The organism is Salinibacterium sp. NYA9b, assembly GCF_976973725.1.
This window is the reverse complement of sequence record NZ_OZ333476.1, coordinates 741,132-797,341: the sequence shown is the minus strand read 5'-3', so window position 1 is coordinate 797,341 and position 56,210 is coordinate 741,132. Positions and strand designations below refer to the sequence as shown.

Annotated in this window: 55 protein-coding genes and 1 riboswitch (2 of these 56 cut by a window edge); of the genes, 20 read left to right on the top strand and 35 right to left on the bottom strand. The window is 61.2% G+C overall.

Annotated elements, in window-relative coordinates:
• The 4 genes from ACWFSR_RS03815 to ACWFSR_RS03800 all read right to left on the bottom strand — a co-directional run.
• Positions 1 to 1,196, bottom strand: partial view of a citrate synthase gene (locus ACWFSR_RS03815; protein WP_197107378.1) — the 5' portion only. It extends 100 nt beyond the left edge of the window; 1,196 of the gene's 1,296 nt are visible here — the first part of the coding sequence; its start codon is at positions 1,194 to 1,196; the stop codon falls past the left edge of the window.
• 99 nt (positions 1,197 to 1,295) lie between these two features.
• Complete coding sequence (dapC, locus tag ACWFSR_RS03810) at positions 1,296 to 2,402, bottom strand: succinyldiaminopimelate transaminase (protein WP_447523101.1); 1,107 nt, start codon at positions 2,400 to 2,402, stop codon at positions 1,296 to 1,298.
• On the bottom strand, positions 2,402 to 2,737 hold the full coding sequence (gene fdxA, locus ACWFSR_RS03805; RefSeq protein ID WP_197107380.1) for a ferredoxin: 336 nt from the start codon (positions 2,735 to 2,737) through the stop codon (positions 2,402 to 2,404). Before fdxA ends, dapC begins: the two co-directional genes overlap by 1 nt.
• The gene (locus tag ACWFSR_RS03800; protein WP_447523100.1) at positions 2,734 to 3,942 is read right to left on the bottom strand and encodes a PIG-L family deacetylase; all 1,209 of its coding nucleotides are present in this window, start codon (positions 3,940 to 3,942) and stop codon (positions 2,734 to 2,736) included. Before ACWFSR_RS03800 ends, fdxA begins: the two co-directional genes overlap by 4 nt.
• A 115-nt stretch (positions 3,943 to 4,057) precedes the next feature.
• Here ACWFSR_RS03800 and efeU point away from each other — a divergent pair, with 115 nt between their 5' ends.
• The 3 genes from efeU (at position 4,058) to efeB (ending at position 7,430) form a co-directional block, all read left to right on the top strand.
• On the top strand, positions 4,058 to 4,915 hold the full coding sequence (gene efeU, locus ACWFSR_RS03795; protein ID WP_197107382.1) for an iron uptake transporter permease EfeU: 858 nt from the start codon (positions 4,058 to 4,060) through the stop codon (positions 4,913 to 4,915).
• Positions 4,915 to 6,087, top strand: a complete 1,173-nt coding sequence (efeO, locus tag ACWFSR_RS03790) for an iron uptake system protein EfeO (protein ID WP_197107383.1) — start codon at positions 4,915 to 4,917, stop codon at positions 6,085 to 6,087. Before efeU ends, efeO begins: the two co-directional genes overlap by 1 nt.
• 71 nt (positions 6,088 to 6,158) lie before the next feature.
• Positions 6,159 to 7,430, top strand: a complete 1,272-nt coding sequence (efeB, locus tag ACWFSR_RS03785; protein WP_197107384.1) for an iron uptake transporter deferrochelatase/peroxidase subunit — start codon at positions 6,159 to 6,161, stop codon at positions 7,428 to 7,430.
• 88 nt (positions 7,431 to 7,518) lie between these two features.
• Here efeB and ACWFSR_RS03780 read toward each other — a convergent pair whose 3' ends face one another.
• The 7 genes from ACWFSR_RS03780 to ACWFSR_RS03750 form a co-directional block, all read right to left on the bottom strand.
• Positions 7,519 to 8,043 (bottom strand): hypothetical protein, encoded by a 525-nt coding sequence (locus ACWFSR_RS03780; RefSeq protein ID WP_447523099.1) that lies wholly within the window; start codon positions 8,041 to 8,043, stop codon positions 7,519 to 7,521.
• A gap of 74 nt (positions 8,044 to 8,117) precedes the next feature.
• A complete protein-coding gene (typA, locus tag ACWFSR_RS03775; protein ID WP_197107385.1) occupies positions 8,118 to 10,025 on the bottom strand; it encodes a translational GTPase TypA in 1,908 nt (635 codons plus the stop codon).
• Positions 10,026 to 10,228: 203 nt separating this feature from the next.
• Entirely contained in the window at positions 10,229 to 12,031 is a 1,803-nt protein-coding gene (locus ACWFSR_RS03770) for an ABC transporter family substrate-binding protein (RefSeq protein WP_447523098.1), read from the bottom strand.
• Between the two features lie 108 nt (positions 12,032 to 12,139).
• A complete protein-coding gene (locus tag ACWFSR_RS03765) occupies positions 12,140 to 13,891 on the bottom strand; it encodes a dipeptide ABC transporter ATP-binding protein (RefSeq protein WP_197107386.1) in 1,752 nt (583 codons plus the stop codon).
• A complete protein-coding gene (locus tag ACWFSR_RS03760; protein WP_197107387.1) occupies positions 13,888 to 14,847 on the bottom strand; it encodes an ABC transporter permease in 960 nt (319 codons plus the stop codon). Before ACWFSR_RS03760 ends, ACWFSR_RS03765 begins: the two co-directional genes overlap by 4 nt.
• The gene (locus ACWFSR_RS03755) at positions 14,837 to 15,766 is read right to left on the bottom strand and encodes an ABC transporter permease (protein WP_197107388.1); all 930 of its coding nucleotides are present in this window, start codon (positions 15,764 to 15,766) and stop codon (positions 14,837 to 14,839) included. The genes ACWFSR_RS03760 and ACWFSR_RS03755 overlap by 11 nt, the downstream gene beginning before the upstream one ends.
• 137 nt (positions 15,767 to 15,903) lie before the next feature.
• Positions 15,904 to 17,514: a peptide ABC transporter substrate-binding protein gene (locus ACWFSR_RS03750; protein ID WP_197107389.1), complete on the bottom strand. Its 1,611-nt coding sequence runs from the start codon at positions 17,512 to 17,514 to the stop codon at positions 15,904 to 15,906.
• 249 nt (positions 17,515 to 17,763) lie between these two features.
• Here ACWFSR_RS03750 and ACWFSR_RS03745 point away from each other — a divergent pair, with 249 nt between their 5' ends.
• From ACWFSR_RS03745 to ACWFSR_RS03730, 4 genes are read left to right on the top strand one after another with little or no spacing between them, the layout of a single operon-like run.
• Entirely contained in the window at positions 17,764 to 18,165 is a 402-nt protein-coding gene (locus ACWFSR_RS03745; RefSeq protein ID WP_197107390.1) for a thiol-disulfide oxidoreductase DCC family protein, read from the top strand.
• Positions 18,162 to 18,944 (top strand): CPBP family intramembrane glutamic endopeptidase, encoded by a 783-nt coding sequence (locus ACWFSR_RS03740; protein WP_447523097.1) that lies wholly within the window; start codon positions 18,162 to 18,164, stop codon positions 18,942 to 18,944. Before ACWFSR_RS03745 ends, ACWFSR_RS03740 begins: the two co-directional genes overlap by 4 nt.
• Positions 18,945 to 18,995: 51 nt before the next feature.
• Entirely contained in the window at positions 18,996 to 19,472 is a 477-nt protein-coding gene (locus tag ACWFSR_RS03735; RefSeq protein ID WP_447523096.1) for a GyrI-like domain-containing protein, read from the top strand.
• A gap of 20 nt (positions 19,473 to 19,492) precedes the next feature.
• Entirely contained in the window at positions 19,493 to 19,915 is a 423-nt protein-coding gene (locus tag ACWFSR_RS03730; RefSeq protein ID WP_197107393.1) for a VOC family protein, read from the top strand.
• 32 nt (positions 19,916 to 19,947) lie between these two features.
• On the opposite strand, the gene ACWFSR_RS03725 is transcribed toward ACWFSR_RS03730, so the two are convergent.
• The 5 genes from ACWFSR_RS03725 to ACWFSR_RS03705 all read right to left on the bottom strand — a co-directional run bounded on the left by ACWFSR_RS03725 (position 19,948) and on the right by ACWFSR_RS03705 (position 27,265).
• Positions 19,948 to 21,705, bottom strand: a complete 1,758-nt coding sequence (locus ACWFSR_RS03725) for a VWA domain-containing protein (protein ID WP_197110283.1) — start codon at positions 21,703 to 21,705, stop codon at positions 19,948 to 19,950.
• A 257-nt stretch (positions 21,706 to 21,962) separates the two neighbouring features.
• Positions 21,963 to 24,890 (bottom strand): aminomethyl-transferring glycine dehydrogenase, encoded by a 2,928-nt coding sequence (gene gcvP / locus ACWFSR_RS03720; RefSeq protein ID WP_447523095.1) that lies wholly within the window; start codon positions 24,888 to 24,890, stop codon positions 21,963 to 21,965.
• Entirely contained in the window at positions 24,890 to 25,261 is a 372-nt protein-coding gene (gene gcvH, locus ACWFSR_RS03715) for a glycine cleavage system protein GcvH (protein ID WP_447523094.1), read from the bottom strand. The genes gcvP and gcvH overlap by 1 nt, the downstream gene beginning before the upstream one ends.
• 2 nt (positions 25,262 to 25,263) lie before the next feature.
• Positions 25,264 to 26,421 carry a glycine cleavage system aminomethyltransferase GcvT gene (gcvT, locus tag ACWFSR_RS03710; protein WP_447523093.1) on the bottom strand — a complete coding sequence of 386 codons (1,158 nt, stop codon included), beginning with the start codon at positions 26,419 to 26,421 and terminating at the stop codon, positions 25,264 to 25,266.
• 139 nt (positions 26,422 to 26,560) lie between these two features.
• Positions 26,561 to 26,682: riboswitch (glycine riboswitch) on the bottom strand.
• 151 nt (positions 26,683 to 26,833) lie between these two features.
• Positions 26,834 to 27,265, bottom strand: coding sequence for an Lrp/AsnC family transcriptional regulator (locus tag ACWFSR_RS03705; protein ID WP_197107398.1), 432 nt, complete (start codon positions 27,263 to 27,265; stop codon positions 26,834 to 26,836).
• 131 nt (positions 27,266 to 27,396) lie between these two features.
• On the opposite strand from ACWFSR_RS03705, the gene ACWFSR_RS03700 reads away from it, so the two are divergent.
• Both ACWFSR_RS03700 and ctlX read left to right on the top strand, forming a co-directional pair.
• Positions 27,397 to 28,428 (top strand): ornithine cyclodeaminase, encoded by a 1,032-nt coding sequence (locus ACWFSR_RS03700; protein ID WP_197107399.1) that lies wholly within the window; start codon positions 27,397 to 27,399, stop codon positions 28,426 to 28,428.
• Between the two features lie 7 nt (positions 28,429 to 28,435).
• Positions 28,436 to 29,428 carry a citrulline utilization hydrolase CtlX gene (gene ctlX / locus ACWFSR_RS03695; RefSeq protein ID WP_197107400.1) on the top strand — a complete coding sequence of 331 codons (993 nt, stop codon included), beginning with the start codon at positions 28,436 to 28,438 and terminating at the stop codon, positions 29,426 to 29,428.
• Positions 29,429 to 29,517: 89 nt separating this feature from the next.
• On the opposite strand, the gene ACWFSR_RS03690 is transcribed toward ctlX, so the two are convergent.
• Positions 29,518 to 31,179, bottom strand: a complete 1,662-nt coding sequence (locus ACWFSR_RS03690; RefSeq protein ID WP_197107401.1) for a VWA domain-containing protein — start codon at positions 31,177 to 31,179, stop codon at positions 29,518 to 29,520.
• Positions 31,180 to 31,393: 214 nt separating this feature from the next.
• Between ACWFSR_RS03690 and ACWFSR_RS03685 the strand changes: the two genes are divergently transcribed.
• A complete protein-coding gene (locus ACWFSR_RS03685) occupies positions 31,394 to 31,558 on the top strand; it encodes a hypothetical protein (RefSeq protein WP_447523092.1) in 165 nt (54 codons plus the stop codon).
• 94 nt (positions 31,559 to 31,652) lie between these two features.
• Here ACWFSR_RS03685 and ACWFSR_RS03680 read toward each other — a convergent pair whose 3' ends face one another.
• From ACWFSR_RS03680 to ACWFSR_RS03670, 3 genes are read right to left on the bottom strand one after another with little or no spacing between them, the layout of a single operon-like run.
• Entirely contained in the window at positions 31,653 to 32,042 is a 390-nt protein-coding gene (locus tag ACWFSR_RS03680) for a PPOX class F420-dependent oxidoreductase (RefSeq protein WP_447523091.1), read from the bottom strand.
• A gap of 21 nt (positions 32,043 to 32,063) precedes the next feature.
• Positions 32,064 to 32,270, bottom strand: coding sequence for a CDGSH iron-sulfur domain-containing protein (locus ACWFSR_RS03675; protein WP_197107404.1), 207 nt, complete (start codon positions 32,268 to 32,270; stop codon positions 32,064 to 32,066).
• A complete protein-coding gene (locus ACWFSR_RS03670; RefSeq protein WP_447523090.1) occupies positions 32,267 to 33,556 on the bottom strand; it encodes an iron-containing redox enzyme family protein in 1,290 nt (429 codons plus the stop codon). Before ACWFSR_RS03670 ends, ACWFSR_RS03675 begins: the two co-directional genes overlap by 4 nt.
• 295 nt (positions 33,557 to 33,851) lie before the next feature.
• On the opposite strand from ACWFSR_RS03670, the gene ACWFSR_RS03665 reads away from it, so the two are divergent.
• The gene (locus tag ACWFSR_RS03665; protein WP_447523089.1) at positions 33,852 to 35,204 is read left to right on the top strand and encodes an MFS transporter; all 1,353 of its coding nucleotides are present in this window, start codon (positions 33,852 to 33,854) and stop codon (positions 35,202 to 35,204) included.
• Here ACWFSR_RS03665 and ACWFSR_RS03660 read toward each other — a convergent pair.
• The 5 genes from ACWFSR_RS03660 to ACWFSR_RS03640 all read right to left on the bottom strand — a co-directional run bounded on the left by ACWFSR_RS03660 (position 35,189) and on the right by ACWFSR_RS03640 (position 39,585).
• Positions 35,189 to 36,457 carry a Fic family protein gene (locus ACWFSR_RS03660; RefSeq protein WP_447523088.1) on the bottom strand — a complete coding sequence of 423 codons (1,269 nt, stop codon included), beginning with the start codon at positions 36,455 to 36,457 and terminating at the stop codon, positions 35,189 to 35,191. The two genes, ACWFSR_RS03665 and ACWFSR_RS03660, sit on opposite strands and share 16 nt — an antisense overlap.
• Before the next feature lie 111 nt (positions 36,458 to 36,568).
• Entirely contained in the window at positions 36,569 to 37,606 is a 1,038-nt protein-coding gene (locus tag ACWFSR_RS03655) for an LLM class flavin-dependent oxidoreductase (protein ID WP_447523087.1), read from the bottom strand.
• On the bottom strand, positions 37,603 to 38,607 hold the full coding sequence (locus tag ACWFSR_RS03650) for a Ppx/GppA phosphatase family protein (RefSeq protein WP_447523086.1): 1,005 nt from the start codon (positions 38,605 to 38,607) through the stop codon (positions 37,603 to 37,605). Before ACWFSR_RS03650 ends, ACWFSR_RS03655 begins: the two co-directional genes overlap by 4 nt.
• 55 nt (positions 38,608 to 38,662) lie before the next feature.
• The gene (locus ACWFSR_RS03645) at positions 38,663 to 39,151 is read right to left on the bottom strand and encodes an SOUL family heme-binding protein (protein ID WP_197107409.1); all 489 of its coding nucleotides are present in this window, start codon (positions 39,149 to 39,151) and stop codon (positions 38,663 to 38,665) included.
• Positions 39,152 to 39,225: 74 nt separating this feature from the next.
• Positions 39,226 to 39,585, bottom strand: coding sequence for a zinc ribbon domain-containing protein YjdM (locus ACWFSR_RS03640; protein WP_197107410.1), 360 nt, complete (start codon positions 39,583 to 39,585; stop codon positions 39,226 to 39,228).
• A gap of 181 nt (positions 39,586 to 39,766) precedes the next feature.
• Here ACWFSR_RS03640 and ACWFSR_RS03635 point away from each other — a divergent pair, with 181 nt between their 5' ends.
• Positions 39,767 to 40,351, top strand: a complete 585-nt coding sequence (locus ACWFSR_RS03635; protein ID WP_197107411.1) for a nitroreductase family protein — start codon at positions 39,767 to 39,769, stop codon at positions 40,349 to 40,351.
• Here ACWFSR_RS03635 and ACWFSR_RS03630 read toward each other — a convergent pair.
• The 4 genes from ACWFSR_RS03630 to ACWFSR_RS03615 all read right to left on the bottom strand — a co-directional run bounded on the left by ACWFSR_RS03630 (position 40,348) and on the right by ACWFSR_RS03615 (position 42,874).
• The gene (locus tag ACWFSR_RS03630) at positions 40,348 to 41,367 is read right to left on the bottom strand and encodes a hypothetical protein (RefSeq protein WP_447523085.1); all 1,020 of its coding nucleotides are present in this window, start codon (positions 41,365 to 41,367) and stop codon (positions 40,348 to 40,350) included. The two genes, ACWFSR_RS03635 and ACWFSR_RS03630, sit on opposite strands and share 4 nt — an antisense overlap.
• A gap of 55 nt (positions 41,368 to 41,422) precedes the next feature.
• A complete protein-coding gene (locus ACWFSR_RS03625; protein ID WP_447523084.1) occupies positions 41,423 to 42,097 on the bottom strand; it encodes an SDR family NAD(P)-dependent oxidoreductase in 675 nt (224 codons plus the stop codon).
• A gap of 123 nt (positions 42,098 to 42,220) precedes the next feature.
• Positions 42,221 to 42,607, bottom strand: coding sequence for a hypothetical protein (locus ACWFSR_RS03620; protein ID WP_197157743.1), 387 nt, complete (start codon positions 42,605 to 42,607; stop codon positions 42,221 to 42,223).
• 9 nt (positions 42,608 to 42,616) lie between these two features.
• Positions 42,617 to 42,874, bottom strand: a complete 258-nt coding sequence (locus tag ACWFSR_RS03615) for a DUF4190 domain-containing protein (RefSeq protein ID WP_197107416.1) — start codon at positions 42,872 to 42,874, stop codon at positions 42,617 to 42,619.
• A 176-nt stretch (positions 42,875 to 43,050) separates the two neighbouring features.
• On the opposite strand from ACWFSR_RS03615, the gene ACWFSR_RS03610 reads away from it, so the two are divergent.
• Entirely contained in the window at positions 43,051 to 44,007 is a 957-nt protein-coding gene (locus ACWFSR_RS03610) for a class II glutamine amidotransferase (RefSeq protein WP_447523083.1), read from the top strand.
• Between the two features lie 54 nt (positions 44,008 to 44,061).
• On the opposite strand, the gene ychF is transcribed toward ACWFSR_RS03610, so the two are convergent.
• The 3 genes from ychF to ACWFSR_RS03595 form a co-directional block, all read right to left on the bottom strand.
• A complete protein-coding gene (ychF, locus tag ACWFSR_RS03605) occupies positions 44,062 to 45,138 on the bottom strand; it encodes a redox-regulated ATPase YchF (RefSeq protein WP_197107419.1) in 1,077 nt (358 codons plus the stop codon).
• 73 nt (positions 45,139 to 45,211) lie between these two features.
• The gene (locus ACWFSR_RS03600) at positions 45,212 to 46,708 is read right to left on the bottom strand and encodes a CoA-acylating methylmalonate-semialdehyde dehydrogenase (protein WP_197107420.1); all 1,497 of its coding nucleotides are present in this window, start codon (positions 46,706 to 46,708) and stop codon (positions 45,212 to 45,214) included.
• Between the two features lie 109 nt (positions 46,709 to 46,817).
• The gene (locus ACWFSR_RS03595) at positions 46,818 to 47,738 is read right to left on the bottom strand and encodes a LysR family transcriptional regulator (RefSeq protein WP_197107421.1); all 921 of its coding nucleotides are present in this window, start codon (positions 47,736 to 47,738) and stop codon (positions 46,818 to 46,820) included.
• Between the two features lie 78 nt (positions 47,739 to 47,816).
• Here ACWFSR_RS03595 and rmuC point away from each other — a divergent pair, with 78 nt between their 5' ends.
• Positions 47,817 to 49,130, top strand: a complete 1,314-nt coding sequence (rmuC, locus tag ACWFSR_RS03590; protein ID WP_447523082.1) for a DNA recombination protein RmuC — start codon at positions 47,817 to 47,819, stop codon at positions 49,128 to 49,130.
• A 52-nt stretch (positions 49,131 to 49,182) separates the two neighbouring features.
• On the opposite strand, the gene glpX is transcribed toward rmuC, so the two are convergent.
• Positions 49,183 to 50,172 (bottom strand): class II fructose-bisphosphatase, encoded by a 990-nt coding sequence (glpX, locus tag ACWFSR_RS03585; protein WP_197107423.1) that lies wholly within the window; start codon positions 50,170 to 50,172, stop codon positions 49,183 to 49,185.
• Between the two features lie 212 nt (positions 50,173 to 50,384).
• Between glpX and fbaA the strand changes: the two genes are divergently transcribed.
• Entirely contained in the window at positions 50,385 to 51,410 is a 1,026-nt protein-coding gene (gene fbaA / locus ACWFSR_RS03580) for a class II fructose-bisphosphate aldolase (RefSeq protein ID WP_447523081.1), read from the top strand.
• A gap of 111 nt (positions 51,411 to 51,521) precedes the next feature.
• Here fbaA and ACWFSR_RS03575 read toward each other — a convergent pair whose 3' ends face one another.
• Both ACWFSR_RS03575 and ACWFSR_RS03570 read right to left on the bottom strand, forming a co-directional pair.
• Positions 51,522 to 52,118 carry a DUF6264 family protein gene (locus tag ACWFSR_RS03575; protein ID WP_197107425.1) on the bottom strand — a complete coding sequence of 199 codons (597 nt, stop codon included), beginning with the start codon at positions 52,116 to 52,118 and terminating at the stop codon, positions 51,522 to 51,524.
• Positions 52,119 to 52,123: 5 nt separating this feature from the next.
• Positions 52,124 to 53,170: a 4-hydroxy-3-methylbut-2-enyl diphosphate reductase gene (locus ACWFSR_RS03570; RefSeq protein ID WP_197108525.1), complete on the bottom strand. Its 1,047-nt coding sequence runs from the start codon at positions 53,168 to 53,170 to the stop codon at positions 52,124 to 52,126.
• 135 nt (positions 53,171 to 53,305) lie between these two features.
• On the opposite strand from ACWFSR_RS03570, the gene xseA reads away from it, so the two are divergent.
• The 5 genes in view from xseA to ACWFSR_RS03545 are tightly spaced (at most 53 nt apart) and all read left to right on the top strand, a layout consistent with a single transcriptional unit that may run on beyond the window.
• The gene (gene xseA, locus ACWFSR_RS03565) at positions 53,306 to 54,526 is read left to right on the top strand and encodes an exodeoxyribonuclease VII large subunit (protein WP_197107426.1); all 1,221 of its coding nucleotides are present in this window, start codon (positions 53,306 to 53,308) and stop codon (positions 54,524 to 54,526) included.
• A gap of 19 nt (positions 54,527 to 54,545) precedes the next feature.
• The gene (locus ACWFSR_RS03560) at positions 54,546 to 54,794 is read left to right on the top strand and encodes an exodeoxyribonuclease VII small subunit (protein WP_197107427.1); all 249 of its coding nucleotides are present in this window, start codon (positions 54,546 to 54,548) and stop codon (positions 54,792 to 54,794) included.
• Positions 54,794 to 55,441, top strand: coding sequence for a DUF4245 domain-containing protein (locus ACWFSR_RS03555; protein WP_447523080.1), 648 nt, complete (start codon positions 54,794 to 54,796; stop codon positions 55,439 to 55,441). The genes ACWFSR_RS03560 and ACWFSR_RS03555 overlap by 1 nt, the downstream gene beginning before the upstream one ends.
• Complete coding sequence (locus ACWFSR_RS03550) at positions 55,438 to 56,079, top strand: carbonic anhydrase (protein WP_197107431.1); 642 nt, start codon at positions 55,438 to 55,440, stop codon at positions 56,077 to 56,079. Before ACWFSR_RS03555 ends, ACWFSR_RS03550 begins: the two co-directional genes overlap by 4 nt.
• 53 nt (positions 56,080 to 56,132) lie before the next feature.
• Positions 56,133 to 56,210, top strand: partial view of a class II fumarate hydratase gene (locus ACWFSR_RS03545; RefSeq protein ID WP_197107433.1) — the 5' portion only. 1,320 nt of this gene lie beyond the right edge of the window; the window shows 78 of its 1,398 coding nt (coding positions 1-78); it begins with the start codon at positions 56,133 to 56,135; its stop codon lies beyond the right edge, outside the window.

The window sequence follows — 56,210 nt, the reverse complement described above, 5'->3', positions numbered from 1 at the left end:
ATCCAGCCCGGCAGACGACCGATGGCGAAGAGCACCGTGAACATGCGTGGCGGGAAACCCATTGCCTTGTAGATAACACCGGTGTAGAAGTCGACGTTGGGGTACAGCTTGCGCTCGATGAAGTAATCATCGGCCAAAGCGACCTCTTCGAGTTCACGAGCAATATCGAGCAGCGGGTCGCTGACGCCCAAATTGGCGAGCACCTCATCCGCACTCTCTTTGACGAGACGTGCACGCGGGTCGAAGCTCTTGTACACGCGGTGGCCGAAGCCCATCAGGCGCACGCCGTCTTCTTTGCGCTTCACACGATCAACAAACTTCTGAACGCCTTCGCCCGATTCTTGGATCTCGCCAAGCATCTTGAGAACGGCTTCGTTGGCACCACCGTGAAGCGGACCGTAGAGAGCATTGATACCGGCGGAGATCGAAGCGAAAATGTTGGCTTCGGTCGAGCCGACCAGGCGCACCGTGGAGGTGGACGCGTTCTGCTCGTGGTCTTCGTGCAAAATTAGCAGGCGATCGAGCGCCTTGCTCAGCACGGGGTTGACCTCGTACTCCTCGGCCATGTTGCCGAAGTTGAGCTTCAAGAAGTTGTCGACAAAACTCATCGAGTTGTCGGGATACAGCAGTGCCTGACCGAGTGACTTCTTGTGAGCGTAGGCCGCTATGACGGGCAACTTTGCCAGCAAACGGATGGTCGAGATCTCGACCTGCTCGGGGTCACGCACGTCGTGCGAGTCTTCGTAATAGGTCGATAGAGCCGACACCGCACTGGAGAGCACTGACATGGGGTGCGCGCTCGGCGGAAGGGCGTCGAAGAAGCGACGGAGGTCTTCGTGCAGCAGAGTATGCCGACGGATCTTCTCATCGAACTCTTCGAGCTGCGACTTCGACGGCAGTTCACCGTAAATCAGCAGCCAGGCTACTTCGAGATAGGTGGAGTTGGCCGCGACATCTTCGATCGCATACCCGCGGTAGCGCAGGATTCCACGGTCGCCATCGATGTACGTGATCTCACTGCGGGTTGACGCAGTGTTCACGAAACCTTGATCAAGCGCCGTGTATCCGGTCTGCTTCATGAAGGTGGAGATATCGATGCTGTTGTGACCATCGACCCCACGGATAATGGGAAATTCTGCAGCACCGCCCGGAAAGTGGAGGGTGGCCTTCTCTGGGTCTTGAGGGGCTTCATTCACCGCTACAGCCTACAAGGGTTGAATGGCCACTGTCACACCAACCAACCAAACCAGACCGGTTTTAGAGGTCAACGACAAGGCCTTCGCCGGTTAGTGCACTTAAGCGAGCAAATCGAGGCGAGCGACCGCGTCAGCAATAGTGTCGTCACTCGCGGTGAGCGCGATTCGCACGTGTCGCGCAGGGCTCTCGCCGTAGAACGAACCCGGGACCACGAGGATGCCGGACTGCGCCAAATCTCCGACCGTCTGCCACGAGTCTTCGTACTTTGTGGCCCACAAGTAGAGGCCTGCAACGCTATCGTCCACGAAGAATCCCGCCCGGTTCAAAGCGGGCAGCAGCTTGGCACGACGTGCACGATAGAGCTCCCGTTGGGCGGCAACGTGGGCGTCATCCTGAAGGGCGGTGACCATCGCGGCTTGCACGGGGCCGGGCACGAGGAGTCCGACGTGTTTGCGCACGGCGAGTAGCTCTGAGATGAGCCCCGAGCATCCGGCCACAAAAGCGGCACGGTAGCCGGCCAAATTCGACTGCTTACTGAGCGAATACACCGCAAGCACTGACGACCGATCGCTGCCAATTACCTCGGGATCGAGAATGGATGGCGTGGGGTCGGGGCCATTCCAGTTGAGTTCGGCGTAGCACTCGTCTGAGGCGATCACCGCACCCAATTCGCGAGCGCGGGCAACAGCAGCGCGCAGCTGTTCAACGTCAGCCACACGGCCATCAGGGTTGCCTGGGCTGTTCAGCCAGACGAGAGCAGTGTTTTCGGGCCACGATGCCGGGTCGTCGGATGCCACAGCAGTAGCGCCAACCATGGCCGCCCCAATGGCATACGTCGGGTACGCAACCGAAGGATGCACGACGACGTCGTCTTTGCCGAGCCCCAGCAGCAGCGGCAGCAGTGCCACCAACTCTTTGGAACCGACGGTCGGCAGAATATTGTTGACGGTGAGCCCTGGCACACCACGGCGGCGCTCGAACCACTCCACGATGGCCTCGCGCAGCTGAACTGTGCCCATAGCGGTGGGGTAGGCGTGAGCATCCGTGGCCGTCGCCAAACTGTCGCGGATAACCGTGGGGGTGGGGTCTACCGGTGAACCGACAGACAGATCAACGAAGCCGTCGGGGTGAGTGCGCGCAATCGTGCCGTACGGCACAAGCGAATCCCAAGGAAAATCGGGGAGAGCCAACGGCGTGCGCGCCATTAGTCTGAGGACCCGCCACCCTCAGGCAGGGCCGCAATGAGGGCATGATCCTTGGGGATCACACCGACCTTTGCTGCGCCGCCGGGCGAGCTCACCTCGAGGAGATCAAAAAACTCAACGTTGGCCTTGTAGTAGTCGGCCCACTTATCGGGCAGGTCATCTTCGTAATAGATGGCCTCAACCGGACACACCGGCTCGCACGCACCACAGTCAACACACTCATCCGGGTGGATGTAGAGCATGCGGTCGCCTTCATAAATACAGTCGACTGGGCATTCATCTACACACGCGCGATCCTTAAGATCGACACAGGGCTGAGCGATGACGTAGGTCAAGAGATATCCGCACCTTTCACGGGAGAGTTCAACTCAATGTTAGCGCGGCTCGCCGACGAAACCTGACGGTTCACCCGAGGCCACCCCACCACAATGAGCACCACAAGCACCGGCGCAAAGGTCCACACGTAACCCGCAACATTTGCCGGGATCAAAATTGTTCCGCCTGGCATTGCCGTAGCCAAGATTGCCGACATCACCAGAACACCGAGCGAGGCAAAACCTGCCGCGACTCGGGTGTCATAGATCAAGCGCAGGCCCAGAATGAGCGCCGTCACGAGCGTGACAGACACCACAATTCCCCACGGCACACGAACATTGCCGATCGTGAACGCCGACTGATGCACCGCGGTCAAGACGAGACCGACCAATGCGCCCAAGGCGAGCGACACCAGCGCCAAGATGACGCGCTCCACACGGCTGCGTTCGCCAATCACCAATTCGCGGCGACGCAAGCGGCGCAAATATTCCGGAGGCGTCGAGACGCTCTCCCCCACCGGCACCTCATTGCGATAAATCTCGGTAGCCCGGCGCTTGAACGCGAGCGCCGTTGCCGACGACACCGCCACGCCACGATCAACAGGAACAGCGGATGCCGTATAGAAAGGCACCCCCGCAAGCTCTGTCGCCAACACCGTGGCCTCGTGCACGAGCAGCGCCTCAGCGCCGCGCGCCGTACCGCTGGACTCCTTGGCGTAGCTCACGACGACATCCGGCTTCAACGAGGTGATCGCTGCAGCGAGGTCAGACGCGAGAGCGCGGGCGTCGAGCTTGCTGAACTGGCGACCGTTGTCTTCACGCAAGATGTGGTGAGAGGTAATGCCAAGAATTTCGCGGACAACCTCATCGACGGAAACCGCCGTGCGTTCCCCGGTGTCGGTGCGGGTGTCAGCGTCGGTGTCGGTGTCCGCATCCGCATCCGCATCAGTAGCGGAGTCAGCAACGGCGGTGTTCGCTTCAGCGCTGCCGCCCGTCGCGGCGCTTAAGGCCACAGAACCAGGCACTGCGGCGCCGTGCGAGACCGTCTCTGGCACGCTTCCGGTCGAGGGCGATGCCTCAATAGCGGCGGTCGCGTTGTTGCTGCAGCTGAGCACAATGAGTTCAGTGCCACGCTGAACAAGCGTTGCAATGGTGGCGCCGAAGACGTACGCCTCATCTTCTGGGCGTGCGGCAACAACCAATACCCGTTGTGCGCGATCTTTCACGGCCATTCCTCCACCATTTATTCTGCAGTAGACAGAATAAGCACAGGTAGCCGAATTAGGGTTGCTTAGGTTAGGCTTACCAACCTGTCCAGAACTCAATCGACAAGAGAGTCTCGTGCTCGCAAACTTCCTGATCGGCCTACGAGAAGGCCTTGAAGCCGCGCTTGTGGTTGGCATTCTCATCGCCTACGTTCGCAAGATCGATCGCACCGATGTACTCCCCCGCATCTGGCTCGGAGTGGCTATTGCCGTCGTGTTGTCCCTCGGCCTCGGTGCGAGTCTCACGTTTGGCGCCTATGGCTTGTCATTCCAGGCTCAAGAGCTCATCGGCGGCATCCTCTCTATCGTTGCGACCGCCTTTGTCACGTGGATGATCTTCTGGATGCTGCGCGCAGCACGCGGCCTCGGTCGCGAACTGCGCAGCGAGGTTGATTCTCATCTCACGGGCGCCGGCTGGGGTCTCGTTCTCGTCGCGTTCCTCGCGGTCGGTCGCGAAGGTATCGAAACCGCCCTCTTTATTTGGGCAGCAGTGCAGGCGAGCGGCTCGACCGCACTCCCCCTCACTGGCGCAGCACTCGGCATCGCTGCCGCAATCGTGCTCGGCTACCTCATCTACCGCGGCGTCGTCAGCATCAACCTCACTCGCTTCTTCACCTGGACAGGCGCGATCCTCATCATCGTCGCCGCCGGCGTGCTCTCCTACGGTGTGCATGATCTGCAGGAGGCTGGCGTGCTGCCGGGCCTGCACGCGCTCGCTTTCGACGTCAGCGCGGCTATCCCGCCCGACAGCTGGTACGGCACTTTGCTCAAGGGCACGCTCAACTTCTCCCCCGCAACCACGTGGCTCGAAGCCGGTGTGTGGCTCGCCTATGTCGGGGCTGTCATGACGATTTTCATCCGCACTGTTCGCGGCAACAAGCGTGCTGACAAGCCGCTGCTGCCCGAAGCACACCTCAGCACTCAAGGAGCCTGATGACCACCCGCCCCACCCGCTACGGATTCGCCGCGGCGGCAACTGTCGCCGCGCTCGCTCTCACCGGCTGCGTTGCTAACAGCACCGAAGCCACCGCCGACAACACAATCACTGTCGACAGCAGCGCCACGGACTGCGCCGTGAGCGCCAGCGAAGCGCCAAGCGGCACCCTTGTCTTCTCCGTCACGAACTCCGGTGACCAGGTCACCGAGTTCTACCTGCTGGCGGATGACGGGCTGCGCATCGTCGGCGAGGTCGAGAACATCGGCCCCGGCATCAGTCGCGATCTCGTCGTACTGGCTCAACCGGGTGACTACTTCACGGTCTGCAAGCCAGGCATGATCGGCGAGGGAGTTGGCACGGCCGCGTTTACGGTCACCGATTCGGGTACAGATTTGTCGTTCAGCGGTGACACTGCCGAGCAAATCGCCGCGGCTAACGCCAATTACAAGAGCTACGTCAAGGATCAGATTGAGAATCTCGTCGTAGGCACAGAAGACTTTGCTGCCGCGTACATCGCGGGCGACGATGACGCTGCTCGCGCTCTCTACGCCCCCACGCGCGTGTTCTGGGAGCGTGTCGAAACAGTCGCTGAGTCGTTCGGTGACCTCGACCCCCGCATGGATCTGCGCGAAGCCGACCTTGAAGACGGTCAAGAGTGGACCGGCTGGCACGCCATGGAGAAAGACCTCTGGCCTGCGGATGCCGAAGCCGGCTTCGAACCCTACGACCAGTCCAAGCGTGAAGCGCTTGCGTCGCAACTCGTCGAAGACACCAACACGCTGTACAACAACGTGCAAGATCTTGAGTTCACACTCGACCAGCAGACCAACGGCGCCATCGGCCTCCTCGACGAGGTGGCCAGTGGCAAGGTGACCGGAGAAGAAGAGTTCTGGTCGCACACCGACCTCTGGGATTTCCAAGCCAATATTGATGGCGCTCGTGTGCTCTACGACGGCGTTCGCGACATCCTCGTCGCCAAGGATGCCGATCTTGCGGCCACCCTCGACGCGGAGTTCGACGAGCTGCAGGTATTGCTGGATGCCCAGCGTGAAGGCGATGGCTTCCGCCTCTACACTGAGCTGTCCACGAGCGAAATTCGCGCGTTCTCCGATCAGGTGAACGCACTCGCCGAGCCCCTGTCCCGTCTCACCGCGGTGCTGGTGCTCTAACTCCACTCCGCCCCTCCCTGGCCGCTGCAGACAGCAAGCGCCGCCCACCACCCCACACCGAAAGAACTGCAATGCCGACAGATGACACCAAGGGTCTCTCCCGCCGCGGCCTCCTCGGGCTCGCCGGGGCTGGTGTCGTGGGTGCCGGACTCGGCGTTGGTGGGGCTTTCGCCTTCGGCGGCGGTGACGGCTCGTCGACGACGGGCAACGATGTCGCCGCGACCTACCCGTTCTTCGGCGATCACCAATCGGGCATCATTACGCCGGCTCAGGATCGACTGCACTTCGCCGCCTTTGACGTCAATGACATCTCTCGCGACGAACTCATCGAATTGCTTCAAGACTGGAGCTACGCCGCCGCGCGCATGACTACCGGCGAAGCCGCAGGCGACTACGGCCCCGCGAGTGGACCCTACGATGCGCCACCGGATGACACGGGCGAAGCCCTCGACCTGCCACCGGGTGGTCTCACGATCACTTTCGGGTTCGGCCCCGCCCTGTTCGATGACCGCTTCGGGCTCGCCGGCAAACGACCAGCAGCCCTCATTGACCTCCCCAAGTTCCCCAGTGACGCTCTGCTGCCCGAACTCGTCGGCGGTGACCTCTGCATCCAAGCGTGCAGTGACGACCCGCAGGTCGCCGTTCACGCGATCCGCAACCTCTCGCGCATCGCCTTTGGCCGCGCCACATTGCGCTGGTCTCAGCTCGGCTTCGGCCGCACCTCGTCAACAACGCAAGCGCAGAAGACGCCCCGCAACCTGTTCGGCTTCAAAGACGGCACTGCAAACCTCCGCGCCGAAGATACCGACGGCGTGAATGAACATGTGTGGGCGGCATCCAACGATGGAACCTCGTGGATGACCGGCGGCTCCTATCTCGTCAGCCGAAAGATTCGCATGACCATCGAAACGTGGGACCGCACCTCGCTCCGTGAACAAGAGACGATCTTCGGGCGCACCAAGGGTGAAGGCGCACCGCTCAGCGGCGGTTCCGAGTTCACCGACCCCGACTTTGAACAGGCTGGTCGCGATGATGCGCCGCTGATTGACGAGAATTCACACATGAAGCTCGCCCACCCCGACACTCACGGCGGCGCACAAATTCTGCGACGCGGCTACAACTTCGTCGATGGCAACGATGAGCTCGGGCGCCTCAACGCTGGCCTGTTCTTCATCAGCTTCCAGCGCGATCCCGAAACCCAGTTCGTGCCGATTCAGCTTGCGCTCTCCCGCAACGACCTCATGAACGAATACGTGCGTTACGTCGGCTCAGCGATCTTCGCCGTGCCGCCAGGGGCGCACTCGGGCAGTTTCATCGGAGCTGGGATGTTCGACCTCGCCTAACACGGTCGACCACCGCCGCTAGGCAGCCAGCCGTCGGGCTTGCTCGCCCTTCCGACCACTGACCTTCCGAGCTCTGTGCCGAAGTAGCCTATTCGCCCATCGAAGCGGGCGCGACAGTGTAGTTCGCGGTGTAGCCATCATCGGTGTGCGCGACGAGGACGACGACATTCCACGAATCGTTTGAGAAGAGAACCGAACCGGCACCATCAGCACCGCTGGCTTGCACTTGTGACTCGTAACCGGCATCCGCAAATTGCGTTTCGATGGCATCGAGGGGCGATTCAGTGCCCGTCAAGATGGTGATGTTGTAGCCGCGGTTATCTCCGTCGCCGGCAGCAATACCAAACTGCACTTCGCCGGCGGCCAGTGGCACCGCGCTGGGGAAGCCCTCGGGAACCTCATCGCCGCCGAGGCTCACTTTGCCGCCCGTAGCCTGTTCCACGATTCCACCGATGGGGCTATCGCCGAAACAGCCCGATAGCGCTGGCGTAATGGCCAAGGCCAGAACGAGGGCGACGGATGCGCTAACACTGCGGCGGGCGCTCAACATGACTAACTCCAGAAGTGACGCGATGGTGCGGCTGAATGCGCCGTTAACCAACGATGCAGCCACGATCAGGATGACCGTAGCTGCATCGTACTCCGCGCAGATTGCTGACTCATGTGAGCCTGCTGCGAGAAGAAAGGTTAGGCGTTTTGCTTCTTCATACGCGACGTGCTGCGTGCGCGAGCGTTGGCATCGAGCTCGACCTTACGGATTCGCACGAACTCCGGAGTTACCTCTACGCACTCGTCTTCGCGAGCGAATTCGAGGCACTCTTCCAACGTGAGCTTGCGCGACGGAGTCATACGCTCGAACGAGTCCGAGGTCGACTGGCGCATGTTGGTGAGCTGCTTTTCCTTAGTGATGTTGACGTCCATGTCGTCGGCTCGTGAGTTCTCGCCAACAACCATGCCTTCGTAGACCTCCTGCGTGGGCTCAACGAAGAACGACATGCGCTCCTGCAAAGCAACCATCGCGAACGGAGTAGCCGCACCGGCACGGTCAGCGACGATTGAGCCGTTGACACGGGTAAGAATTTCGCCGGCCCACTGGTCATAGCCGTGCGAGACCGCGTTGGCGATACCAGCACCGCGGGTGATGGTCATGAACTCGGTGCGGAATCCAATGAGACCACGCGAAGGAACAACGAACTCCATGCGAACCCAGCCGGTGCCGTGGTTGCTCATGCCGTCCATGCGGCCCTTGCGGGCGGCGAGAAGCTGAGTGATTGCACCCAAGTACTCTTCTGGAGCGTCGATCGTGAGGTGCTCGAACGGCTCGTGAAGCTTGCCGTCGACCCGCTTGGTAACTACCTGAGGCTTACCGACGGTGAGCTCGAAGCCTTCGCGACGCATCTGCTCAACGAGGATGGCGAGAGCAAGCTCTCCACGACCCTGAACTTCCCAAGCATCCGGACGACCGATGTCGACGAGCTTGAGCGAGACGTTACCGACGAGTTCGCGGTCGAGACGGTCCTTGACCATGCGAGCGGTGAGCTTGTGGCCCTTGACCTTGCCGATGACCGGCGAGGTGTTGGTTCCGATGGTCATCGAGATTGCGGGGTCGTCGACCGTGATGGTCGGCAACGGGCGAACATCGTTGGGGTCACAGAGAGTTTCACCAATGAAGATGTCCTCGAAGCCTGCAACAGCGACGATGTCGCCGGGGCCGGCGCTTTCGGCCGGGTAACGGTCGAGAGCCTTCGTGATCATGAGCTCGGTGACGCGCACGTTAGCGACGCTTCCATCGTGCTTGACCCAGGCAACAGTCTGGCCCTTCTTGATGGTGCCGTTGAAGACACGCAGAAGAGCAAGACGGCCGAGGAACGGCGAGGAGTCAAGGTTGGTAACCCAGGCCTGCAGGGGGTGCTCGTCGTCGTACGACGGTGCGGGAACGTGCTTGAGGATGGCGTCGAACAAAGGCTCAAGGTCATCGTTGTCAGGCAAGGTGCCGTTCTCGGGCTTGTTCCAGCTCGCAGCACCGGCACGGCCGGAAGCGTAAACGATCGGGACATCAAGAATGGCGTCCAAGTCGAGGTCGGGAACGTCGTCTGCCATGTCGCTCGCGAGGCCGAGGAGCAGGTCCTGGCTTTCGGCAACAACTTCGTCAATGCGCGCATCCGGACGGTCAGTCTTGTTGACCAACAGGATCACGGGAAGCTTGGCTTCAAGAGCCTTACGAAGAACGAAGCGAGTCTGCGGAAGCGGGCCCTCACTGGCGTCAACGAGCAGAACAACACCGTCAACCATGCTGAGTCCACGCTCAACCTCGCCACCGAAGTCGGCGTGGCCGGGGGTGTCGATGACGTTGATCGTGATGGGACCATCGGTGGCGTACTTGCCGTTGTACGAAATCGCGGTGTTCTTCGCGAGAATCGTGATGCCCTTTTCGCGCTCGAGCTCGTTCGAGTCCATTGCGCGCTCTTCGAGGTGCGCGTGCGCTTCGAACGAGTTCGTCTGGCGAAGCATCGCGTCAACGAGAGTTGTCTTTCCGTGGTCAACGTGGGCAACGATTGCTACGTTGCGCAAATCGCTGCGAGTGGCCATAGCCATAGCAATATTCCTTAATTCATTGGAGGCTGTGCGGTCTTTCACCGCAGACGCTGCGCAGAAATTCTCGGCAGCAGATCGGCGGCCTGATGCCACCGGGTAAAGATCTTGGGAGGGCGCAGAAGATCATTCAGAGTATCCTGCTCCACCAGTTTACCCTGTTTGACAAGATTTATCGCAGCCGCCCCATAAGGGAGTCGAAAATGCTAAGGCTTCCACTCCCACACGTTCCACCATACGCCTGGATTCAGCGACGATAGCGAGACGTCAGCAACCCGGTCTTGGTCGAACGCGATTGTGGTGGGGTATTGAAATAACGGCATTCCATAGGATGCACTCCACAGCGCAGCATCCGCCGTCTTCAGGGCGTTCGATCGCCCTTCGTCATCGAGGGCGGGGTCAGTCGCATCGGCGATCAGCGAATCGACCGTTGGATCCGAAAAGTAATTGAGGTTGGCATAGCCATCGGTGCCGTAGATAGCCGCCGAAAGACCTACGCCGGGGCGAGGATTCTGCCAGCTGAATAGCGCTGCATCGTACGCACCGGGGGTGCCGAGTTGGTCACGCCAGTCATCAGTCGAACAATCACTCACCACGAAACCCGCCGCCTTGGCAGACTCGGCAATGAACGCGTACTCGGCGGCACGCATGTCGTCGGCGGCGTCATAGAGGATGCATACGGCAGGCTTCGAGACGCCCGCTTCGGCAAGGAGTTCTTTGGCGCCGGCAATGTCTGGCTCGACGAAGTCGGCGGAACCGTTAGCGGCACGCGCGCTGCGATAGTCCTCATCGCCGGGAGCGAAGAGGAATGAGTCACGCGGCGTTGCTCGGGGATACAGCTCCCCCAGCGCAGTCTGAACAACTGCGGCGCGCGGCACCGTTGCGAGGAAGGCTTGACGCACGAGCGGGTCGTCGAAGGCGCCACTCTTTGATTCCGCGAATTGCAGGTCAAGGTGTTCAAAGCTATCGGTGGTGCCATCGATGACGGTGGCGTTCATCGTCGCGAGAGCATTGCGCACATCCTGATTCATCGTCGGCACTGCCACTTGCACAGCACCGACAAGCAACGCCTGTGCCTGCGCGAGCGGATCGCTCATGAACCGAACGCGAATCTCCTGAAACGTCGGCTCGCGCATGCCGCTGTAGTTTTCATTGGCACGGAGCGTCACGTATTGATTCGCCACAAAATCTGAAACTACGTACGGCCCGTTCGAGACAACAAGGCTTTTGTTCGCGGGCATGCCTTCGAAATTGAAGACGGTATTCCAGGTGCGAGCAATCGCGGCAAGATCATTCTCATTGCCCTCACTAATGGCCGAGAAAACGCGCTCTTTCGCCGCAATCGAGTCGTCACTAGCAAACGCCATCATGCCAACAACATGAGCGGGTTTGGCGGCAGACTCCGCACCAAAGAAGGCAGATTGCCAGTTGGCTGTCGGTTCATCGAACACGAGGGTGAGCGACATCCGGTCGTCGCTCATCTGCGGCATTTCAGTGACGAGAGCGATTCCGGTATCTCCCGTAGCGCTCGCGTCGAACAGCACGCGGTCATCCGAACGATCTATTGGCGCCCCGGTTTCGGGATCCACCGTGCTTGCGGCATCCGCATCAGGGGCATTAAGCGCACCGGATGTCGCAGCCCACTCGAGAAGCAGATCAACGGCGTCCACGGCGGAACCGTCTGACCAGCGCACGCCGTCAGACACCGTGTAGGTCACCGCGAGGGGGTCATCGGAGACCTTCTCGAAGTGGCCAAAAGACTCATCGCGCACAAGCGCTGACGTGTCATCAAAATAGGTGAAGCCTGAGCCTGTGGCATAGGCGATCGTCGCGTTGGTGTCACTCGCGCCAAAGGACGTTGACGGGTTTCCCGACGTATAGGGGTGGGTGACCGCGACGGTGAGCTCAGAGCCTTCGATGGTGGGCGATTGCTGAGGAACACAGCCTGCCAACACCAATGCTGCGGCGGCGGCAACAGCAAGGCTCGCCGTAATTCTTGTGGCGCTCACGAAACCCCTCCTGCACACGGACACACAGCGCGCGGTGGCACGCTAGAAACGAGTCTAAGTCAGAAGGGCCGCTCCCCGAGTGGGGAACGGCCCTTCTGCACCGAGAAACTAGGCGCCGAGTGTGATGTTGGCGCCGGGGATCGCTTCGAGCAATTCCTGTGTGTAGGGATTGCTGGAGTTCTCAAAGACCTCGTCTGTTGACGCGGCTTCTACGATGCGGCCACCCTGCATGACGCAGACGTTATCCGCGACCAACCGCACGACAGCAAGGTCGTGGGTGATGAACAGGTAGGTCAGATCGAGCTCAGTCTGCAGTTCGGTGAGCAAGTTGAGAACTTGCCCCTGAACCAGCACATCGAGCGCCGACACTGCTTCGTCAAGCACCAGAACTTCTGGCTTGAGCGCCAACGCCCGAGCGATAGCCACCCGCTGACGCTGACCACCGGAGAGCTCGCCGGGGTAACGATGACGTGCGGCCTGCGGAAGCGAGACCTGATCAAGCAATTCGCTCACGCGCTTGAAACGCTCTTTCGCTGTGCCCAGCTTATGAGCCAGCAGCGGCTCAGCGATCGTGTTGCCTACGCTGTATTGCGGATCGAGCGAACCGTAGGGATCTTGGAACACGGGCTGTACACGGCGACGGAACTCGAGGAGCTCCTGTCCCTTGATTCCGGCAAGGTCTTTGCCATCAAACTCGATGGTTCCGCTCGTGAGGGACTCAAGTTGCAGAATCAGCTTGGCCACCGTGGACTTGCCAGAACCAGACTCTCCAACCAGGGCGGTCGTCGTGCCTTTCTTGACGCCGAACGAGATGTCGTTGACTGCGAGGAGCTTGTCCTTGCGGAACCCCTGCTTGCGAATCTCGTAGACCTTGGTGATGTTGCTTACCTTGATCAGGTCTTGATCTGCCGCAGCTTCTCGAGTCGCAGCTCGAGCAATGAGGGCCTCATCGAGCGATCCTTCCCCGAAAATCTTCGGGGCTTCGCCGTCGGGGCTCGACGTCTTGATCGATTGAATACGACGCGATGCCAAGCTCGGCGCCGCAGAAACAAGACGCTGAGTGTAAGGATGCTGCGGGTTCTCAAGAATCTCCCGCGACGGGCCTGACTCAACAACCTTGCCCTTGTACATCACCACGAGCTGTTCTGCGCGCTCCGCGGCAAGGCCGAGGTCGTGCGTGATGAACAACACTGACGTGCCGTAGTCACGCGTGAGCGTTTGCAGGTGATCGAGGATCTGACGTTGCACCGTGACGTCGAGTGCTGAGGTCGGCTCGTCGGCGATCAGGAGCTTCGGGCGGGCGGAGAGCCCGATACCGATGAGTACGCGCTGGCGCATTCCTCCCGAGAACTGATGGGGGTACTGCTTCAGGCGCTCGCTCGCGTCGCTCAGACCAGCTTCCTGCAGCACTTCGATAGTGCGCTCTCTCGCTTGTTTGCCTTGAGCAAGCCCGTTGGCCCTGATCGCCTCTTCGACTTGAAAGCCGATGCTCCAGACGGGGTTGAGGTTCGACATGGGGTCTTGGGGAACGTAACCGATCTGGCTACCGCGCACTTCAGCGAATTGAGCGTCAGTGAAGGTAGAAAGATCGTTTCCCTCGAACTCAATCGAACCGCCGACGACCTTTCCGGCGCCGGGAAGAAGCCCGATGACAGCTTGGGCCGTCGTGGACTTGCCCGATCCGGATTCGCCAACGATCGCCAACGACTGCCCTTGGTAGAGCGTGAGGTCGACACCACGCACGGCGGAGACGATTCCGCGCTGCGTTTCGAAGCCCACTTCGAGCCCGCGGATTTTCAGCAGCGGGGTTTCTTCGGTAGAAGCGTCAGGAGTCACTGGAACTGTTTCTGGATTGGTCATCGGCGTGCTCTCGCTTCCGGGTCAAGGGCATCGCGAACTACGTCGCCGAACATGAGGAAGGCGAGAACGGTGATCGACAGCGCAGCCGATGGCAGCAACAGGGTCTGCGGATGCGTGCGAACCGTTACTTGCGCCTGGTTGATCTCGTTTCCCCACGACATCACGGTCGGGGGCAGGCCGATTCCGAGGAACCCCAGCGTCGCTTCAGCAACGATGAAGATACCCAGCGACACGGTCGCTACGACGATTACCGGCGCGATTGCGTTGGGCACGACGTGGCGCACGAGTGTCTTGAATCGCGAGACACCGAGTGCTGCTGACGCAGTGACGTAGTCAGAGTTGCGTGCCGAGAGAACTGCACCACGCATGATTCGAGCGATCTGTGGCCACGCAAAGAGCGACAGCACGAGCGAGACCGTCAGAGCGTCGCGAACCGAGATAACCGAGAACAGAACGATTGCTCCGAGAACGGTGGGGACAGCGAAGAAGACGTCACCAAGACGCGAGACGATCGAATCGAGGAGCCCGCCATAGAAGCCAGCAAGAGCTCCGATGACGCCGCCGAAGAGCGTGACGATCACGGTGGTCAACAGACCGATCGTCACCGAAGCCTGGGTTCCGAAGATGATTCGCGAGTAGACGTCGCAGCCTTGACGGTTGAACCCGAGCGGATGACCGGCCTGCGGATCGCCATTGCTGAACTTCAGGTAGCACTCGCGTGGATCGACGCTCGCAAATAATCCCGGGAACAGGGCGACGATAAGGATCACGAAGATGAGACTGGAGGAAATCCAGAACATGGGACGACGACGCATGGCCTCCCACGCATCGGTCCATGTGCTGCGAGCCTTTCCGGTTTCGTCAACCTGATCGACCTCGGCTACCGGGGTTTCCGCCAGCGAGGCGATGAAGTGTTCTTGACCGGGCCGTTGGCGGCCAGTGTTGTTACTTTGCATAACGAATCCTTGGGTCGAGCGCGGCGTAGAGCAAGTCGACGAGCAAGTTGGCGAGCACGAAGATGATGACCATCACTGCAACGAACGAGACGACTGTGGGGCCTTCTCCCAACGTGATTGCTCGGTAGACGGTTCCACCGACACCGTTAATGTTGAAGATTCCTTCAGTTACGATCGCGCCGACCATGAGCGAACCGATGTCGACACCCAGGTAGGTGACGACGGGAACGAGCGAGTTCCGCAGAACGTGCACGGTAACCACACGACGTCGAGAAAGCCCCTTCGCCGTTGCGGTGCGCACAAAGTCAGCGTTGAGGTTGTCTGCGACGCTCGCACGAGTAAGCCGCACGATGTAGGCAAACGACACCGAGGCCAGCACGATCGCGGGCAAGATCAACTCGCCCCAGGGGGCCGAGCCGCTCACCGTTGTTCTCGCCCAGCCAAGCTGGATACCGAAGACGAATTGCAGCACGAAACCAACCACGAAGGTGGGGACCGAAATGAGCAGAAGGCTGATGACAAGAGCGGAAGCGTCGAAGAGCTTTCCCTTGCGAAGACCAGCAACGAGACCAACGATGATTCCGAAGAATGCTTCGATCGCGAGCGCAAGAATGGCGAGGCGCGCAGTGATTGGGAAGGCCTGAGCCATGACATCAACCACGGGGCGACCCGAGAAAGTGGTTCCGAGATCACCCTGAAACAGTCCGCCAATGTAGAGCAGGTACTGAACGAGGAACGGCTTGTCGAGGTTGTACTCGGCCCGAATAGCTTCGATCACTCCCGGAGCTGGCGGGTGGTCGCCGTACAGAGCGGCGATGGGATCGCCAGGAACGGCGAAAACCATGAAGTAGATCAGAAAGGTCGCGCCGAAAAATACGGGGATCATCTGAAGGAAACGCTTGCCGGCGTACCACAGCATTAGATGGTTTCCTCGGAGGAACGGATAAGCATAAGAGTCACAATCACTGAATGAGGGTACTCAGTGTAATGCCCGGGGCCAAAACAGCCCCGGGCATCACACGTTGAGAGTGGAAACTGGGTAAACCGATGAACTACTTAGTTCTTGGTTACCTCGTTGTACAGCGGGACAGAGTCCCAACCGAATACAACGTTGTCAACGCTGTCAGAGTAGACACCGGTGACGTTGGAGTACCACAGCGGGATCGAAGGAAGGTCGACCAAGAGAACTTCTTGAGCTTCCTGGTACTTCGCTGTTGCCTCTTCTACCGAGGTTGCGCTAGCACCCTCAGCAAGGATGGCTTCGAACTCGGGGCTCGAGTAGCCTTCCTTGTTCGAGCCAGCGCCATCAACGTAGAGCGGGCCGAGGAAGTTGTACAGCGACGGGTAGTCAGCTTGCCATCCAGCACGAGTTCCACCGGTGAGTGCGTTAGCGTCACGGTCGTTGAGTGCGTCAGCGAACGTGGGGTATGCCTTGCCCTGAGCTTCAATTCCGAGCGAGTTGCTGATGCTGTTAGCAACAGCGTCAACCCATGCCTGGTGTCCGCCATCAGCGTTGTATGCGAGGTCGAAGACAGTGTCTCCGTACGGCGCAATTGCGTCAGCTTCTGCCCACAGCTTCTTGGCCTCATCCGGGTTGAAGTCAAGAACTTCAGCACCAGCAAGGTTGTCGGAGTGACCAGCGATTACCGGCGAAGTGAAGTCGGTAGCGGGGGTACGGGTGCCCTGGAAGATGACATCCGTGATCTCAGCGCGGTCGATCGACATCGAGATCGCTGCACGACGCAGCTCTCCCTCTTCGCCCGACCAGTGCTCGAGGTAGTAAGGCAGGTTGAACGCCTGGAAGATTGCTGCAGGCTGGTTCACCGAACGACCAGGGAAGTCTGAATCGTAGGTAGCAAATGCCGAGTCGGGGACAGCATCGAGGATATCAAGGTTGCCACCGAGAGCGTCAGCGTATGCCGCGTCCTGGCTGGTGTAGAAGATGATCGAAACGCCACCGTTGGCGGGCGTACGAACACCGTCGTAGTCAGGGTTCGTGACGAGGTCGATCTGTACGTCGTGCTGCCAAGCGCCTTCTTCGGCGAGCATGTACGGACCGTTACCGATGGGGTTCTCGCCGAAAACGTCGAGGTCTTCCCATGCAGCCTCAGGCAACGGCATGAATGCCGAGTAGCCGAGACGCAGCGGGAAGTCTGCTTCAGGGTTGATGAGAGCAACGGTGAACTCAGTGTCGCTTACAGCATCAAGACCGGTAAGTTCTGACTCTTCGTCGTAGCTGAAGCCTTCGATGTTGTCGAAGAAGTACGAGGAGCTCTGTGCGTTGCTGAGGAGCGCGCCGTACTGCCAGGCCTTAATGAAGGAGTCCGACGTGACGGGCTCACCGTTAGTGAAGGTCCAGCCCTCGTTAAGCGTGACGGTCCAGTTTTGGCCATCCTCAGACTCGATCGACTGAGCGACTTCGTTTTCTACATCGCCATCGGCGGTGTACGAAACCAGACCAGCGAAGATCGAGGTAACAATCTTTCCACCGCCAGTTTCAGTGGTGTTCGTCGGAATGAGCGACTGCTGTGGCTCGCTTCCGTTCGTGGTGATGATCGCGGCGCTGTCACCTTCGGCAGGCGCCTCGCTCGCCGAGCAGCCCGCAAGAGCGAGCGCTGAGGCTGACAGCAGTGCGACTGCACTGATGCCTATGCGTGATCTCTTCAATGTTTCCTCCTGTGCAGAATTGTGCAAACGGCACGGAATTTTTGACGCCGCACCGCGCTTGATAGTTCACACCCTAAAACGGGGGGATGCCCCAAGCAAAACTGTAAAGCCAAACGTTACACAGCAGTAACGCTCGTGAAGATTATGTGCATACTTTGCAGAATTCCCGCGCACTAACGCTGTCATTCACTACAAATCTGCGCAATCGCGTCCGGAGCAGCACCCAGCAACGTGAGTTAACATCTTTCCATGTCGCAACCGAGCCCGGCTTCCCGCACGCCCCAGTCCATACTGATCTTTGACGGTGACTGCGCATTTTGCACTCTCTGGGTCAATCGTTTGCAGGCCATTCTTCCGGTGTTTCCCGAAAGCACTCCCTGGCAATGGACCGATCTCGATGACTACGCGCTGACTCAGGACGACGTCGAGAAAGCAGCCTGGTTCGTGACTCCTACTCGACAGTTCGCTGGACACATGGCTTTCTCCGCCCTCCTCAGAATTCAGCCACAGATCGGATGGCGCTTCCTCGGCCACCTCATTGCCACTGAGCCATTCAGCACCATCGCCTCTCTCGGCTACCGCTTCGTCGCGCGCTACCGCCACCGTCTGCCCGGCGGAACACCAGCCTGCGCCGTGCGCCCCTCCGCGTGAGTTCAACACCAGCGCTTCCCCAATCGCGCGGGCGACTGTGGTCAGAAATATCGATCGTTCTTGCACTCTCGCTTGGAGCATCCGCGATCTATTCGATCGTCTCGATCACGAACAGGCTGACCCGCACCGAATCGTTGTCGCAGCAAACCGCAACGCTGAACTCGTCACTCAGCACACGGCCAACTTTCGACCTGATCTACCAGTTGCTGGGAATCACCTTTGATCTCGCGCCCGTCGCGCTCGTAGCGTTTCTCTTGTGGAACACCACAAAGCCTCGACTGTCGCGACTCGGAATCGACTTCACACGACCGGTTCGCGATGGCCTGACCGGCGTCGCACTGGCACTAGCGATTGGAATCCCCGGAATTGCCGTGTACCTCGGCGGGCGCGCTCTCGGCGTCACCGTGAACGTGGTTCCGGCTGCACTCGACCAGTACTGGTGGACCGTGCCCGTGCTACTGCTCTCGGCTCTGCGTGCGGGCATCACCGAAGAAGTCATCGTGATCGGCTACCTGTACGCCCGACTTGGCGACCTTGGCTGGGGCCGGTGGCAGATCATTATCTCGACTGCAATACTGCGCGGCACCTACCACCTCTATCAGGGCATCGGCGCGTTTATTGGCAATGTCGCCATGGGGTTGCTCTTTGGCTGGCTCTACACGCGCTATCGCCGCGTGTTGCCTCTCGTGATCGCCCACACGCTCATCGACGCCGCGATCTTTGTCGGCTACGGCTGGGCTCTCGGCGCCTTCCCCGCGCTCTTGGGCACCACCCAATAAGTTCTCCACAACCGGTACCGCTCGCCGGATGCGAGGCGTAGAGTGTGGCGCATGTCGCCGGAAATCACTATTGAAACAGTGCCAAGCCATATCGTTGCCGGCATCGAGTTCTCGACAACGATGGAGACTCTGCCTGCCGACATGAGCAGCGTTATCGATACCCTGCTCGCCGAAACCGCCGACTCTGCCATCACCGTCCTCGGGCCCGTGATGGCCGTATACACCGACGAGATGCGCGCTGATGGGCCGTGGAACTGCGAGGTCTGCGTTCCGGTCGCAAACGGTCTCATCGATCATCCGGTTCTCACGACACATGAACTCGCCGGTGGCCGTGTCGCCACCGTCACGCACACGGGCCCGTACGACGGCCTGAAGACGACCTATAACGCCATCTTTGGATGGTTCACCGAACACGGTCACACTTACGCCGGAGCGCCGCGCGAGATCTATCTCAACGCGCCTGGCGAGGTCGATGACGCGGAACTCCTGACCCGCATCGAGTTTCCCGTGGTTCCCGCCGCGGGATAGCCCCCCGAGAGGAAACGCCGATGAAAACGAACCCTTACCTGAGCTTCAGAGACAATGCTCGCGAAGCCCTCACCTACTACCAGTCCGTCTTCGGCGGCACCACGGAAATCCACACCTTTGCCGATTTCAATGCCAGTGAAGATCCTGATGAACAAGAGTGGGTCATGCACGGACAGCTGGAGTCCCCGGCCGGAATCACTCTCATGATGGCCGACACCCCGAAAACACAGGAATACGCCCCCGGTGGGCCGATGTCGATCTCAATTGCGGGATTCCTCAGCGAAAAAGCCGCCATCGAGAACTACTGGGACAAGCTGTGCGACGGTGGACGAATCGACATGCCGCTCGAGCGCGCCGAATGGGGCGGGATCTTCGGAATGGTACTCGACCGCTACTCCGTGAACTGGATCGTCAGCATCAGCGACGACAACGAGACGCGTTAGCTCTCGGCCAGTTCAGCCGGCCACCCCGGCTGCTACGTGCAGTTTGGGCGACACGACCGTTGACTCAGGGCATCCACGAGCACCTTGCCGAGGTCCTCGGGCACAGCAGCGGAATACGCTGCACCACCCGTCGACTGGGCAATCTCTGTCATTGACTTGAGGTCAGTGTCGGGACCGAATCCGATCAAGATCACCGGAACGGGCTCATTCGGGTCGTCAATCGCCTTCAGGTTTTTCAGAAGCGCCGACAGGCTGATGCCGTTGTCATCTTCGTTGTAGCCATCAGTGATGAGCAGAACCGAGTTGATCTTCGACGGGTCGTAATCTTCCTTGACCTCCTTGACCGCAGCCAAGATGGTGTCATAGAGCCCCGTGTAGCCGTAAATGCGATCCGGCAACGATGCGACGACGCCGTTGATCTGCGACACGTGAGCGGGATCTGACAGCGGCGCAATCGGCGACAGCGGTTCCCAGTCTTGGGTGCCGATACGGTTTTGCGAGAAGGCCCACACCCCCAGCTCGGCTTCACCCGAGAACTTTGACAGCGCCTCGCTTGCCGCAAGCTGGAACACGTCGATGCGGCGCAGGCCGTTACTCGCCGGGTCGAGCATGGAACCTGAAGTGTCAATGACAACGAGAAGTCGCGAACGAAGCGTCAGAACACTCCACGAGCGAAGAATCTCGATCTGGACGGCAGCATCCGCCGTCGGCTTCGCTTCGGTTGCTGTCTCGGGGACTCCTGTCACCCTCAAGTCACCGCCGCCGTCAGCATCGCGGAACCCCTGCTTGGCCAAGACTTCAGCGGACAAGCGCGTCGCCGCAGCCAGTGCCGTCAAAAGCCGTTGGGGAGAGTCGGCCGCAGTTATCTCGCTCGCCACTGCAGCAGAAGCCGTAGTAGACGTCGACGTAGCAGAAGCGGAAGTCTCCGCTGTCTCATCCCCACTAATGACCTCAACGAAGGGGTAGGTCAATTCGACCGTGCCGTCCGTCGGATACAGCGCAATCATGGGCGAGGACTCTGACGCACTGTTATAAGTGGCAACTTCGCGTTCCGTCGTCACGACAACGGTGGGCAGCGTTGCATCAGTCGCCAGCCCGAAGGCCTCTTCGGACGTTTGGGGAATTGTCTTTCCCATGGCGATCATGGCGCCGGCGAACTGGCGCGGATCTTCAGCAGACGAAACCGACTGGAGCTGCGCAAGCCCGGCAAGACTCGCGGTATTCGCCTCGGGATCGGGCACAAGGGTCGTTACGGTTCCGGTGAGCAGTGATTCCCACGACAGCGGGGTGTCTCCGAGTTTGGCTACTTGGGACGCCGATGTGGCCAGCACGACGGGCGTACTCGCGACGTAGTCGGTGATCTCGAGCTCGGGAGCAGTGCGCCCGAGCGAATCAGCCATCGACGTAACGCGATCAAGCCAGGCCGCCGAATCGGGAACCCACGCATCGAGATCGCCCGCAACACCCGAAGCGAACAGCGCAGCAGTGTCTGCGGAGACGAGCGAACGCACTTCGGTCTCGGTGCAGTTGCCGTCAGCCTCATCGAACTCCGCCGCGACAATGGTCAGTGCGGGAGCAATCGACGGGTCAGCCGCAATCACCACAGGGCGAGTCTCAGTGCAGCCGCCAGCGAGAGGCGCAACAGCGTTGGAAATCCATCCAATAGCACCCAATTGGATGCCAGCGAGCGAGAGCGCAGCAATAGCAACTAGCGCAATAGGCGCCAGCCACCAGCGTTTCTTCCACCGCTGCCAAAAGGTCTTACGGTGTCGATGCCGTCGGGTGGTCACGAACGTCTCCAGTCGGTGAAACAGCGATTTGGGGTTGTCGGGTCAACCACTCGCCGTACACCAGACGCACATTACAACATCCGGAGAGGGAAAATCCAGCCAAAGTGAAGAATTTTCTCCACAGGAGAGGCCGATGCCAGATGAATACTGGTGTCCCACTTTCGGGGGACAAATTTATGGCGCGTGCAGAACCGAACTGGATCGGTTCTGCACGCGCCATTTTCCGTCGCAGAGGCGACGAAAACTAGTGCGATTTATTAGTGCGCAAACGCCTCAATCGGAGGGCACGAGCAGACCAGATTGCGGTCGCCATAGGCGTTGTCAACACGACGAACCGGCGGCCAGTACTTGCCCGACACGAGGGAGCTCAACGGATACACCGCTTGCTCCCGCGAGTACGAGTGATCCCAGTCGCCCGCGATCACCGAATGCGCCGTGTGCGGAGCATTGATGAGGGGGTTGTCGTCGGCAGGCCACGTTCCGGCCGCCACGGCATCCGCTTCTTCCTTGATGGCAATCATCGCGTCGATGAAGCGATCAAGCTCGGCGAGGTCTTCGCTCTCGGTGGGCTCGACCATGAGCGTGCCCGATACAGGGAACGACATCGTCGGTGCGTGGAAACCGTAGTCAATGAGGCGCTTGGCGACATCGTTGTTGTCGATGCCGGTCGCCTCCTTGAGCGGACGCAAATCGAGGATGCACTCGTGCGCAACGAGGCCGTTGTCTCCCGCGTAGAGCACGGGGAAATGGTCGCGAAGGCGCACCGCAATGTAGTTCGCGGAGAGCACCGCGGCACCGGTTGCCGCCTTGAGGCCGGCCGATCCCATCATGCGCACGTACGCCCACGTGATGGGCAGGATGCTCGGGCTTCCGTAGGGCGCAGCGCTCACCGCTCCCCCGGCGTGAACATACGGACCGGCAGCACCGGTCTGCATGTCGAATGCCGGATGGTGCTGGCTCTGCGCCATGGGATGGCCAGGCAAGAACTTGGCCAAGTGTGCTTTCGCAACGACCGGACCAACCCCGGGGCCGCCGCCGCCGTGCGGGATGCAGAAGGTCTTGTGCAGGTTGAGGTGGCTGACGTCGCCGCCAAAGTCACCGAACCGCGCGTAACCGAGCAGAGCGTTGAGGTTGGCACCGTCAACGTACACCTGTCCACCAGCGTCGTGCACAGCCTGCGTGATCTCACGCACTTCGTGCTCGTACACCCCGTGAGTCGAGGGGTAGGTAATCATGAGGGCGGCGATTTCACTCGCGTGCTCAGCGATCTTGGCGCGCAGATCATCGAGGTCGACGTTGCCGAGGTCATCGCAGGCCACGACCACGACACGCATTCCGGCGAGCATCGCGCTGGCGGCGTTGGTGCCGTGAGCACTCGACGGGATGAGGCAGATCGTACGTTCCGGATTACCGTTCGCACGGTGGTAGCCACGAATCGCGAGGAGCCCCGCGAGTTCGCCCTGGCTGCCCGCGTTCGGCTGCAACGACGCGGTGTCGTACCCGGTGACCTCGGTGAGCCACGACTCGAGGTGCGAAATCATGACGAGGTACCCGGAGACATCTTCGGCAGGAGCGAAGGGGTGGATGCCCGCAAATTCCGGCCAGCTCACCGCTTCCATCTCGCTTGCAGCGTTCAGCTTCATCGTGCACGAGCCCAGCGGGATCATGCCGCGGTCGAGCGCGTAGTCCTTGTCGGCGAGGTACTTGAGGTAGCGCATCATGCTCGTCTCCGAGCGGTGCGTGTTGAAGACCGGGTGCGTGAGGTACTCGCTCGTGCGGTTGAGAGCCTCGGGAATGGTGGTGTCGTCGGGCGAGTAGCTGAAGAAACCACCCTCCAGCCCGAAGGCGTCGGCGAGATCATTCTCTTGTGCGGCGAGCATTCCGCCATAGGGCTGCGTCGATACTTCGTCGAAGCTCACACGCACAGTGTCAGCATCCACGACATAAATCAGGATGTCACTCTCGAGTGCCTTGGCGGCGATCGCCTGAGCCTGGCCCTTTTTCGTCACCGAGAGGGTGTCAAAGAAGGTGCTGTTCTCGACCGTGTAGCCCGCGGCGGTCAGGCGTGCCGCGAACTTGGCAGTGTCGTGGTGAATGCGCTGAGCGATTCGCTTGAGACCTTGGGGACCGTGATAGACGGCATACATGGATGCCATGACAGCCAACAAAACCTGTGCAGTACAGATGTTGGAGGTCGCCTTCTCGCGGCGGATGTGCTGCTCACGCGCCTGCAACGAAAGGCGGTAGGCGGGGTCGCCGGCGGCATCCTGAGATACGCCGACGAGGCGGCCGGGCAACTGACGTTCGAGGCCCTTGCGCACGGACATGTAGCCGGCGTGCGGTCCGCCGAAGCCCATCGGAACGCCGAAGCGTTGCGTGGTGCCGACAGCAACATCTGCGCCGAGTTCTCCTGGCGACTTCAGCATCGTGAGGGCGAGCAGGTCGGCAGCAACAACAGCGAGTCCACCGTGAGCCTTGACCGCGGCGATAACCTCGCTGGAATCCCACACGCGACCGGTTGCACCCGGGTACTGGATGAGCGCACCAAAGCATTCCGGCAGCTCAGGGTTCGCACCGAGCGTGGCCAGGTCGAGCTCTACAAGCTCAATTCCGAGAGCCTCCGCGCGGTTCGCCAGCAGAGCCTTGGTCTGCGGAAAAGTGTCGGCATCCACGATGAACACGGGCGACTCCACGCGAGCCGCACGGCGCGCAAGAAGCATTCCCTCCACAGCGGCGGTGCCCTCATCGAGCATCGACGCGTTTGTCGTGGTCATGCCTGCAAGGTCTGCAACCATCGTCTGGAAGTTGAGGAGCGCCTCAAGGCGACCCTGCGAAATTTCCGGCTGGTACGGCGTGTACGCCGTGTACCAGCTCGGGTTCTCGAGCACGTTTCGCTTGATCACAGCGGGCGTAATGGTGTCGTAATACCCGAGACCGATCATGCTGCGACGAACCTTGTTCGCGCCAGCGAGGGCGCGCAGTTCGGCGAGCGCCTCACGCTCAGAGGCAGGAGCCGGGATCGTGGAATTCACGACCGGAGTCTGGTGAATGGCGGGCGGAACCGCGGCATCCACGAGCGATTCGAGGCTGTCGTAGCCGACAGCGGCCAACATGCTGGCCTGGGCTGCGTCATCCGTGCCGATGTGGCGGTCAGCAAACGTGCCGCTGATGAAAGGGTTGGGCATTATTCGCCTGTCAATGCGGTGTATTCGTCGAGGCTGAGCATCGACGGGAGTTCAGTAAATTCGATCTTCACGAGCCAGCCTTCACCGAAGGGGTCGCTGTTGACGAGTTCGGGGCTGTCGGCGACAGCATCGTTGGATTCGACAACGGTTCCCGCAACGGGAGCAAAGAGTTCACCCACCGACTTGGTCGACTCGATCTCGCCGACGATCTTGCCCTCAGCGACGGTGGCGCCGACCTTGGGCAGGTCAACGAAGACGATGTCGCCCAGTTTGCCTGCCGCGAAGTCGGTGATTCCGACCGTCGCGATGGTGCCGTCGACCAGCACCCATTCGTGCTCGGCGGTGTACTGCAATTCGCTCTTCTCAGCCATGATCAGGCCTCTCTTTTGTAGAAGGGTAGGGAAACAACGGATGCAGCAATGCGACTGCCCCGCACATCAATGTGAAGCTCGGTGCCGACCTCACTCACGTCGGAGTCGACGTAAGCCATAGCGATCGGGTGCCCCAGCGTTGGCGACAGCGCGCCGGAGGTGATGACTCCCACCTCGGTGTCACCGTGAAAAAGAAGGTAGTCAGCGCGACCGGCGCGACGGCCCTCGGCGGCGAGACCGACGAGAACGCGAGCACCGGCATCCGGGCCCGCTTCGATCGCGCTGCGACCGACGAAGTCACCTTCCTTGCTGAGTGCAACAACGCGGCCGAGGCCAGCCTGCACGGGGAAGGTGCCGAGGTTGAGTTCGTGTCCATACAGCGGCATGCCCGCTTCGAGGCGGAGAGTGTCTCGGCACGCGAGACCGGCGGGCACGAGACCGAGAGGTTCGCCGGCAACCGTGAGTGCAGCCCAGAGGTCGGCCGCGGCATCCACGTGAATGTACAGCTCAAAGCCGTCTTCGCCCGTGTAGCCGGTGCGGCCGATAATGAGGTCGGCGCCATTGAAGGTGGCCGCGGTTTCGCGGTAGTACTTGAGTTCGTCGAGCGGTGTCGCAAAGCCGGTGAGCCCCGCGGTCGCCTCGAGGATGGCACGCGAGACCGGCCCCTGAACGGCGATCAGCGCATAGTCGTCGCTCTCATCGGTGACCGCTACGTCAAAGTCGACGGCCCGTTCAGTGAGCGCTGTCGCTGCGGCAAAGCGGTTTCCGGCATTGGCGACAACCAAGAAGTGGTCATCAGCGAGGCGGTAGGTGACGAGGTCATCGATGATGCCGCCTGCTTCGTTGAGCAACAGACTGTACTTGGCCTGCGCAAGAGCGATGCTTGAGAGCTTGCCCGCGAGCGCGTAGTCGAGGTACGCGCCAGCGTCAGCGCCGCGCACGTGAATCTCGGCCATGTGCGAGATGTCGAAAATGCCGGCAGCGGTGCGCACGGCATGGTGCTCGGCGAGGTCGGAGCTGTACCGCACCGGCATCATCCAGCCAGCGAAATCGGTGAACGCAGCACCGAGTTGCTCATGGATGCTGTGCAGCGGTGAATACCTCACCGCGGTGGGCGAAGATTCAGCGGATGAAGCTTCAGAACTTGATACATCGGTCACGGAGTTCTCCTGGCGCATGGGCTAGTGAATAGAACTCCCCCTCTGTGATGAGCCTGAGAGCTTCACACGCTAAACGCTAGCGAGCTTTCACCGTCGGCGGAACCTCAGGGTGATGCGAGGTTCTCTTTCCAGAGTGGCCAAGTGCGATGCGGTACATGAACCTGAGAGATTGGCGGGGAGGCTTGCTCCTTCGGTGCCGGCCTGGCGCCTGCCAATTTCTGTTGACTAGCGCTAGATGCCCGGCTCTCCCGCATCGTGTTGCGGCCCGATGTTCAGTTGTGAGTTCAGCATAGCAATGCGGGGCGGATGCTCGCGCCGATGAGCACGCCGAGAGCGAGCAATTCGTGCCCTTTCGGCCGACTGGTGCTCGGGTGGTCTACAGCAGCGACGCGGATGGGCATCAGCGGTCGGTCTAGAGAAGTGCTGAGCTGAGCAACAAACTGGTTTCGCTGTTCACGACACCCTCCACATTGCGCATGCGGGCCAAGACACGGTCAAAGTTGCTCAGGCTGTCGGTGCGGATGTCGGCGACCAGATCCCACGCGCCATTGGTGGTGTGGAGTTCATGGATCTCGGGCAGACCGCGCAGCTGGCTGATCACGGAATCCGTCGATCGCCCTTCTACCTCGACAAAGGCAATCGCCCGGATGAAAGAAGGGTCGCGGTCTTCTCTAATGCGGATCGAGAACCCGAGAACCGTGCCGTTGCTCACGAGGCGATCGATACGGCTTGTGACGGTCGCGCGCGTGACGTTAAGTCGACGCGAGAGGCTCGCCACTGACTCGCGCGCATCAGCTCGAAGGGCGGCTAAGAGGCGGCGATCAAGGTCATCTAAGTCAGACATGAACAAATTGTACAATTTTGCCTCCCATTATGCATAGTTATTGGCCGGAAATAGGGTTGACTGGGAGTTGTAGGTACATAGTGCATATTCGTAACGTAGGAAGCTCTAATACCGCAACGAAAGGAGTGACCATGGTTCACTACGTAGACGTCAACAACATGCGCCGCTGGATTGCCGACACCGGCATCGAGCCGATCATTATGGGCATCGTGGGTTACCTCGAACAGGATTATGCCAAGTGGCCCCAGTTCGACAAGTCACCTCGCGTTGCCGCCCACTCCCCCGAAGGCGTCATCGAATTGATGCCGACGAGCGATGGCGAAACGTACGGCTTCAAGTACGTCAACGGCCACCCTTCCAACCCTGCACTGGGCTTCCAGACCGTCACCGCGCTCGGCATGCTCGCTCGCGTCGACAACGGCTACCCCACGTTCTTCTCGGAGATGACCCTGCTCACGGCATTGCGCACCTCTGCGACCTCCGTCATGGCGGCGCGCGCCTTGGCTCGCCCCGACTCGAGCGTTCTCGCCCTCATCGGCACCGGCACTCAGTCGGAGTTCCAGGCACTCGGCTTCCGCGCCGGCCTCGGCATCACGAGCCTGCGCGTCTGGGACACCGACCCCGCTGCGATGGACAAGTTCATTCGCAACGTTGAGCCACTCGGTTTCGACATCGTGCGCGCAACCTCAGCAGCAGACGCTGTTGCGGGCGCCGACATCGTCACGACCTGCACCGCAGACAAGAAGAACGCGACGATTCTCACCGCCGACATGATCGAACCCGGAATGCACCTCAACGCCATTGGCGGAGACTGCCCGGGCAAGACAGAGCTCGAAGAGGCCATCGTGCGCAACTCGACCGTGTTTGTCGAGTTCCCGGAGCAGACCCGCATCGAGGGTGAGATCCAGCAGCTTGAAGCTGACTCCCCCATCACCGAGCTGTGGGAAGTGCTCGCTGGGACCGCAACTGGCCGCACGTCTGCCGAAGAAGTAACCCTCTTCGACTCCGTTGGCTTCGCAATCGAAGACTTCTCGGCCCTGCGCTATGTCTTCGATGCCGTGCGCGACACCGACTACGCCACCGACCTTGACCTCATTGCCGACCCGGCAGACCCCAAGGACCTGTTCTCGCTCGTATCGCGCGTTCCTGCGCTGACCGCATAAACCACCGGTGAGCGTTCAAGCCCCGACGGCCGCTGTTCTCATCCGCCCTCACCGGTTCACACCGAATAGCCAAACTGCGGGCGACAATGCCTTCCAGTCAACGGATCCCAGCCGAACCCCGGATGAGATCGCTCGCGCCGCGTACGACGAATCCACCCAGGTGGCCGAGACGTTGCGTGACGCGGGCGTGAACATCCACGTGTTCGAGGATGAGGAGAGCACGCGCCCCGACAGTGTGTTCCCGAACAACTGGTTCTCGACACACAGTGGTGGCCGCGTTGCCGTGTACCCGATGTATGCGCCGAACCGCCGCACGGAACGACGCACCGATGTCATCGAGATGTTGAAGCACGACTTTCGGGTGCAGGATGTTGTCGACTATTCCGGCCTGGAACACGACGGCATCTACCTCGAGGGCACCGGCGCGATGGTCATCGACCACACCAACCGGGTGGCGTATGCGGCTGAGTCGCACCGCGCCAACCCGCTCGCGTTAGAGCGGTTCTGCGCTTCGTTTGGCTACGAGCCGATGATGTTTGAGGCCCGCGATAGCCACGGTGTGCCGATTTATCACACCAACGTCATGATGTGCATCGCGACGGATTTCGCCATGATCGGTCTCGACCTGATCGCCTCGGGAGACCGCCGGATGGAGATGGCTGAACGCTTGACCGCTCCGGGCCGCACTCTGATCGACCTCACGGCTGATCAGATTGCGAACTTCGCGGGCAACGCTCTCGAGCTGAAGACTCCGAACGGCCGCATCTTGGCACTCTCTACCCGGGCACTCGCGAGCCTCACGCCGGCTCAGCGCTCGGTGATCGAAGCGAGTTGCGAGATCGTGCCGCTGGATATTCCGACGATTGAGTTGGCTGGTGGTTCTGTGCGCTGCATGGTGGCCGGCATCCACTTGGATCGTCGTTCACGCATGGCGGCCGATGTTGCCGCCGGCGTTCCTGCTGCCGGCGCTGCCGAAGCAGCCCCGACAGCAGGCGCCTAGCCAATCTGTGGCGGAAGCGGGTCCCTCCGCTTTCGCCGCAGACCGCAGCAACCTGCGACACCGGTGGTGCCGCAGGTGCTGGGCGTTCGCTAACTGCAGTTCGGGCGGCAGTCGCGCTGTGACAACGCCTCGAGCATCACATTGCTGAGCTCGGTGGGGTTGTTTGCTTGGTAGGCCGTTCCACCGGTGACCTGGGCGATCTTTCGCATCGCCTCGACGTCGGTGTCTGGCCCAATTCCGACGAGCACCACGGGAACGGGCTCGTCGGTGTTCTTGTCAATCATCGCGTTCAGTTCGTCGACCAGCTTCTCCAAGGAGATGCCGTTGTCGTCTTCGTTGCGACCGTCAGTGATGAGGATCACCGAGTTGACTTTGTCGGGGTTGAAGTCTTCGCGCACGTGCGTCACCGCAGCCAGAACGGTGTCGTTGAGGCCGGTGTAGCCGTTGATGCGCGACGGGAGTGTGTCGATGATCGCCTGAAGGCTCTCGACATGCTCGGGGTCATTCATCGAGCGGATGCCCGCGACGTCTTCCCAGTCTTCAGTGCCGACTCGCTCCTTGGAGAAGAGCCACATGCCCAGCTCGTCATCCTCCGAGAGAGTGCTGAAGGCATCCTCCGCGGAGTTTTGGAACATCTCAATGCGGCGCTGACCATCCCAGGCCCGCTCAAGCATGGAACCTGAGACGTCAACGACGGTGAGGATGCGCGAGCGAAGGTTGAGGGCGTTCCAGTTGCGCAGGATGCCGACGAGTTCGTCGGTGTCTCCGACGGTCTTGGTGGCCACCGGGGCTGCGATGACACCGGACGCGAGGATCTCCCCCTCACCGGCGTTGTCGCGGAAGCCTTCGGCGTTCAAAACCTGAGATGAGCCTCGAACGAGGTCAGCAAATTCCTCGAGGAGTTTCGTGCGGGAGGTCTCAAGCTCGGCGAGTTCTGTGCGCTCTTCTTCCGTCATCCGTGACGCTTCGAGCTCGGTGACTCCCGAGCTATCAACCACCACAAAGGGGTAGGTGAGGGCAACGGTACCTTCGGACGGATAGAGCGCCACCAGAGGCTCGTCAGGGCTGGACGCGTTGTGTTCCACAATCTCGCGCTCGGTCGCGAGCGCAACCATGCGGGAGTCGGAGATCTGGAGCTCGGTGAACGCTGCCTTCGTGGAATCGGGAATTGAGCGCCCCAGATTCATCAGCACTCGATCGAAGTCAGCAGGGTCGGTGTCTGCGGCAAGGTCATTGAGCGTAGCCAGCGCGATCATGCTCGCTGATGACGACTCGGGATCGGGCAGCAACGTGCGGTAGCGGCCGTCGAGGATTGCACCCCAGCCCACCTCTGACGCTTCGAACTCCGCGACCTTCACGGCCGGGGTTGCCAGCACAAGCGGGCTCGAGGCGATCGAATCCCACTCCTGAATCTTGGGGATTTCGCGGCCGAGAGCAGTCGCTGTGCTCTCCACTCGGTTGAGCCAGATCGGCGAATCAGGGATCCAGGCGTCGGCACCAGTGGACGTGCCAGATGCCAGCAACGCGGCAGTATCAGCGGAGCGCTGCGTCACGATCTTGACGGAGAGGCACTGGCCAACGTGCTCAGCGTTGAAAGCATTCGCAACCGTTTGGACGGTCGACGAGATGGTGGGATCGGTGACGACGACGAGTTCGGTTGCGTTCGGGCATCCGAAAGTCTGGGCCACAAAATCGTCGAGCTTGTTCTGGGCGGCCAGCGCTACGAGAGCGCCACCACCGGCGAGGGACAAAGTGAGCAGGGTTGCGAGGGCGGGTGTACTAGCGCGGAGGAACCAGGATTTAATTGTTCTGGAACGGTGGCGAGGTCGGGACACAGGGGGACTCCATCGATCACGGGTGCTCATGGTTTCGGGGGAACCACAAGTTGACCCCCTTTCGGGGGTCTACACAATAGTGACACAATTTCGCGTCAGTGAAACGGTTACCTACAGGCTTTTCTCACTTATGCGATCGAAAACTGCCGATGTCACCACAAAGGCGCGCACAATCGAGCCCCTGCGCAACAATGCGTCGTCGCTCAATCAGAGCGCTGGCAGCTGCATCGCGCACCACAACAACTTCACGCCCGCCACAACAGCCTCACGCCCGCCACGACAAAAGCGCACCTAGCCAGCTTTCGTGACTTCGTAGTCAAAAGGATCGGATTCGAGACTCATCGAGTCGTATACGGATGCCGCCAGCGGAGTGCGCGTCGCCGCAGACTCTAGAGCCGAATCTCGAGTGCCACAGACTGCCCCGCAGTGCCACGGACCTTTTGCGCGAAACGAATCGCGGTGTACTTGGCACCGTATTTTTTCTTCAAGGCCGCATCCATGGCATCCAACGTCACCGTGTCGTCGCGCACGGTTGCCGTTGCCGGCACCGCAACGGCTCCTTCGGCAATGTTGCCGCGCATATCGCAGGGCGTGACCTCGACCCGAGGGGTGTGCCGCACCCGCTTCACCTTGCCTGAGGAGGGCGCCGTCGTGACGAACAATCGGTCCCGGTCGGCGACCACCCACACCGGTGTCGACACCGGCTCCCCTGACTTGCGGAAGGTAGTGACAGAGACATAGGTCTCGGTGGCGAGTGTGGAAAAGTCAGCGGCAGTCATGCGCCCATTATCCCCGTGGCACTACGCCTTGAAGTTGATCAGCTTGTGAGTGCCGTCACAAAACGGCTTTATTGCCGAGACCCCACATCGACAAAGAGCAACCGTTGTGCGTGTCTGCTCAATAGCTTCACCGTCGGAGGAGCGCAGGTCAATCTCGCCGCGGACGAGCAGTGGCCCGTTGGTGCAGGCCACTATCTCAACGTCATCTTTACTCTCTGACGAACTCATCGGCCCGCTCCCGCGCTCGTGATCGATGCGGAGGACGCGGGATCATCGCCCCTACCGGTGAGCACTGCGTCGAAGGGGAAAGGCTTACGCAGCGACGACTCTCCGGCCATCCACGACTCGAGGATGTGCTCGCCTACCCAGTCGTCGATCAGCAGGCACGCACGGGCACCGAAGAAGATCTCGCTGAGCAAGGCCGGCTCGCTCTCGGCAAGCCCGCCGGCGAGGTCGCGGGCGGCAATTTGCTCGTGAACGGCATCCGCTTCAACGTGTTCGTCGAAGTACTCGGTGACGTTCTTGCCGAAACCTAATCGACGAAAACCGCGGGCGTAGAGCCCGTTGGGAATCGACGATGTCATTTCGAATGCCGCCAGATGCCCTGCGATCGCGCCCCGGAGACGGCGATTCATGCCGAACAGAGAAATCATGTTGAACGAGGCGAGCGTGATGGCCGGGGCGAAATTAACATAGGTGCCGTAGCGAGAGTCGAGCCCAATGCCCCTCATCGATCGCGCGAACAACTCCGAGTGCATCCGCTCGCGTCGACCGTTGCCGTATTCGTCCGCCTGGATTTCCACGAGCGCAGCCTTCGCCCGCCCGGTAAGTCTCGGGATCGCCCACGAGTGTGGATCGGCCTCTTTCAGCGTGTACACGGAGCGCTGCACCATGAACTCGACGGCCTGTTCGCGGGTAAGACTCTTCGCGACGTGGCGCGAGAGACTCGGTCCGGCATCCGGATCAGGAGCAGTGAGGGCGAAAAGCGCCTTCGCGACATCTTCTGCCGCAGCGTTGGGGAGCTCTGGCGTGGGCACTAGGCGTCGGAGCTGGCCTTCGAACGCTCGTTCCAGCTCAAGGCGAGCGGCGATGGTATCGACATGCCATTCCCATTGGTCACCGTTTTCGACGACGCGGCCGTAGTACAGACCGTAAAGAAGGTAGAGGGCAAGCTGCACGTCGTCATCACGCACTAGGTCGCGCCCGCTCTCGATAGCCGCGGTCACTTCGTCGGCAAGACCGTTGATCGTGTGAGGTGGCGACTGGCTCGCGAAAGCGTCGATGAGCAGCGAGCTGATCGGGCCGCGAGGCTCAATCTCCTCGTCGTGCCAATTTTCGCAGAGAGCGCTGGCTGCATCTGGAATGGTGTTGGGGACTACTGCGGGTGCGTCGTAACCTGCGCCGTTGTGGGGTGCGGTTTCGTGCGCTGGAGAGTTCTCCGTGGGGTGCATCATGACCTCTCCGATCGTGTCGAAGCCCTGAGAGCGGGCACCCGATTGCCCGCTCAGCTTCATTGGTGAACTTATGTTGCCAACCGTTTCGGGCGCCGTCAACGCAATTGCCGCGCTCCCAAATATTTCTCAGTAAGCTCACCGAGAACGCTCAACTGATAGGTCTACCGGTGGATGCCGCGGCGGCGAGCAGCCGGCACGTTGGGTCACTGCTGCTCGCGAGCCGACGCTGCTGCGGCGCGCGAGTGCTATGTTGTTGCACGTCCCCACGGGAGCCCACAGGCAAGGGCTGAGAGGAAGCTGACGCAGCTTCGACCGTTGAACCTCCCGGGTAATGCCGGCGAAGGAAGTACGGCTCATGCGCCCCACTAGCTCGTCCCCCGCTGTCTCTGTTGCTGCAACCGACTCTGCTGCTCCGCTCGGCACCCGCCGTGCAGTGCGCGGCGGCATCTTCGGCAACTATGTCGACCAGTTCGACATCTTCTTGCCGGTCATCGCCCTGGCCCCGGCATCCGCTCAGCTGTTTGGCTCGGACAATCTGGTCGGGAACGCAGGCCTGATCTTCGTCGCAACCCTGCTGGGGCGCCCGATCGGGGCGGCGATCTTCGGATCGATCTCTGACCGCATCGGGCGAACGGCAACCACGAAAGTTGCTCTGCTCGGTGTCGCGCTCACGACGCTGCTGATCGCGCTCGTTCCCGATCACACGGTGCTGGGCAGCGGCACGCTGGCCGCGATTTTGCTGCTGCGGTTTGTCGGCGGCATCTTCCTGGGCGGCGAATACACCTCCGCCATTCCGCTCGCGATGGAATGGTCGCGGCCCGAACGGCGCGGCCTCGTCAGCGGCCTCATCATGTGGATGTCGCCCTGGGCCAACGCGTCGATCGCGGGCATGGTGTTCGTGCTGCAGAGCGTGCTCGACGCCGCCGCCTATAGCCAGTGGGGCTGGCGAACGCTCTTCATTCTGGGCTCGCTGCTCGCCTTCACCATGCTGTTCTACTACCGTGCGCGGGTCGAAGAGTCGCCGCAGTGGCAACGTCCATTGCAGCGCACTAGCCCGTTGAAAGAGATTCTCGTCGGCCGCCACCGCCGTGCGCTCTGGCAAGTGTTCATCATGATGAGCGGGCTCTGGTTGCTGACCAACATGGCGATTCCGGTGATGGCCGGACAACTCGGTTCCGGCGCAGGGGCGCTGGGCGCGACAGGGACACTGGATGGTCGAACCCTGTCATTCGCGATGATGATCGGCACCGCGGCATCCGCTCTCACCATGGCAGCCTGCGGTCACCTCTCGACCTTCACCGGACGGCGACGCTTCTTTATAGGTTTTGGGCTATTGACTGCCGTGGCCGGACCGCTCGCGTTTCTCGCGGTGTTTGCGGCACCCAGCCTGGGGCAGCTCGTGCTCGGAGTAGTCGCGCTTCAAGTCGTGACGGTGTCGGCGTACGGGCCAGTCGGGGCGTACCTCGTGGAGCGGTTCCCCACTTCGGTGCGCGCGAGCGGGTACGGGGTCGGGTACAGCCTGTCAATCGTGATTCCCGCGCTCTACCCGTACTACCTGCCCGCGATGCAAGGCGTGTTGGGGCAGCAGGGTGCGGTTGCGGCGTTGCTCGCACTCGGCGGGGTGCTGATTGCTGTGGGGGCGTTTCTGGGGCCGGAGACGGCGGGGGTTGATCTTGACGGTGAGTCGCAGCCTCAGTTGCGCAGCTGACCCACTGCATCGACGTCGGGGGCGGCCGGCGCATGGCGGGGCTTACCGTCGGAGGTGTCCCCGCCCCCGATTCGATTGCTGCGTTCGGTGAGCGCAACGAGTCCGAGGTGTCGGTCCGAGGTCCAGCACACCAGTCGCCCTTTGTGATCCTTGGTGCGAGACAGGATGCCCGCCTCACCGAGTTGGTTGAGAGCGCCCTGTGCGGCGACCGTCGAGACTCCATAGGTTGCTGCGACCCGCTCTGCTGTCAGAACAGGTTCGGATGCGAGATTCTTGAGCACACTCACAACGACGGCTCCCCGCCGTGGTTGCGCTGGCGACAGCCCGCTCTCGGTTCGAAAAGCGAAAAGCTGATCGAGCAGTACGCCGTCGAGCTGCGTGATGTCTTGGGCGAGTTCGACGGCGTTGGACGCAGCCTGCTCGGCCGCACGCGAGAATCCGACAATCCAATCATCGACACGATCTGCCCGGAAATCGGTGAGGCCGTCGATGTAGGAGTCTTTGTTGCCGGCGAAAACGGTGGAGATCGGCACGAGAATGTTGCGCAGGGCATCCGACCGCTTCAGCACCGTGTGGATGAGAGCTCGGCCCGTGCGACCGTTGCCATCGATAAAAGGGTGAATGGTTTCGAACTGAGCGTGGGCGAGCGCCGCCCGAACGACAGGGTTGCCTTCAGTGGCGCTGACAAACTGGGCAAGGTTATCGAGCAATCGGCGCACCTCAGTTTCGGGAGGCGGCACGAACTCTGCCCTCAGCGGCGACCAGCCATTTCCGCCGACCCAGTTTTGCTCGCGACGGATCCCAGCCGGGAGGGACGGCTCGATAACGTGTTGCAGATGTTCGATGTCAGAGACGCTGACCGGCCTCGTGCGGTCAGCCAGCACATCGATCGACTCTTCCGTTGCTCTCACGTTTGCAATCACGTCGAGGGCAACGCTCTTGCCCTGGTGCAATACTTCGGCGATCGCAAGTTTTTTGGGAGTGACCCGGTTTCCTTCAATCCACGACGAAGAGATACTTTCGGACCGGATCAGGAGATGGTTGAGGTATCGACTTTTCGCGCCAATGCGTTCGTCTGCCCGCGCGAGAACGGCGAGGGCATCCGTTGCCGCCTGGCTTGCTTCATCGGAAATTCGTGGGAGCACTAAATCTAGCTCGTCGGGAACGAACGCACGAAACGTGCCAGCTGCGCGGTCTTTGCGGCTCAACCCAGCGCCATCTTGTGGATTCCACAGCAGATCGACGTAGTACATGGTGGCCACCTAAGGTTCGCGAATGGGGCGATAAAATAAGTTTAGTGCATCTAACCTTATTTTAGGCGTCGTCGCGAGTGACGGGTCTACGCCGTCGAAGAGGTCGGATTCTCAGGCGACCGAAGGCGCGCTCTCCGCATCGACCACGGGCATCACGTGCTTCACGAGCGCCTCGAGAATACGAGTGTTGAACTCGACCCCGAGCTGGTTGGGCACGGTAACCAACAGGGTGTCGGCGGCCTGCACTGCCGCATCGCGTGCGAGCTCGGCGGCGATCACATCGGGGGCTCCGATATAGGAGCGGCCGAAACGAGAGCGTGAACCGCCGAGCATGCCGACTTGATCGCGCTGCTCGACCTGACCCTGGATGCCAAAGTAGTACTCGGTCTCGTCATCAATGATGGGCAGGATGCTGCGGCTCACCGAAACCCGTGGTGCACGGTCGTGGCCGGCACTCGCCCACGCATCCCGGAACATCGCAATCTGTTCGGCCTGCAGCTCATCGAAGGGAACTCCGGTGTCTTCGGTGAGAAGCGTCGAACTCATCAGGTTCATCCCTTGCTCCGCCGTCCAGATGGCTGTGGCGCGGGTGCCTGCGCCCCACCAGATGCGTTCACTGAGTCCGGGCGCCTGCGGCTGAATCGGCTGCAGAGCGCTCGTGCCAATCATCTGCGGATTGCCGGGAGCGAGCCCTTCGCCCGCGATCGCACGGCGAAACTTATCCATGTGGGCGCGAGCCATGTCGGCATCGCTCTCTCCCGCTGCCGGTTCGTAACCGAAAGCGCGCCATCCGTCGATCACCGTTTCGGGTGAGCCTCGGCTGATGCCTAGCTGCAGTCGTCCCGCGGAAATGAGATCTGCTTGCGCCGCTAGTTCTGCCATGGCCAGAGGGTGCTCGTAGCGCATGTCGATGACGCCGGTACCGAGCTCGATGGTGCTGGTGCGGGCAGCCGCGGCGGAGAGCAACGGCCACGGCGATGCATGCTGGCGCGCGAAATGGTGCACTCGAAAGTAGGCACCGTCGACGCCGACTTCCTCTGCCGCAACGGCGAGCTCCACTGCCTGCAGCAGCGCGTCAGCTCCAGTGCGAGTGCGCGACCCCTCAACGTCTTGCCAGTGCCCGAAAGAGAGGAACCCAAGTTTTGTCATACCGGCGAAACCGGTGACTCGGGCGCGCTATTCCCGAGCGAGAGGGCAACGCCGTCGAGGATGTCGTGCTCGCTCGTCGTGACCCACTCGAGCGGGTGACCTGCTGCAGCCGCCGCCTCCGCCACTCGGTGAAGAACCGTGGCCCAGATGATGGCGCCGGAGGCAATCACGTCGACGCGGCCAGGGTGCATGTAGGGCAAGGCTTCGCGTTCGGCGCGGGGCATGAGGGTAAGCGCTTCGCAGGAACGGAGCACCGCGGCGAGAGGCAAGCGGCTGCCGCTGATCGCGACCGGGTCGTAGCTCGTGAGGCCGAGGGCGTGCGCGGTGATTGTGGTGACGGTGCCCGCGACTCCGATGACCTCGGTGGCCTGTGAAAGATCGACAGTTGCGGTTGCGATGTCGAGCGCTGCGACAACGTCGCTACGGATGGCGGCGAGCTCAGATTCGGAGGGCGGGTCGCTCGTGATGTTGCGCTCCGCCAAGCGCACGCAGCCAACATCCATCGAATATGCCGCTTCAGGGATGTTGTCACCGATCACAAGCTCAGTGGAGCCGCCGCCGAGGTCAACGACGAGGTGTTGGGGCGTTAGCGCGCCGTTGGTTACGGCATTTGGCTCGGGTGCGGGCAACGCCGTGAGCGCTCCGCGGAACGACAGCGCGGCTTCTTCGGTTCCGGCAATCACTTCGACCGGCACGCCCAGAATCGCGACGACCGCGTCGGTGAACTCGGCACGGTTGGCGGCATCCCGTGTGGCAGAGGTAGCGACGAAACGGATGCGCTCGGCACCGTGCTCGCGGCACAGATCAGCGTAGCGGCGCACGGCCGCGATGGTGCGGTCGAGCGCGGCCTGGCTGAACTGGCCGGTGCGGTCGACGCCCTCCCCCAGACGCACGACTTCGAGGGTGCGCAGCACATCGGTCAGCCCGCCGTGCCCGTCGAGGTCGGCGATGAGCAGGCGGATCGAGTTGGTTCCGCAATCGATGGCGGCGACTCGGGTCATGAGTTCTCCAGAAGTGCGGTGGTGGAGCTAGTAGGTGGGGACTAGCGGGCGCGGACTAGCGAACGACGACGAGGGCTTCGTTGCGTTTCAAAAATCCCGGCTTCCACGGTGGGTCGTAGCGGGCGAAGTACACGGCACCCAAGGGTGCGACGCAGTCACGGTTGAGGGCAGCGAGCAGAGCATCCGCATTCTGTTGGTATTTCTCTTCGTTGGAACCACCGCTAAATCGCCGCGCGGCCACCCGCTGCTCGGGAACCTCGGTCGTGCGCACGGTGGCGTCACGAGGGGCGGGAACGCTCGTTGCTCCGGCAGGCATCACAAAACTCACGGTGTATTTCTTCGATTCTCCGGGAGCCTGAATGACCGGCGCTGTCATGGAAATGTTCGATGCGCTGATGTACCGGATGAGCGGACGAAATCCTTGATTGCCGGCCTCAAAGAACGAACCGTCGGCATCCACCTGCGCCAGAATGTGCGCCGGATACAGCCGCACTTCGTAACCATCATGCTCAGAAATCACGGTGTACGGCTGCTTTTCGGTCATGCCGTCACCCTACGCCTGCGCGCCTTGAACGAGCCTGACGATTCACCGTGCAGGAAGCCCTCAGTCGCGGGAGCCTAAACCTTCTTGACGACGCTCGACTTGAGCTGCATCTGCCCGAAACCGTCGACCTTGCAGTCGATGTCGTGGTCGCCAACACCATCAACGAGGCGGATGTTGCGCACCTTCGTTCCGACCTTGATCGACGTGGGGCTGCCCTTGACCTTGAGGTCCTTGACGATGCTCACCGTGTCGCCATCGGCGAGGGGCGTGCCGAATGCGTCCTTGATGACTGCGGCGTTTTGTTCTGCTTCGGCAGCGGCATCCGCTTCACTCGGCGACCACTCGTGCGCGCACATCGGGCACACCAGCAGCGAGCCCATTTCGTAGGCGAGGTCGCTTGAGCAGTTCGGGCAGAGGGGTAGAGCGTCAGACATAAGGCACTTTCGGCTAGGCACCAATCGGGCTGGCGCAGCGCTGAACTAGTCGCTAATGGTCAATTTTACCTGATTGCACCGTTGCAGATTAGCGAGCCGATCTGGAATACGACCGGCCACGCTCACGTTGCACCCCACGACATCGCAGATCGACTCTGTTCAGCTTCTGAAAGGCCTCTTCATGACCATGCTTCACGACCGTCTCGCCGCGACCGACTCCCCCATCCTTGATGTGCTTGCCGAACGGTGGAGCCCCCGCCACTTCGATGCCACCGCACCGCTCGATGAGGCGGCGCTGCAGAATGCTCTCGAAGCTGCTCGCTGGGCACCCTCGGCATACAACAGCCAGCCCTGGCGCGTCGTCGTCGCCCGTCGTGGAACCCCGCAACACGACGCCATCGTTTCCTCACTTATCGCGTTCAACCAGTCGTGGGCCGGGTCCGCATCAGCACTACTCGTCTTCCTGACGGAACACCACAACCCCGAGGGCAAGCCGCAGCCGACAGCCCTCTACGACACCGGCCAGGCCGTCGCCTACTTCACGATCCAGGCTCAGAGCCACGGACTGTTCAGCCACCAGATGTCAGGGTTCGACCCGGATGCCGCAGCAGCGGCCCTCGACATCGACCCCCACTTCACCCCCACCACGGTCATGGCCGTTGGCGCACTGGGTGACCCCGCGGAAATGACCGACGTCATCCGCGAGCGCGAAACCGCACCCCGCGCACGACGCGCCGCCGCAGAGTCGGTACTCGTTAACGCCTAAGGCTTGATGTCGCCCGCGATCAGTTCACGCAGCGCGGTCACGATGCCATTCTTCACGTCGGCCGACAGGTGCGAGACAAGGACGTGGGCGACGCCCGGCTCGGTAATGATGGCCGTCGCTTTGTCATCCAGCTTGATGGATGCCGGGTCGATTGCACTGCGGTGCGATACGACCGGTTCTTCCATCAGGTCACACGAGCGAACCGCGACATCGGTGACGACAATGCCGTACACGCCGGCGAAGGTTTTATCGAGCGATGCGAACGCTATGGTCTCGCCGCCGCCCAAGCCGATCTTGGGGCCGAACTTCTTGATCATCTTGGCGAGGCGCGGGTCATCGGCCAGCAATACATCGCTACGGATGCCGAGCTCTGCCAGCCGCGGAACCAGCTCAGCAGCAGTCGCGTTCTCAGTCTCGTCCTCGCCCGGCTCACCCGCGACGGCGAGCCCGAGCGCCTGCGAGAGCTGCACGACGCTCCTCACGGCATCCTCGAGAAGCTGAGTGAGCCGGAACTCTGGAGAGTGGCCCTCAACCGAGTCGGCTCCGATGAGCTTCACCATGTCTGACCAGTCGAAGGCACTGCCAACGGAACTGATCAGGGCATGACTGGAGGCGACCGGATCTGCCGAGGTGACGGGCAGCATCCGATAGTTGGGAAGCTCACGCCCGAACACTCCCGCGAACTTGTCTTGAATAACGATGCGCTGATCGGTCACGAGAAAACCCAGAGTCTGGCGCTTTCGTGTGAAGCGATTCATGGCGTGGTAGCCGACAAACAGCAGCGGCACCTCGTTCGGTCGCGGAGCATCCGCAAGCAACAGCTGCTCGACAGCATCGTCGAAGACTCGAGCAGCGTCGTCAAAGACCGGGTGGTCTTTCTGGCCGGGAAGGAACACCACCGGCTGCAGATCAGACGCAAGGTCCTTGGCCCACAGCGAGAGCCGGGCAGCGATCGTGTTCGTCGCCGAGCGGTGGGCCGCGGGAATGTCGCGAAGGTACTCTTCCGCTGTCGTCATGAACTGGTTCCTTTCGAAGGCCGGCAGGTTGTGCGACTAGTCGCGGAAGAGCGCACTATTCGCGGCCGTCTTCGAGCGGGATGAGCATCGTGCGGAATTCGCCTTCTGCGGCGTGGATGTCCCAGATGCGAGAAGCGACGTCATCGATGCCGTTGGGCAGCTGAAGCTTGGGAATGCCGCCCGGGATAACGAGCTGACGGATGCGGATCCCCTCCCCTTCGAGCGTCTCGTACAGCATCTCGCCGTAGGCACTCTCGGCGGGGAACGCGAGCGACGTTCCCGCGAAGCCGGCGCGGGCCTTCACCGAGGTGCCACCGTTGATCAGGATGATGCTGCCGTGGCCAGCCTCCCGCATTGCGGGCAGCACTGCACGCACGGTGTGGATGAGGCCGAGGGCTGAGAACTGGAGTGCTTCGAGCGCGAGTTCGGGAGTCAGATCGAGCACCGGCTTCAGGTAGTCGCGCGACGGAAGCGGGCTGTACTGCACGGCGGTGATGGGTCCGAGTTCGGCGGCCGCACGAGCGAGCGAGCTTTCGAGTTGCGCCGGCTCGCGCACGTCCGCAGCAAAACCGCGGGCGGTCACGCCATCCGTTTCGAGCTCAATGGCGAGAGCGTCTAGCTTCGACTGATCCCGTGAAATCAGTGCGACAGCGAAGCCCTCGCGCCCAAACCTGCGGGCGACTGCAGCGCCCAGTCCGGGGCCTGCTCCGATGATGGCGATAACGGGCATGAGATTCCTTCGCTGGACGTGTTTGGCGGGCTGTGCTGCTTGAAAAAGCCTACCGGCGTTCTCCTGATCAATTCGAACGGGATGACTCACGAACAATGGCGATGACGCAAGCGCGTGCTGCCGCTAAAACTCTTCGTCTGTAATGCCTAGTTTCTCTTTAGTAGCGGCCGCTTCGTCCGCGTCGAGCCAAGCGAAATCGTAGCGACCGTTGTGTGGCGACTTGTGGCCGCTGAATTCGAAGTATCCCGCTTGCAGCTCCCGCACGGTGATCCACGGTGGATAGTCTTCCTGGGATCGCTCGTGAGTGCCGTCGGCCCAGACGACGATGTACCAGACCCACCATGTCTGCTGGAAGAGACTCAATGGCGATACGAAGTGCCCTACGACTGACGCGATGTGGCCGGCTTCGACGCCATCTTTCGTTAAGACACCAACGCCTCCCTCGAACGGATCCAGGGTTTCGTCCGGGATCGGAGGCTTGACATGCTTCTTCCAGAAAGACCGAATCATGGTCTAGGCCTAGCCCAGAAGTCCGCTCTGCGTCAGCCCAGCGGTCATGATCGTGAGCCAGACAGCGAAGAAAGCAACTTGGAACAACGTGCCCGCGATGCCGATGATGATCGCTGCGCGAGCTAGCCCGCGACCCGATTCCCCACTCGACGTGATCTGCTTGCGACCCATTGCGCCCAGCACCACCCCCACGATCGGAATCATGAACGCGGCGATGAATCCGATGAGTGCGAGCGTGTTCGTGCGCGGGACAGGGCTTGTTGTCATACGTCATAGTGGCACGACCGCGGAAAGACGTCGTGCGACACTGCGAGACGCGCCTAGTTGTTGGAGCGGAATTCCACCGCGTTCCGTAGCCGATTGACCTCGGTGTGTTGTTCAGATGACCAGCACCGGCTCCGTGCAACGACAGTAGAATTGCAGGAGCCCAACGAAGGAGACTTATGTGCCGCGTGCTCGCCTACCTCGGTCCTGAGACACCACTGGAGAACCTCCTCCTCAAGCCAGAGAACAGCCTGATCAACCAGGCACTCGACCCCGAACGGCACCCCGAGCTCCAGTTGGCCGGATGGGGATTCGGGATCTGGGGCGAGCACCTGCTGAAGCCCGAAGAACCCTTCATCTACCGCCGCCCCATGGCGGCCTTTTACGACGACAACGCCAGCCGGATGATCCCCAGCCTCCAGGCCAGCACGATGTTGGCGCATGTGCGAGCCGCGGCGTACGACTCGAAGGTCGTGATGGTCGACGAGAACTGCCACCCGTTCTCCTTCGAGGAGACCCCGTGGATCGTCGCCCAAAATGGCTACCTGCCGAATTGGCAGCTCCTGCAGCGCGAGCTGCTGCAGCACTGCGAGGATCGGTATCTCAAACAAATGCGCGGGAACACGGACACCGAGTTCATCTACGTGCTACTCCTCTCGCTGCTCGAGGGTGACAGCAACGAGGACGTCCAACGAGCGATCGAGAAGCTCATCGAGCTGATCGCCCAGGCGATGAAGGACCTCGACCTCGGCGCTCTGACCAAGTTGAAAATGGCCCTCGTGTCAGCCGACCGCATCATCGGTATCAACGTCGGCCTCGGTCATCACGGTGAGACCAACCCCGCTGGTGACTGGAAGGAGCTGCGGAAGTCAGCCCCCGACAGCGACGACTTCGCGCTCTCGATGCTCCTCGAACCGATGTACCTACTGATGGGGCGCAACTTCGAGGACGACGCAACGACCTACGATTTTGAGGAGAGCAGCGAGGATGACGCGACCGGTGTCATATTCGCCTCCGAGCCCTTGACCGAGGGTGACGACTGGTCGCTTCTCGAGTTCGGCGAGATCGTCTTCCTCGAGAAGGACGGGGAGCGCATCACCAGAACCACCAACACGCTGAAGGTCTCAGCGCGCTAGGTGTTCTTCTCACAGAGATTGTGAGCAGCCTGGCGTGACGGAAGACGAAAACCCCTAGTTGTTGAAGCGGAACTCCACGACGTCGCCGTCGCTCATGACGTATTCCTTGCCCTCAACGCGGGCCTTGCCCTTGGCGCGAGCCTCAGCGATGGAGCCTGTCTCAACGAGGTCGTCGAAGCCGATGACCTCCGCCTTGATGAAGCCCTTTTCGAAGTCGGTGTGGATGACGCCGGCAGCCTGAGGCGCCTTGGCACCCTTCGGGATCGTCCAGGCACGAGTCTCTTTCGGACCAGCCGTGAGGTACGTCTGCAGGCCGAGAGTGTCGAAACCGATGCGGGCGAGCTGGTCGAGACCGCTCTCTTCCTGACCGGTGCTCGCGAGAAGCTCTGCGGCATCCTCTTCGTCGAGGTCGATGAGTTCGGCCTCCAGCTTGGCATCGAGGAAGATGGCCTTCGCGGGGGCAACCAGGGCTGCCAATTCGGCGAGCTTTTCGGTGCTGCCCAGCACCGCTTCATCCACGTTGAAAACGTAAATGAATGGCTTGGAGGTGAGTAGACCCAGTTCACTGATCAGCTCAAGTTCAATCTTGGTCGCCGCCGACAACGGCTTGCCCTCATTGAGGAACGCCTGCGCAGCAAGCGCAGCCTCGAGAACGGCGGGCTCAACACGCTTGGTCTTGAGTTCCTTCTCGTACCGCGCAACAGCCTTTTCAAGCGTCTGTAGGTCAGCGAGAATCAGCTCGGTATTGATGGTCTCCATATCGGATGCCGCATCAACTTTGCCGTCGACGTGAATAACATCCGGGTCGCTAAAGCCGCGCACGACCTGAGCGATGGCGTCAGCCTCGCGAATGTTCGCCAAGAACTTGTTGCCCAGACCTTCGCCCTCGCTGGCGCCCTGCACAATGCCGGCGATGTCAACGAAAGAGACCGGAGCGGGCAGGATGCGCTCACTGCCGAAGATGCCCGCAAGCACCTTGAGGCGCGGGTCGGGCAGGTTAACGATGCCCACGTTAGGTTCGATGGTCGCGAACGGATAGTTCGCGGCGAGCACCGAATTCTTGGTCAGGGCGTTAAAGAGGGTGGACTTGCCGACATTCGGGAGTCCAACGATTGCAATAGTGAGAGCCACAGAAGACAATCCTACCGGCGATAGCGGCCCCGAGGTACGGGACCGCTATCGCGACGGTAATGCGGACTATGTGTTAGGCGTCGCTCTGCGGGAAGCCCAGGTTGATTCCACCGTGGCTCGGGTCGAGCCAGCGGCTGGTTACAGCCTTCTGACGGGTGAAGAAACGGATCGCGTCGGGGCCATAAGCCTTCGTGTCGCCGAACATCGAATCCTTCCAGCCGCCGAAGGAGAAGAAGGCAACCGGAACGGGGATCGGAACGTTGATGCCGACCATGCCGACCTCAACTTCGCGCTGGAAGCGACGAGCCGCTCCGCCATCGTTCGTGAAGATCGCGGTGCCGTTTCCGTACTGCGAGGAGTTGATCAGGGCGAGCCCTTCTTCGTAGCTCTGAACGCGAATCACGCCGAGAACCGGTCCGAAGATTTCGTGCTTGTAGACATCCGAATCCGTGGAGACGTTGTCGATGAGCGTCGGGCCGAGCCAGAAGCCGTTAGCGTCGCCATCGATCTCGATGCCGCGTCCATCAACGACGACAGTGGAGCCGTCAGCCTCAGCAAGCTCGATGTAGCCAGCAACCTTGTCGCGGTGCTGCTGCGTGATGAGCGGACCCATGTCGCAGGAGCGAGTTCCGTCGCCAACCTTGAGGGTCGACATCCGCTCGCTGACCTTGGCGATGAGCTCGTCAGCAACAGGCTCGACAGCAACGACGACCGAGATCGCCATGCAACGCTCGCCAGCGGAACCGAACCCAGCGTTGACAGCAGAGTCAGCAACGAGGTCGAGGTCCGCATCCGGAAGCACCAGCATGTGGTTCTTCGCGCCACCAAGAGCCTGAACGCGCTTGCCGTGGTGAGCAGCGGTTTCGTAGATGTACTTGGCGATCGGGGTGGAACCAACGAACGAGACGCTGGCAACATCGGGGTGCTCAAGAAGAGTGTCAACGGCGAGCTTGTCACCGTGAACAACGTTGAAGACACCGTCAGGAAGGCCTGCCTCGGTGAAAAGCTCTGCCATCCAGAGCGAGGCGGACGGGTCCTTCTCGCTGGGCTTCAAAACAACCGTGTTACCGGCGGCAACGGCCATCGGGAAAAACCACATCGGCACCATGGCCGGGAAGTTGAAGGGGCTGATGATCGAGACAACGCCGAGCGGCTGCTGCAACGAGTACACGTCAACACCGGTTGACACGTTTTCGCTGTACTCGCCCTTGCTGAGCTGGGCGATGCCACAGGCGTAGTCGAGAACTTCAAGGCCACGGGCGATCTCGCCAGCAGCATCTGAAAGCACCTTGCCGTGCTCGGCGGTGATGATGGCAGCAAGCTCATCCTTGCGAGCGTTGAAAAGCTCGCGGAAAGCAAACATTACCGCGGTGCGCTTGGCGAGCGACGTGTTGCCCCAGGCGGGGAAGGCAGCCTTAGCCGCGGCAACACCAGCGTTGACATCAGCGACGGATGCGAGAGGAACGGTGCGAGCGACAGCGCCCGTTGCGGGGTTGAAGACGTCGCCACGGTTGGGCGAATCGCCCTCGGTAGCGGAGCCGTTGATCCAGTGCGGAATCGTAGAGTACATGGGCCTACTTTCGATCGGAGGTGTGCCCAGTCTGCAACCCATCCGATCTGCAATCAAGGCCTATTAGTGCACGGGCAATCTGCAGAAACGCACACGCTGGTGTGAGGCGCTAGTTGAAGGGCAATAGCTCTGAACCGCGCCGCGCAACCTCGCGATGCAACGCCGCTCGCACCAGCTGAACGGCCTCGACATCCGCGGCCTCTTTGCGCACCGAAAGAGCGAACTCCAAGCGGAAACTGACCTCGTCGGGCAGCACTGCAACGAGGCCTGGTTCGGGCTCGGCCATGAAGGCGTGCAGCAGCCCAATGCCTGCTCCCTGACGCGTGGCCTCGAGTTGCGCAAACACACTCGTGGAACCGAATCCGACGCGCATGCCGCCGAGTACCGGGGCGAGGTCGAGCTCGCGAACCGTGAGCAGGGCATCCACATAAAAGACCAGCGGATGGCTGTCGAGATCGGCAACAGAATGAATCGGTGGATGCGTCGCGACATAGCCGGGCGAGGCATAGAGACGCAGCGCGTAGGCGGCGAGCGGCTCAGAGGCGAGGCGTGAGGTCGCCGTCGTACCGATCGTGATCGCCAGATCGAAGCCTGCGCCACGCAAACTCAGCGGGCGGGTAGAGGTGACCAGCTCGACCGTGATGGCCGGATGCTCCGCCTGCACTGCCGCGAGCGCTGCCGTCACAAAGGTGGCCCCGAATCCATCGGGCGCGACGATGCGCACGGTGCCGCGCACTTCGTCCGCTCCCCCGCTGGTCGCCCCGACGACGTTTTCAACGATGTTCTCGAGCCCGGCGGCGCGGGTGGCAACTTCGCGGCCGATGGCGGTGAGTTCCCAGCCGTCAGCGCCACGGTCAAGGAGGCGCACCCCGAGGGCTGCTTCAAGCCGGTCGATGCGGCGACGCACGGTGGTGTGGTCGACGCCGAGCAGAGTTGCTGCCGACACCATTCGGCCGGCGCGGGCTACAGCAATGAGGTAGCGCAGATCGTCGGTGCTCACATCGAGCGGATGCACGGAATCGCTAGCCATGCGTTAACCCTAGGGGCGCTTCGGGACAACTGCCGCAGGGCATCCCTCAATGTCGTCGCCGACTGGCACACTGGCGGAATGGATCCCCTCGTCGCCCTCATCGTTGGTCTACTCGTGGGCGCCGTCCTCGGCGTCGTGATTGGCCTGCTCATTGCCCGTGTTCGCGCGACCGCGCCGACGGGCCGCGTTGACCCCGAAGTGCTGGAGGCTCGCCATCAGGCGGCGATCGCGAACGTGACTGCCGGCGAGCGCGAACAGCAGTCTCGACTGGCAGCGGAGCTGGCATCCATCACGGCACGGTCTGAAGCGCTGAGCGAGCAAGTGGCGTCACTGCAAGCGCAGTACCGCGAGACCCTCGATCGCCAGCGGGATGAAGCTGCGGCTCTCGTTGAGCGCGAACGTCGCGAATCTAAGGTTCTGCAGGCGCTCACCCCCGTGCAAGAAACGCTACGCACGATGCAGAACAAGGTCACCGAGTTGGAGTCGCAGCGCAGTCTGCAACACGGCGAGCTGAGCCAGCAACTCAAATCAGCCACCGAATCCGAAGAGCGCCTGCGCAGCACCGCCGAATCACTGGCCTCGGCCCTGCGCAACAACTCGACGCGTGGCGTCTGGGGCGAGACCCAGCTTCGCAATGTCGTGCAGGCCGCTGGCCTCATCGAACGGGTCGACTTCGACCTGCAATCGAGCATCAATTCGGATGCCGGTGCCGGCCGCCCCGACATGGTCGTGCACCTTCCCGGCGGCAAGAACATCGCGGTCGACGCCAAAGTTCCCTTCACCGCCTTCTTGGAGGCGAGCCAGATCTCAGTCACCGCGACGGGAGAAGAAGGTGCCCGCCGCGAGGCCCTCATCAAGCAGCACGTCAAGGTGATGCGCGGCCACATCGACACCCTCGCCAGCAAGGCCTACTGGGCCGGGCTCGAGGCCTCCCCCGAGCTCGTTATTGCGTTCATCCCGAGCGAATCGCTCGTATCGTCAGCGATGGAAGCTGACCCGTCAATCATGGATTACGCCTTCAGCAAGCGCGTCGCTCTTGCCTCCCCCGTGACCCTGTGGTCAGTGTTGAAGACGGTGGCGTTCTCCTGGCAGCAAGACGTGCTCACCGACCAAGCCAAGACGCTGTTTGATCTCAGCAAAGAGCTCTACCAGCGCCTCGCCACGCTTGCCGAGCACGCTGACAAACTGCGTCGCTCAATAGACACCACCGTGAACAGTTACAACCAGTTCGCGAACTCGCTCGAGAGCCGCGTGCTCGTGACCGCCCGCAAGCTCAATGCCCTCGACGAATCGAAAGTCATCGGAGACACCCACACGGTTGAGGGCACGCCAAAGCACATCACGGCAGCCGAAATGGAACTCGAACTGCCCACCGACAGCGACGGCCGTTAACGAGAACTGGCGCGCTCTCCGAGACGGAGAACGCGCCAATTGAAGGCTGTCTTTAGTGGTCGAGCCACTTCTCGGCGAGGTGATCAGCCGAAATGCGGCGGATCGTTCCCGAGTGTGAACGCAACACAATCGACTCCGTGCGGATGATGGGGCCGTAGCGACGCACACCCTTCACGAGTCCACCATCGGTGACACCCGTCGCAACGAAGAACGTGTTGTCGCTGGCGACCATTTCGTCAGCAGTGTAGACGTGATCGAACTTGAGCCCGGCATCCATTCCGCGTTGACGCTCATCGTCAGACTGCGGGTACAGGATCGTCTGGATTTCACCGCCGAGTGCCTTGATGGCACACGCCGTAGCAACGCCCTCGGGGCTGCCGCCGATACCAACACACATGTCAATGCGTGTGCCGTACAGCGCAGCGTTGATTCCGCCGGCAACGTCACCGTCGAGCATGAGGCGCGTACCCGCACCAGCTTCGCGGATGTCGTCGATGAGTTGGGCGTGACGCGGACGGTCAAGCACCGCAACCACGATGTCTTCAGGACGCTTGCCCTTAGCCTTCGCGAGCGCGCGGATGTTCTCGCCGATGGGCTTGTGGATGTCGATAACCCCGATGCCTTCAGCACCGGTGACGATCTTGTCCATGTAGAAAACGGTGGATGCGTCGAGCATCGTGCCGCGGTCAGAAACAGCAATCATCGAGATTGCGTTCTGTCGCCCGGCTGCCGTGAGCGACGTGCCGTCGATAGGGTCAACCGCGATGTCGCAGGCTGGCCCGCGACCGGTGCCGACGTGCTCACCATTGAAGAGCATGGGGGCGTTGTCTTTTTCGCCCTCGCCAATAACAACAAGGCCATCGAAGTCGACGGTGCCCAAGAACTTGCGCATCGCATCAACCGCGGCGCCATCGGCGCCAAGCTTGTCGCCCTTACCGATGAAGGGAACGGCGCGAATCGCGGCCGCTTCGGTTGCCCGCACAAGCTCAAGAGCGAGGTTGCGATCGGGGTGGAGGAATAGCGTGCCGGTTTCTGTACTCACCTAGAGGCATCCTTCGTTGAGAGTGGTCGACTGGGGACGCGCCGGTGGTGGTCAGCGCAGCCCTCAGTCTATCCGAATCGTTCCACCGCCTTCGGTCGTTACCGGAGAGATCGCACTAACGTGCAACAGTTCGCGCCCACACAGAGGCGGTGGATAGAATCGAGGCGAGCCGGACCAGAGCGGTAGTCGGTACCGCATGAGGAGAGACAACAATGCCAGTCGCAACCCCAGACCAGTACGCAGAAATGCTCGACAAGGCGAAGAAGAACTCCTTCGCCTACCCCGCCATCAACGTTTCGTCGTCGTCCACCATCAACGGCGTGCTTCAGGGCCTCAGCGATGCTGGCTCTGACGGCATCATCCAAGTCACCACGGGTGGCGCAGACTACTTCGCTGGCCAGTCGGTCAAGGCACGCGCATCCGGAGCACTCGCTTTCGCTGCGTTCGTCACCGAAGCCGCCAAGAACTACCCCGTCACGGTTGCTCTGCACACCGACCACTGCCCCAAGAACGCTCTCGATGACTTTGTCTACCCGCTCATCGCGGCATCCGAAGCTGAGGTCAAGGCCGGTCGCAACCCGATCTTCCAGTCGCACATGTGGGACGGCTCAGCTGTTCCCCTCGACGAGAACCTCGCCATCGCACGCGACATCCTTCCCCGCATGAAGGCCATCAACTCGATTCTCGAAGTTGAAATCGGCGTCGTCGGCGGAGAAGAAGATGGTGTCAGCCACGACATCAACGACAGCCTCTACACGACGCTAGATGACGTGATCGCTACCGTCGAAGCGCTCGGCCTCGGCGAGCAGGGCCGCTACATCGCAGCCCTCACCTTCGGCAACGTGCACGGTGTGTACAAGCCCGGAAACGTGAAGCTTCGCCCTGAACTGCTCGGTGAAATCCAGGCCGGCATCACCGCGAAGTACGGCACCGATGCTAACCCGCTCGACCTCGTCTTCCACGGCGGATCAGGTTCGACCGATGAAGAGATCGCGACCGCTGTCGCCAACGGTGTTATCAAGATGAACATCGACACCGACACCCAGTACGCCTACAGCCGCTCGATTGCGGACAGCGTTCTGAAGAACTACGACGGCTTCCTCAAGGTTGACGGCGAAGTTGGCAACAAGAAGATTTACGACCCCCGCGCCTGGGGCAAGACAGCAGAGTCGGCTCTCGCCCTCCGCGTTGTTGAAGCCACCAAGCAGCTCGGTTCGGCTGGATTCTCCAGCAAGTAGCGCTCGTTGCGAATAGGGGTTGACCTTCGGGTCAGCCCCTATTCGTCGTTAACAGCGGCGGCGGCTTTGTCGCCGCCAGCAGCTCGGCGCACTCAAAGACAGCAGGAACGGCTACTGCAGGCTTTCGACGTACGCCATGAAACCGGGGTCGCTGAGCACAGCAACGAAGATCGCCACCATGAGCGCTAGCCCCGCGACGCTCGCACCGATGAGGGGAATCCAGAAGGCGATTCGTTTGCGCTGAATTTGCAGCAACGCGAAGATGATGGTGAGCACGAGGGCGGCAATGCGAACGATGTTGGCAACGCCGCCGGCATCCGTGGCGATGGCGTCAGACGAGAAATCGTCCATGCCCTGAGCCGCGAGGCCCTCCCGCAGCACCGGGCCAAGGTTAGCTACCGTGCTGAACGTGTTGATGATGTCCGCCACGCCGAAAAGCAACAGGGTTGCAGTAAGAAAGACGTCCCACAGGCGATGTTTACGCGCGGGTGCCTCCGCGTTAGCGCCGTGACCGGTGAGGCCAGCCGCCGCACCACGCTGATGCTGCGCGTTGAGCGAGGAATCGGGAATGATCGGCATGATCGGCGGTGCCATCGCGGCAGGATCAGTCGCTGACTCTCCAGCGCCGACCTCGCTCGTGCCTTCTGGCGCGGTGGGAGGCAGGGGTGCATACTCGCCGTATTTCGGGCGTGGGCGCGGGTCTGTCATAGATTTTATTGCCAATCAAGTTTGCGATTGCGGCCACCGAGGCCACGCTCATCGGGGTTGCCTGCAGCGTCGGTGCGCAGTTCTTTGGGCAGCGAGAACATCAGATCTTCCTCGGCGGTGACGACAGTCGAGACGTCGCCGTACCCTGCTTCTGCGAGGTCAGCCAGCACTTCTTGAACCAAAACTTCGGGAACGGATGCTCCGCTCGTGACGCCAACCGTGGCGACACCGTCGAGCCACTCTTGCTTGATCTCGCTGGCGTAATCGACTCGGTAGGCCGCTTTAGCACCGTATTCGAGAGCGACATCGACGAGGCGCACCGTGTTAGAGCTGTTGGCGCTGCCGACGACGATGACGAGTTCAGCGTCTTCAGCAACCTTCTTGATGGCCACCTGACGGTTCTGCGTGGCGTAACAAATGTCGTCGCTCGGCGGATCTTGAAGTGTAGGGAACCGTTCGCGCAGCAGGCGAACTGTCTCCATCGTTTCATCGACGCTCAACGTGGTCTGCGACAGCCAGACGAGGTTGTCGGTGTTCTCGACCACAATGTTGGGCACATCGGCGGGGCTATTGACGAGGATGGTGCGCTCGGGCGCGTGGCCCATCGTGCCTTCAACCTCTTCGTGGCCATCATGGCCGATCAGCAAGATTTGGTAGTTGTCGCGAGCGAACCGCGTTGCTTCGCGGTGCACCTTCGTGACGAGCGGGCAGGTTGCGTCGATTGCATGCAGCTCGCGGTCGGAGGCTCCCTTAACAACAGCCGGCGAGACACCGTGGGCAGAAAAGACAACGGTTGATCCTTCGGGGATCTCGTCGACCTCATCCACAAAAATGGCGCCTTGCGCTTCGAGCGTCGTCACGACGTGAATGTTGTGAACAATTTGCTTGCGCACATAGACAGGAGCGCCGTAGTTAGCGAGCGCTTTTTCGACAGCAATGACAGCGCGGTCGACTCCCGCGCAGTAGCCGCGCGGGGCCGCTAATACGACACGTTTTGAGCCTGCGACCGGCAAATTTTTCAATTGCTCTCGGCGTGCGGGCATAGGGGGCATCGCTAGCGCTTGGGCGCTTCCGTTAGAAATCGTGCTCACTTGGATGATTCTACCGAACACCGCTGCACGAACGCCGAACGGAGAGCAGTATCAGCGGCATCCTCTACCCTGTAATCACAAGCTTGAGGAGGCTAGGTGACGATCACAGAGGGACCGCCCACCGTCGATACTCCATGGCCGGTGTCGGTGCTGTCGCACAAGATCCGCGGCTGGATCGAACGACTCGGCACGGCCTGGGTCGAAGGCGAGATCACCCAGTGGGGTGGTTCGGGCGGCAACATCTACGGCAAGCTCAAAGACCTTGAAGTGGATGCCACCATCTCGTTCACCATTTGGTCGTCGGTGCGCACCAAGTTGCCCAAGGATCTCAAGCAGGGCGATCGCGTTGTCGCGCTCGTCAAACCTAACTACTGGGTCAAGGGCGGAACGCTCACCATGCAGGTGCTCGAGATGCGGCACGTCGGGCTTGGCGACTTGCTCGAGAAGCTCGAACTGCTGCGCCAGAAATTGCGCGCCGAGGGCCTCTTCGAGCACAAAAAGCCCCTGCCCTTCTTGCCCAACTGCATCGGGCTTGTCACGGCGAAAGACAGCGACGCTGAAAAAGACGTGATTCGCAACGCTCAGCTACGCTGGCCCGCCGTGAAGTTCCGCACCGCCCATGCGGCCGTGCAGGGCGAGCGTGCCGTCAACGAGGTGTCTCAGGGCATCCGAGAATTGGATGCCGATCCCGAGGTCGATGTCATCATCGTCGCCCGTGGGGGTGGCGACTTTCAGAACCTGCTCGTGTTCAGCGATGAATCCTTGGTGCGCACGGCCGCGGCCTGCGTCACTCCGCTGGTGTCGGCGATTGGGCATGAGAACGATCGACCGCTGCTCGACGAGGTTGCTGATTTGCGGGCATCCACCCCCACTGATGCGGCGAAACGTGTCGTGCCGGATGTCGCTGAAGAGTTGAGTCGCGTGCAGCAAGCGCGTTCAGGCATGCGACTGCGCATCACCCAGCGCCTCAGTTATGAGGGCGATCGTTTGGAATCGCTGCGCACCCGTCCGGTACTAGCGAACCCGGTGTCGCTTGTCGACGCGCACGCCGACGAGCTTTCGCGGTACGTCTCGCGCAGCAACGAACTGGTAGAGCGCGCGATTGAGAAAGCACACGCCGGGGTCACCGAGCTGACGGGCCAATTGCGAGCCCTCTCCCCTCAACGCACACTGCAGCGCGGCTATGCCATCGCGCAACTGCCTGATGGCACTGCCGTGCGTTCCACTTCTGATGCCCCCGACGGCACTGAGCTCCTGCTCACCGTTGCCGACGGCAAGATTTCCACCACCGTTACCGGCCAGCCGGCAGACGACTAGAGAACAGTAGAATTACATCGTGGCTACCCCCAATGAAACCCCTGTCAGTGAGCTCAGTTATGAAGAAGCTCGGGATGAGCTCATTGCTGTAGTCAACGAACTCGAACAGGGTTCGGCAACGCTCGAACAATCGCTGGCGTTCTGGGAACGCGGCGAGGCTCTCGCCCAGCGGTGCGAAGAGTGGCTGATTGGCGCCCGCGCCCGGCTTGACGCCGCCCGCAGCGCCGGCACGGCTAGTGACTCTGCTGACGCGAGCACCGACCAGTAATGGCTAAGAACACCGAACCGCGCATCGTCGCTGAGCTGGGTCGCCCCGAGACGCCAGAAGAGACTTTCGCGCGCAAGGCAGAGAACTCGCGCAAGCACCGTGCCAACCAGACGCTCCTCAACCTGGTCGGCGCCACGGTGGCATCCCTCGTGGTCGTGTTATTTCTTGTGCTCGTTGTTGTTCGCCCCGGCGAAGAAACCCCCGTGGTCGCCGACTACCAGACCATCGCCGCCGATGCTCAAGTCGATTCGAGCGCGCCGCTTCTCGCCCCCTCCTTGCCAGAGTCCTGGTACGCCAACTCGGCGCGACTGGGAACCACTTCGTCAGTGCAGACCTGGTACATCGGACTTGTGACGCCATCCACCGACACCTCGGGGGCGCAGTTCATCGCGCTCGAACAGGGCATCGAAGCGAACCCCACGTGGGTCGGAATCGTGACGGATGGCGCCCTCGCGACCGGCACGATCGTGATCGATGGAATCGAATGGACGATTTACGATCGCCGTTCGGACTCGGACACCGGAAACTATGCGTACGTGCTCTCGGCGGAGCTTGCAGGCAGCACTGTTGTGCTTCACGGAACCGCCGCCGATTCAGAGTTCGAACTACTTGCGGCATCCATCGCCGCCGATGTGGAGACACCATGACGAACCCCACCAAAACACCCGCCCAAGTGTGGAATGAGATGTCGCGCGGCAACGAGCGATTCGTTTCTGGCGCACCGGCGCATCCCCGTCAAGATGTAGATCGTCGCACCGAGCTGGCCAATGCTCAAGCACCGCACGCCGCGCTGTTCGGCTGCAGCGACTCCCGCCTCGCAGCCGAAATCATTTTCGACAAAGGCCTCGGTGATCTCTTCGTCGTGCGAAACGCCGGTCAAGTCATCTCCAGCTCCGTCGTGGGCTCTCTCGAATATGCGGTGAGCGTGCTCAACGTTCCACTGATTCTCGTTCTCGGCCACGACGAATGTGGTGCTGTTGCTGCTGCCATCGAATCCCAGACAGCGGATGCTCCCGCGCTGCCCCCACACATCCAATCGTTGATTTCAAAAATTGTGCCCGCCGTGCGTCGCGTTGCTGGCAGTGAATCTGGCACCGTGGAGATCGACTCGATCAATGCGTATGACGTGGGACGCATTCATTTGCGCGCCACCATCCTCGAACTCATGAATGCGTCCGAACTCATCAGCGATGCTGTGGCCGCAGGTACCCTTGCAGTAGTAGGCGCGAACTACCGTTTGCTTGAGGGTCGGGCTGTGCCCGATCTCGTCATCGGCACGGTTTAGCGCCCTCCACCACGTCTCACCCAGTTCGCTCGCAAACAAAGGATTACAACGCTGTGACGAGTTCCACCGAATACCGCATCGAACACGACACCATGGGCGAGGTACGCGTGCCCAAGGATGCCCTCTACGGC

What these genes read in the sequence shown, in the direction of transcription:
- ACWFSR_RS03745 (WP_197107390.1), top strand. Translation starts at nt 17,764, where the DNA reads ATGTCGCAACCGAGCCCGGCTTCCCGCACGCCCCAGTCCATACTGATC.
- ACWFSR_RS03615 (WP_197107416.1), bottom strand. Translation starts at nt 42,874, where the DNA reads ATGACAACAAGCCCTGTCCCGCGCACGAACACGCTCGCACTCATCGGA.
- ACWFSR_RS03645 (WP_197107409.1), bottom strand. Translation starts at nt 39,151, where the DNA reads ATGACCGAAAAGCAGCCGTACACCGTGATTTCTGAGCATGATGGTTAC.
- ACWFSR_RS03760 (WP_197107387.1), bottom strand. Translation starts at nt 14,847, where the DNA reads ATGCAAAGTAACAACACTGGCCGCCAACGGCCCGGTCAAGAACACTTC.
- ACWFSR_RS03655 (WP_447523087.1), bottom strand. Translation starts at nt 37,606, where the DNA reads ATGACAAAACTTGGGTTCCTCTCTTTCGGGCACTGGCAAGACGTTGAG.
- ACWFSR_RS03755 (WP_197107388.1), bottom strand. Translation starts at nt 15,766, where the DNA reads ATGCTGTGGTACGCCGGCAAGCGTTTCCTTCAGATGATCCCCGTATTT.
- rmuC (WP_447523082.1), top strand. Translation starts at nt 47,817, where the DNA reads ATGGATCCCCTCGTCGCCCTCATCGTTGGTCTACTCGTGGGCGCCGTC.
- ACWFSR_RS03570 (WP_197108525.1), bottom strand. Translation starts at nt 53,170, where the DNA reads ATGCCCCCTATGCCCGCACGCCGAGAGCAATTGAAAAATTTGCCGGTC.
- ACWFSR_RS03705 (WP_197107398.1), bottom strand. Translation starts at nt 27,265, where the DNA reads ATGTCTGACTTAGATGACCTTGATCGCCGCCTCTTAGCCGCCCTTCGA.
- ACWFSR_RS03625 (WP_447523084.1), bottom strand. Translation starts at nt 42,097, where the DNA reads ATGCCCGTTATCGCCATCATCGGAGCAGGCCCCGGACTGGGCGCTGCA.
- ACWFSR_RS03730 (WP_197107393.1), top strand. Translation starts at nt 19,493, where the DNA reads ATGAAAACGAACCCTTACCTGAGCTTCAGAGACAATGCTCGCGAAGCC.
- ACWFSR_RS03685 (WP_447523092.1), top strand. Translation starts at nt 31,394, where the DNA reads ATGCGATCGAAAACTGCCGATGTCACCACAAAGGCGCGCACAATCGAG.
- ACWFSR_RS03635 (WP_197107411.1), top strand. Translation starts at nt 39,767, where the DNA reads ATGACCATGCTTCACGACCGTCTCGCCGCGACCGACTCCCCCATCCTT.
- fbaA (WP_447523081.1), top strand. Translation starts at nt 50,385, where the DNA reads ATGCCAGTCGCAACCCCAGACCAGTACGCAGAAATGCTCGACAAGGCG.
- ACWFSR_RS03640 (WP_197107410.1), bottom strand. Translation starts at nt 39,585, where the DNA reads ATGTCTGACGCTCTACCCCTCTGCCCGAACTGCTCAAGCGACCTCGCC.
- ACWFSR_RS03765 (WP_197107386.1), bottom strand. Translation starts at nt 13,891, where the DNA reads ATGACCAATCCAGAAACAGTTCCAGTGACTCCTGACGCTTCTACCGAA.
- efeB (WP_197107384.1), top strand. Translation starts at nt 6,159, where the DNA reads ATGCCGACAGATGACACCAAGGGTCTCTCCCGCCGCGGCCTCCTCGGG.
- gcvH (WP_447523094.1), bottom strand. Translation starts at nt 25,261, where the DNA reads ATGGCTGAGAAGAGCGAATTGCAGTACACCGCCGAGCACGAATGGGTG.
- ACWFSR_RS03735 (WP_447523096.1), top strand. Translation starts at nt 18,996, where the DNA reads ATGTCGCCGGAAATCACTATTGAAACAGTGCCAAGCCATATCGTTGCC.
- ACWFSR_RS03630 (WP_447523085.1), bottom strand. Translation starts at nt 41,367, where the DNA reads ATGACGACAGCGGAAGAGTACCTTCGCGACATTCCCGCGGCCCACCGC.
- ACWFSR_RS03555 (WP_447523080.1), top strand. Translation starts at nt 54,794, where the DNA reads ATGGCTAAGAACACCGAACCGCGCATCGTCGCTGAGCTGGGTCGCCCC.
- ACWFSR_RS03650 (WP_447523086.1), bottom strand. Translation starts at nt 38,607, where the DNA reads ATGACCCGAGTCGCCGCCATCGATTGCGGAACCAACTCGATCCGCCTG.
- efeO (WP_197107383.1), top strand. Translation starts at nt 4,915, where the DNA reads ATGACCACCCGCCCCACCCGCTACGGATTCGCCGCGGCGGCAACTGTC.
- ACWFSR_RS03600 (WP_197107420.1), bottom strand. Translation starts at nt 46,708, where the DNA reads ATGTACTCTACGATTCCGCACTGGATCAACGGCTCCGCTACCGAGGGC.
- ACWFSR_RS03680 (WP_447523091.1), bottom strand. Translation starts at nt 32,042, where the DNA reads ATGACTGCCGCTGACTTTTCCACACTCGCCACCGAGACCTATGTCTCT.
- ACWFSR_RS03660 (WP_447523088.1), bottom strand. Translation starts at nt 36,457, where the DNA reads ATGTACTACGTCGATCTGCTGTGGAATCCACAAGATGGCGCTGGGTTG.
- gcvP (WP_447523095.1), bottom strand. Translation starts at nt 24,890, where the DNA reads ATGCCCAACCCTTTCATCAGCGGCACGTTTGCTGACCGCCACATCGGC.
- typA (WP_197107385.1), bottom strand. Translation starts at nt 10,025, where the DNA reads ATGGCTATGGCCACTCGCAGCGATTTGCGCAACGTAGCAATCGTTGCC.
- ACWFSR_RS03575 (WP_197107425.1), bottom strand. Translation starts at nt 52,118, where the DNA reads ATGACAGACCCGCGCCCACGCCCGAAATACGGCGAGTATGCACCCCTG.
- ACWFSR_RS03675 (WP_197107404.1), bottom strand. Translation starts at nt 32,270, where the DNA reads ATGAGTTCGTCAGAGAGTAAAGATGACGTTGAGATAGTGGCCTGCACC.
- ACWFSR_RS03550 (WP_197107431.1), top strand. Translation starts at nt 55,438, where the DNA reads ATGACGAACCCCACCAAAACACCCGCCCAAGTGTGGAATGAGATGTCG.
- ACWFSR_RS03700 (WP_197107399.1), top strand. Translation starts at nt 27,397, where the DNA reads ATGGTTCACTACGTAGACGTCAACAACATGCGCCGCTGGATTGCCGAC.
- ACWFSR_RS03595 (WP_197107421.1), bottom strand. Translation starts at nt 47,738, where the DNA reads ATGGCTAGCGATTCCGTGCATCCGCTCGATGTGAGCACCGACGATCTG.
- ACWFSR_RS03665 (WP_447523089.1), top strand. Translation starts at nt 33,852, where the DNA reads ATGCGCCCCACTAGCTCGTCCCCCGCTGTCTCTGTTGCTGCAACCGAC.
- ACWFSR_RS03620 (WP_197157743.1), bottom strand. Translation starts at nt 42,607, where the DNA reads ATGATTCGGTCTTTCTGGAAGAAGCATGTCAAGCCTCCGATCCCGGAC.
- dapC (WP_447523101.1), bottom strand. Translation starts at nt 2,402, where the DNA reads ATGGCGCGCACGCCGTTGGCTCTCCCCGATTTTCCTTGGGATTCGCTT.
- ACWFSR_RS03670 (WP_447523090.1), bottom strand. Translation starts at nt 33,556, where the DNA reads ATGAAGCTGAGCGGGCAATCGGGTGCCCGCTCTCAGGGCTTCGACACG.
- ACWFSR_RS03610 (WP_447523083.1), top strand. Translation starts at nt 43,051, where the DNA reads ATGTGCCGCGTGCTCGCCTACCTCGGTCCTGAGACACCACTGGAGAAC.